The organism is Acutalibacter intestini (genome assembly GCF_034334985.1).
GTDB classification, from domain to species: domain Bacteria; phylum Bacillota; class Clostridia; order Oscillospirales; family Acutalibacteraceae; genus Acutalibacter; species Acutalibacter intestini.
This window is the reverse complement of sequence record NZ_JAWXXL010000001.1, coordinates 113,634-171,304: the sequence shown is the minus strand read 5'-3', so window position 1 is coordinate 171,304 and position 57,671 is coordinate 113,634. Positions and strand designations below refer to the sequence as shown.

General features: G+C 57.7%; 45 protein-coding genes and 1 tRNA gene. 20 read left to right on the top strand and 26 right to left on the bottom strand.

Translation table 11 applies throughout. The annotated features are described in order from the left end of the window. Positions 1–290: 290 nt before the first annotated feature. The 4 genes from U8U68_RS00720 to U8U68_RS00705 all read right to left on the bottom strand — a co-directional run bounded on the left by U8U68_RS00720 (position 291) and on the right by U8U68_RS00705 (position 6,084). A complete protein-coding gene (locus U8U68_RS00720; protein WP_322198942.1) occupies positions 291–764 on the bottom strand; it encodes a hypothetical protein in 474 nt (157 codons plus the stop codon). A gap of 16 nt (positions 765–780) precedes the next feature. Then, the gene (locus tag U8U68_RS00715; protein ID WP_322198941.1) at positions 781–3,066 is read right to left on the bottom strand and encodes a cell division protein FtsA; all 2,286 of its coding nucleotides are present in this window, start codon (positions 3,064–3,066) and stop codon (positions 781–783) included. Positions 3,067–3,264: 198 nt separating this feature from the next. After that, positions 3,265–5,037 carry a methyl-accepting chemotaxis protein gene (locus tag U8U68_RS00710; RefSeq protein WP_322198940.1) on the bottom strand — a complete coding sequence of 591 codons (1,773 nt, stop codon included), beginning with the start codon at positions 5,035–5,037 and terminating at the stop codon, positions 3,265–3,267. A gap of 333 nt (positions 5,038–5,370) precedes the next feature. After that, on the bottom strand, positions 5,371–6,084 hold the full coding sequence (locus U8U68_RS00705) for a cell division ATP-binding protein FtsE (protein WP_322198939.1): 714 nt from the start codon (positions 6,082–6,084) through the stop codon (positions 5,371–5,373). Between the two features lie 271 nt (positions 6,085–6,355). Here U8U68_RS00705 and U8U68_RS00700 point away from each other — a divergent pair, with 271 nt between their 5' ends. After that, complete coding sequence (locus U8U68_RS00700; RefSeq protein ID WP_322198938.1) at positions 6,356–7,303, top strand: C39 family peptidase; 948 nt, start codon at positions 6,356–6,358, stop codon at positions 7,301–7,303. 390 nt (positions 7,304–7,693) lie between these two features. Here the strand turns inward: U8U68_RS00700 and U8U68_RS00695 are convergent, their stop codons facing one another. The 3 genes from U8U68_RS00695 to fliD are packed head-to-tail and all read right to left on the bottom strand — an operon-like array spanning position 7,694 to position 11,271. Continuing rightward, positions 7,694–8,089, bottom strand: coding sequence for a hypothetical protein (locus U8U68_RS00695; protein ID WP_322198937.1), 396 nt, complete (start codon positions 8,087–8,089; stop codon positions 7,694–7,696). 18 nt (positions 8,090–8,107) lie between these two features. Next, on the bottom strand, positions 8,108–8,512 hold the full coding sequence (locus tag U8U68_RS00690; protein ID WP_322198936.1) for a flagellar export chaperone FliS: 405 nt from the start codon (positions 8,510–8,512) through the stop codon (positions 8,108–8,110). Between the two features lie 44 nt (positions 8,513–8,556). Continuing rightward, positions 8,557–11,271: a flagellar filament capping protein FliD gene (gene fliD, locus U8U68_RS00685; protein WP_322198935.1), complete on the bottom strand. Its 2,715-nt coding sequence runs from the start codon at positions 11,269–11,271 to the stop codon at positions 8,557–8,559. A gap of 210 nt (positions 11,272–11,481) precedes the next feature. Here fliD and U8U68_RS00680 point away from each other — a divergent pair, with 210 nt between their 5' ends. Both U8U68_RS00680 and U8U68_RS00675 read left to right on the top strand, forming a co-directional pair. Further along, positions 11,482–12,237 carry a ParA family protein gene (locus U8U68_RS00680; protein WP_322198934.1) on the top strand — a complete coding sequence of 252 codons (756 nt, stop codon included), beginning with the start codon at positions 11,482–11,484 and terminating at the stop codon, positions 12,235–12,237. 269 nt (positions 12,238–12,506) lie between these two features. Beyond that, positions 12,507–13,355, top strand: coding sequence for a late competence development ComFB family protein (locus U8U68_RS00675; RefSeq protein ID WP_322198933.1), 849 nt, complete (start codon positions 12,507–12,509; stop codon positions 13,353–13,355). Between the two features lie 125 nt (positions 13,356–13,480). Here the strand turns inward: U8U68_RS00675 and U8U68_RS00670 are convergent, their stop codons facing one another. From U8U68_RS00670 to U8U68_RS00620, 11 genes are all read right to left on the bottom strand, one after another. Further along, positions 13,481–13,732: a carbon storage regulator gene (locus U8U68_RS00670; RefSeq protein WP_322198932.1), complete on the bottom strand. Its 252-nt coding sequence runs from the start codon at positions 13,730–13,732 to the stop codon at positions 13,481–13,483. 3 nt (positions 13,733–13,735) lie between these two features. After that, entirely contained in the window at positions 13,736–14,179 is a 444-nt protein-coding gene (gene fliW, locus U8U68_RS00665; protein WP_322198931.1) for a flagellar assembly protein FliW, read from the bottom strand. Between the two features lie 18 nt (positions 14,180–14,197). Further along, positions 14,198–14,815, bottom strand: coding sequence for a DUF6470 family protein (locus U8U68_RS00660; protein ID WP_322198930.1), 618 nt, complete (start codon positions 14,813–14,815; stop codon positions 14,198–14,200). 38 nt (positions 14,816–14,853) lie between these two features. Then, the gene (locus U8U68_RS00655) at positions 14,854–15,957 is read right to left on the bottom strand and encodes a flagellin family protein (protein WP_322198929.1); all 1,104 of its coding nucleotides are present in this window, start codon (positions 15,955–15,957) and stop codon (positions 14,854–14,856) included. A 30-nt stretch (positions 15,958–15,987) separates the two neighbouring features. Next, positions 15,988–17,886: a flagellar hook-associated protein FlgK gene (locus U8U68_RS00650; RefSeq protein ID WP_322198928.1), complete on the bottom strand. Its 1,899-nt coding sequence runs from the start codon at positions 17,884–17,886 to the stop codon at positions 15,988–15,990. A 191-nt stretch (positions 17,887–18,077) separates the two neighbouring features. Next, a complete protein-coding gene (gene flgN, locus U8U68_RS00645; RefSeq protein WP_322198927.1) occupies positions 18,078–18,530 on the bottom strand; it encodes a flagellar export chaperone FlgN in 453 nt (150 codons plus the stop codon). 2 nt (positions 18,531–18,532) lie between these two features. Beyond that, complete coding sequence (locus U8U68_RS00640; protein ID WP_322198926.1) at positions 18,533–18,841, bottom strand: flagellar biosynthesis anti-sigma factor FlgM; 309 nt, start codon at positions 18,839–18,841, stop codon at positions 18,533–18,535. Positions 18,842–19,070: 229 nt separating this feature from the next. Continuing rightward, positions 19,071–20,123, bottom strand: a complete 1,053-nt coding sequence (locus U8U68_RS00635) for a protein-glutamate methylesterase/protein-glutamine glutaminase (protein ID WP_322198925.1) — start codon at positions 20,121–20,123, stop codon at positions 19,071–19,073. Between the two features lie 60 nt (positions 20,124–20,183). Next, complete coding sequence (locus tag U8U68_RS00630) at positions 20,184–21,026, bottom strand: CheR family methyltransferase (RefSeq protein WP_322198924.1); 843 nt, start codon at positions 21,024–21,026, stop codon at positions 20,184–20,186. Continuing rightward, positions 21,013–21,516, bottom strand: a complete 504-nt coding sequence (locus U8U68_RS00625) for a chemotaxis protein CheW (RefSeq protein ID WP_322198923.1) — start codon at positions 21,514–21,516, stop codon at positions 21,013–21,015. Before U8U68_RS00625 ends, U8U68_RS00630 begins: the two co-directional genes overlap by 14 nt. Positions 21,517–21,656: 140 nt before the next feature. Continuing rightward, positions 21,657–23,741, bottom strand: coding sequence for a chemotaxis protein CheA (locus U8U68_RS00620; RefSeq protein WP_322198922.1), 2,085 nt, complete (start codon positions 23,739–23,741; stop codon positions 21,657–21,659). Between the two features lie 535 nt (positions 23,742–24,276). Here U8U68_RS00620 and U8U68_RS00615 point away from each other — a divergent pair. The 4 genes from U8U68_RS00615 (at position 24,277) to U8U68_RS00600 (ending at position 32,567) form a co-directional block, all read left to right on the top strand. Then, positions 24,277–25,704, top strand: coding sequence for a hypothetical protein (locus U8U68_RS00615; protein WP_322198921.1), 1,428 nt, complete (start codon positions 24,277–24,279; stop codon positions 25,702–25,704). After that, a complete protein-coding gene (locus U8U68_RS00610; RefSeq protein WP_322198920.1) occupies positions 25,685–26,035 on the top strand; it encodes an EscU/YscU/HrcU family type III secretion system export apparatus switch protein in 351 nt (116 codons plus the stop codon). Before U8U68_RS00615 ends, U8U68_RS00610 begins: the two co-directional genes overlap by 20 nt. 3 nt (positions 26,036–26,038) lie before the next feature. Next, the gene (locus U8U68_RS00605) at positions 26,039–26,665 is read left to right on the top strand and encodes a PilZ domain-containing protein (protein WP_322198919.1); all 627 of its coding nucleotides are present in this window, start codon (positions 26,039–26,041) and stop codon (positions 26,663–26,665) included. Positions 26,666–27,158: 493 nt separating this feature from the next. Then, the gene (locus U8U68_RS00600; RefSeq protein WP_322198918.1) at positions 27,159–32,567 is read left to right on the top strand and encodes an S-layer homology domain-containing protein; all 5,409 of its coding nucleotides are present in this window, start codon (positions 27,159–27,161) and stop codon (positions 32,565–32,567) included. 101 nt (positions 32,568–32,668) lie between these two features. Here the strand turns inward: U8U68_RS00600 and U8U68_RS00595 are convergent, their stop codons facing one another. The 4 genes from U8U68_RS00595 to U8U68_RS00580 all read right to left on the bottom strand — a co-directional run bounded on the left by U8U68_RS00595 (position 32,669) and on the right by U8U68_RS00580 (position 36,920). Beyond that, entirely contained in the window at positions 32,669–34,741 is a 2,073-nt protein-coding gene (locus U8U68_RS00595; RefSeq protein ID WP_322198917.1) for an elongation factor G, read from the bottom strand. Between the two features lie 868 nt (positions 34,742–35,609). Beyond that, positions 35,610–35,876, bottom strand: coding sequence for a hypothetical protein (locus U8U68_RS00590; RefSeq protein ID WP_322198916.1), 267 nt, complete (start codon positions 35,874–35,876; stop codon positions 35,610–35,612). Then, entirely contained in the window at positions 35,873–36,355 is a 483-nt protein-coding gene (locus tag U8U68_RS00585) for a hypothetical protein (protein WP_322198915.1), read from the bottom strand. Before U8U68_RS00585 ends, U8U68_RS00590 begins: the two co-directional genes overlap by 4 nt. A 488-nt stretch (positions 36,356–36,843) precedes the next feature. Continuing rightward, positions 36,844–36,920: transfer RNA gene (locus tag U8U68_RS00580), tRNA-Val, on the bottom strand. A gap of 184 nt (positions 36,921–37,104) precedes the next feature. On the opposite strand from U8U68_RS00580, the gene U8U68_RS00575 reads away from it, so the two are divergent. Next, entirely contained in the window at positions 37,105–38,565 is a 1,461-nt protein-coding gene (locus U8U68_RS00575) for a glycoside hydrolase family 30 protein (protein WP_322198914.1), read from the top strand. Between the two features lie 563 nt (positions 38,566–39,128). Beyond that, on the top strand, positions 39,129–39,686 hold the full coding sequence (locus U8U68_RS00570) for a beta-xylosidase family glycoside hydrolase (protein ID WP_322198913.1): 558 nt from the start codon (positions 39,129–39,131) through the stop codon (positions 39,684–39,686). 158 nt (positions 39,687–39,844) lie between these two features. On the opposite strand, the gene U8U68_RS00565 is transcribed toward U8U68_RS00570, so the two are convergent. After that, positions 39,845–41,134 carry a glycoside hydrolase family 27 protein gene (locus tag U8U68_RS00565; protein ID WP_322198912.1) on the bottom strand — a complete coding sequence of 430 codons (1,290 nt, stop codon included), beginning with the start codon at positions 41,132–41,134 and terminating at the stop codon, positions 39,845–39,847. A gap of 388 nt (positions 41,135–41,522) precedes the next feature. On the opposite strand from U8U68_RS00565, the gene U8U68_RS00560 reads away from it, so the two are divergent. Both U8U68_RS00560 and U8U68_RS00555 read left to right on the top strand, forming a co-directional pair. Continuing rightward, positions 41,523–42,950, top strand: a complete 1,428-nt coding sequence (locus U8U68_RS00560; RefSeq protein ID WP_322198911.1) for an MATE family efflux transporter — start codon at positions 41,523–41,525, stop codon at positions 42,948–42,950. 140 nt (positions 42,951–43,090) lie between these two features. Further along, positions 43,091–43,705: a histidine phosphatase family protein gene (locus tag U8U68_RS00555; protein ID WP_322198910.1), complete on the top strand. Its 615-nt coding sequence runs from the start codon at positions 43,091–43,093 to the stop codon at positions 43,703–43,705. A gap of 125 nt (positions 43,706–43,830) precedes the next feature. On the opposite strand, the gene U8U68_RS00550 is transcribed toward U8U68_RS00555, so the two are convergent. From U8U68_RS00550 to scfA, 3 genes are all read right to left on the bottom strand, one after another. After that, positions 43,831–45,195, bottom strand: a complete 1,365-nt coding sequence (locus U8U68_RS00550; RefSeq protein ID WP_322198908.1) for an Orn/Lys/Arg family decarboxylase — start codon at positions 45,193–45,195, stop codon at positions 43,831–43,833. Next, positions 45,192–46,583 carry a thioether cross-link-forming SCIFF peptide maturase gene (gene scfB / locus U8U68_RS00545; RefSeq protein WP_322198907.1) on the bottom strand — a complete coding sequence of 464 codons (1,392 nt, stop codon included), beginning with the start codon at positions 46,581–46,583 and terminating at the stop codon, positions 45,192–45,194. Before scfB ends, U8U68_RS00550 begins: the two co-directional genes overlap by 4 nt. A 117-nt stretch (positions 46,584–46,700) precedes the next feature. Then, a complete protein-coding gene (gene scfA, locus U8U68_RS00540; RefSeq protein WP_322198906.1) occupies positions 46,701–46,850 on the bottom strand; it encodes a six-cysteine ranthipeptide SCIFF in 150 nt (49 codons plus the stop codon). 422 nt (positions 46,851–47,272) lie between these two features. On the opposite strand from scfA, the gene U8U68_RS00535 reads away from it, so the two are divergent. The 9 genes from U8U68_RS00535 to U8U68_RS00495 all read left to right on the top strand — a co-directional run bounded on the left by U8U68_RS00535 (position 47,273) and on the right by U8U68_RS00495 (position 57,614). Next, a complete protein-coding gene (locus U8U68_RS00535) occupies positions 47,273–47,626 on the top strand; it encodes a type II toxin-antitoxin system PemK/MazF family toxin (RefSeq protein ID WP_322198905.1) in 354 nt (117 codons plus the stop codon). Positions 47,627–47,964: 338 nt separating this feature from the next. Next, the gene (locus U8U68_RS00530) at positions 47,965–49,458 is read left to right on the top strand and encodes an S-layer homology domain-containing protein (protein WP_322198904.1); all 1,494 of its coding nucleotides are present in this window, start codon (positions 47,965–47,967) and stop codon (positions 49,456–49,458) included. A 657-nt stretch (positions 49,459–50,115) separates the two neighbouring features. Further along, a complete protein-coding gene (metG, locus tag U8U68_RS00525; protein ID WP_322198903.1) occupies positions 50,116–52,092 on the top strand; it encodes a methionine--tRNA ligase in 1,977 nt (658 codons plus the stop codon). Between the two features lie 30 nt (positions 52,093–52,122). Continuing rightward, on the top strand, positions 52,123–52,953 hold the full coding sequence (locus tag U8U68_RS00520; protein WP_322198902.1) for a TatD family hydrolase: 831 nt from the start codon (positions 52,123–52,125) through the stop codon (positions 52,951–52,953). Between the two features lie 72 nt (positions 52,954–53,025). Then, entirely contained in the window at positions 53,026–53,670 is a 645-nt protein-coding gene (locus U8U68_RS00515; RefSeq protein ID WP_322198901.1) for a TatD family nuclease-associated radical SAM protein, read from the top strand. Between the two features lie 71 nt (positions 53,671–53,741). Continuing rightward, positions 53,742–53,957 (top strand): hypothetical protein, encoded by a 216-nt coding sequence (locus U8U68_RS00510; RefSeq protein ID WP_322198900.1) that lies wholly within the window; start codon positions 53,742–53,744, stop codon positions 53,955–53,957. 277 nt (positions 53,958–54,234) lie between these two features. Further along, complete coding sequence (locus U8U68_RS00505) at positions 54,235–56,451, top strand: hypothetical protein (RefSeq protein WP_322198899.1); 2,217 nt, start codon at positions 54,235–54,237, stop codon at positions 56,449–56,451. Continuing rightward, the gene (gene rsmA, locus U8U68_RS00500; RefSeq protein ID WP_322198898.1) at positions 56,448–57,314 is read left to right on the top strand and encodes a 16S rRNA (adenine(1518)-N(6)/adenine(1519)-N(6))-dimethyltransferase RsmA; all 867 of its coding nucleotides are present in this window, start codon (positions 56,448–56,450) and stop codon (positions 57,312–57,314) included. Before U8U68_RS00505 ends, rsmA begins: the two co-directional genes overlap by 4 nt. A 117-nt stretch (positions 57,315–57,431) precedes the next feature. After that, positions 57,432–57,614: a hypothetical protein gene (locus tag U8U68_RS00495; protein ID WP_322198897.1), complete on the top strand. Its 183-nt coding sequence runs from the start codon at positions 57,432–57,434 to the stop codon at positions 57,612–57,614. Positions 57,615–57,671 lie beyond the last annotated feature (57 nt).

The following is a 57,671-nucleotide window of genomic DNA, read 5'->3' as shown; positions in this document are numbered from 1 at the left end:
GGTGGCCGCCGTTTGGGGAAAACCATCAATGCGTTCCCCACGCGGGCGGCGAATAACAGGGCTGAAAAGCCCGCATTGGCGGGAAAAACGCGTTTTCCAGCCAGGCTTTTACAGTTTTAGGGCGGAGTTCAGATAAATGCCCCATTTTCAGATATACACTAGTATAACATGTTTCCACAAATTCCGCAATACCTTCCCCCAATTTTCTCCCTGGGATTTGTTCCCACCGTCAGCCTAATCCTATATATATTGGAGCAAGAAGAAAAATATATCCAGGGAAATGAGCTTTGCTAAAACTCGATTTTTTCCGCTATGTCCCCTTCCAGCCGGTAAATCGCCGTGCCGTCCCGGGCCACCAGAAAAGTTGCCTCTGGCACGTTGTTTCCCTCCTCTGTACCAGAATAGACCACCACTTTCATGCAGGGCAGCCCATCCACAGGCACCGCCTTTTCATTGGGATAGGTCTGGTACTCCCCCATACTGGCTTTCTCCAGCCCCAGGGCGGCAGGGTCCAGGGTGGCAAAGTACTCCAACGTTTCATCCACTGTCATCATGTGCCGCTGCTCCTCCGAGCTGGCTCCAGCCGAGGAAGCCTCCAAGCCACTGCTGGAGCCTTCCGCCGCTACGGAGGACTCTTTGGCCGCTTCGGACCCCTCTGCCGGGGCCAGCCCCGAGCTGGAGGAATTACCGCCGCCTCCACAGGCGGCCAGCGCCAGGGTAAGAACCGCTGCCGCCAAAACCGGTAAAAAACCTTTGTGCTTCATTTTATACCACGTCTTTCTAATCTCTATATTTTATGGTGATCTGGTCGTTTCTGTGCAGCATCTGGCTAAACTGCCCCTCCACCCCATTCACCTTTAAATCCACCGGGCGCTCCAGACGGCTAAAGTCCAGGCCAGAATACTCCAGCACATCCATCAAAAAATAGTCGCCGCCCTGGGTTTTGGGGGGCAGGTGCAGGGGTTTGCCATTCAGTACCACCAGCAACCCCCGGTCAAAGGAGAGCTGTCCCGCAGGCTCTTCCACCGGTCGGGCTGGGACCAGAGGCTTTGGATTTATGGCTTTCTTCTCTTGAAGCGCCGCCGCAGGCTTTTCCGCCAGAGGGGCGCTCTTCACCGCCTTTTCAGGGGCAGCCTCTACCAGGGGGAGGGGCTTTTCCCGGGGCGTTTTTTCTTCCGCCAGCCGGGCCTCCTCCACTTTGCCTGGAGACGCCTGGGGGCCGGCCGGACGCTCGGTATTCTCTTCTACAGCCTTGACTGGCGGCGGGAGCGTCTTTTCTGTAGCGTCTTTTTCCTTTACAGAAGCCGCCTCCTTGGGCGCGGCTGACGCTTCCTTTACAGGCTCTGTGGCTGGCACGGGCCGTCCTTTTCCCTCTGATAATGGCCTGGGTCCGCGCCTCTCGGTTGTACCCCCCGCAAGAGCTTCTGCCTTTATGGTGGGCTGCGGCTGGGAGGCGCCGGGGCCGTCTCGGCGGGGAATCTCCCCACCGGCGGTCTCTACCGCGTCGCCTTGGCGAATGGAATAGCTAAGCTCCATTGCCTCCCCGTTGACAGTTACCAGGCCGGAGAAGTCCTCGCCCAGCAGCTGGGCAAGGGTCTGGCTGGCAGAGACGCCGGGCCGCGCTGGCGTAAAGTCGATGCGGTCCCCTGCCTGGACCACGGTAGAAAGCTGGGCCTCCTCCCCATTAATCATCATGCGGGACTCCACCCCTGGCATTCCCCGGAAGAATTCTCGCCGGCCATTTAAGGTGAAAGATAGATTGGCCCCGGTCCTGCCCATCATGTCCGCATAGTGAAAGCCGTTCATCAGCAACACGTCCCGCAGATTTAGGGTGCCGTTGCGGAACAGCTTGGCAGGCAGGCCGTTAAGGGTAATCATATAACTGTCGTTAATCATTCCCAGCGCCGCCGAGGTTCCAATGCCCAGGGGCGTGGCGTACTCTGGATCGTTCAGGTCGTATTCTTCTGAAAAAGCGCTGTCTCCAAAATGGTTCCCCGCCAGAGCAACCCTGGCCTCGCTCATCTCCAGCTCGGCGGCCACCATCTGGGGCAGGCCCAGCAGCTTGCTGCCGCCTCCTGCCAAAAATACCGCGGAGGGAACTCCACCGTTTAGTTCCAGTACACTAGCGGCAATCTCCTTGGCCAAGCGCTGGGCAGCAGGCTGCAAAAGCTCCGCCAAATTATCACTTGTAATCTCATGCTTAATGCCCAAGATGTCGGGATATTGAATGGGCTCCACCGAACCCAGCCCCATCTTCAACCGTTCTGCGGTTTTAAAATCCACTAGCAAACTGCGCATCAGTAGCTCGGTAACTTCATCCCCTGCCACGGTAGCCATGGTGTATCCCACCACGCTGCCCTCTCGACACACGGCAATGTCAGAGGTACCCGCGCCAATATCCACCAGCACTAGATTCAGCAGGCGGATGTCCCCAGGGATTGCCGCGTTTAGGGCGGCAATCGGTTCCAGCGTCAGGCTGGAGACCTCCAGGCCCAGCCTGCCCATCACCGCGTAAAGGCTCTCCACCACGCCGCTAGGCAAAAAGGTAGCTACCACATCTGCTTGAAAGACCTGCCCCCGGTGGTCCAATAAATTCGCCATGGGGTACCCGTCTACCACATACTGGCGGGCCGTATAGCCCACCATGTAAAACCGGCCCTGCCCGGCACTTTCGGCCGCCACCAATTTTTCCGCTTCCGAGACAGCGCCAGCCTCTAATTGGCCAATAACATCCTCGTCAGCCCGGCGCAGCTCGTCAAAGCTTAGCTGAAAACCCGCCGACTTGGACTTCAGCGCACGGCCTGCCGCGGCCACACATACCCGACGCAGCCGGATGCCGGTTTTCTCTTCCAGCCGGCGCACCACTTCTCTGGCCACCGCGGACACTTGCTCAATTTCCACAATCTGTCCATCCAGCATCGCTCTGCGGCCATGCTCCTCTTTCTCAATGGCTGTTACACAGAAACGGCCGTTTTCTCCATGGCCCAGCATTCCGATAATGCTCCGCGTTCCTATATCCAGGGCGAATACGGTACCCGCCTCCTGCTCTTTTAAGACCTCCGGCAAAGCAATCACCTCTTAGCAAATCAAATTTTCTCCTCCAGAGCAAGCATCCAGCTTTACAGCGCTTACATACTCTCAAATCAGTCTCCCCCGTAACCGCCGCCCTCTTTCGTTGTATCGCAAAACCGGACGGCCTACAATATCAGACCGCCCGGTATATACTTAACTATTTTACTCGAATCTTCCTTGGCGGCCAGGCAATCAATACTTGTCGTAGCCCGCGCTGCCGCCAAAGTTATCGCTGGAGCCCACGGAGCTAGTATGTACAGGAGCGGGGGTATTACCCTCGCTGTACTCCCGCAGACGGAACTTGCTCATCAACTGATCCATCAGCTGAGCTTGAGAGGACAGCTGTTCGCTGGCAGCGGCGCTCTCTTCGCTGGTAGCGGAGTTGCTTTGCACCACCGCGGAAATCTGGCTAATGCCCTCACGGATCTGCTCAATGGACTCTGCCTGGTGTTCGCTGGCGTCGGCCACGTCACCCATCTTGGCAACCGCGCCGTTCACCATACCCACCGTCTTATCCAAAGCCTCGGAAACATCGGCCACATAGGCGCTGCCCTTTTGCACCGCGTTAATGGCGTGCTCAATGCGCTCTTTTGTGGCACGAGAGGCCTCATCAGACTTAGAAGCCAGCACGCGCACCTCGTCGGCAACCACCGCGAAGCCCTTGCCGGCCACACCTGCCCGGGCCGCCTCTACAGCCGCGTTCAAAGCCAGGATGTTGGTCTGGAACGCGATGTTGGAAATCGTATCAATAATGGTGCCCACCTCTTCGGCGGCTGCCTTAATGTCGTTCATGGCGCTAACCGTGCTCTGCATCAAATCGCTGCACACCGTAATCTGGGCGCTGGCGTCATTGGAAAGCTGGCTGGAATCCCGGGCCAGGCTGACGCCCTCTTCGGCCCCCTGGGCAATCTCGGTAATGGTGGCAGAAAGCTCCTCCACGGCGCTGGCCTGCTGGGTCGCACCCTGGGCCAGGGTCTGCGCGCTGTTAGAAACCTGATCCGCGCCAGAAGAGACCTGGTCGGAAGAAGACTGAATTTGAGATAGGGTGGTGCTTAGATTCTGATTAATGCCCCGAATGGCGGAAAGCAGGCCGCTAAGGATTCCCACATAGTCCTCTTCCGCTTGGGTGCGTATATCAAAATTGCCGTCCGCCATGGCCTGGAGCAGCCGGTTGGTATCATTAATTACATTGCTAAGTGTCCGCTGGCTGCTACGCAAAGCGGCGCACATATCGCCCAGCTCGTTCTTGCTCTCAAAGTTTACGGGAATATCCAGGTTGCCCTCGCTGTAACCAATCAGCGCGGTGCGGACCTCGGTGACCGGACCCGTAATGTTACGGATAATGCGCAGCTCCAGCCACATGACCAGAATCGTGGCCAACACCAGCGCGGCGATGATAGAAACAATGGAAATCATCACCAGATTTTCCTGCTGCTTTACCACATTATCCTGGTCAGTGGTAATTTCCTCCTGCAACTGGCTGGCGGCCTCATCCACCTTGGCCAGGGCTGGGCTGCAATCATTTTGCAGCATAGAAACAGCCTTTTCGTCATTATTTACCTTGGCCTCGGCCAGAATATCCGGCGCCTCGCCGCCCCACACCTGCACAGCAGATATGTAGTTATTCAGACTGGTCTCGTCTTTCAAGGCGTGAATATCGCGCAGCTCGGTAATGTAGCCTTCCAAAAGCTTCAAATGCTCGTTCACCTGGGCTTCAGAATTGCTAATATCGTCGGGCTCGTTGGCCAAAGTGGCGTCTCGCAGGTGACGGGCTACCACGTTAACCTCCAGCCGGCAGGTCCTTACCAGCGTACTGGCTTTGATATTGGTGTCAATAATCTTTTGGTAGCTGCTGGACTGCATGTTCATGATGATCAGCGAAGTAATGACAATCACTATACTGACCAGAACGGTGACCGAGAAGCCCATGATAAGGCTCATCTTGACTTTCATGTTTTTGAGCATGACTGCTCCTCCTTCTCTTTTGGTTCATTGTTTAGCGGGCCGCGGCGGGTGTTTCCTAGGCTGTACGCTGCTTTCCGCTGTTTCCCACACGATCCAGCCGTAGACCTGCCATCCTATTATAAGCCATCTTGGAGCGCTTGTCAACAAACAGCTGCCATAACGACTATAAAATTTCTTGAGGTCCGGCTTCATTTCTTAATTATATACCCCAAAAGCGGGCCTGTCAAACCATAATTTGCATTATCCGAAAATATTCCAGTTAACCGGCTGTGCCAAAGCCAGATTGTAAAGCTTAACAACTTTACGCCGGCTGGTTTGTAAAGAGCGGCCGCTTTACACAATGTCGCCAAACCGGCCCTTTGCCACATCTCCCACAATTTTTCCATCTACAATGGTTACCACCCTCTTTCGCATAATGTTTACAAACTGCTTGGCATGAGTGGCCATTAAAATGGTGGTGCCCCGGCGGTTCATCTCACCCAAAAGGTGCATGGTGTCCCAAATACTGTCGTCGTCCATTCGGTCCGTCATCTTGTCCAATATCAGGATGGGCGGGCTGTAAAGGATGGCCTTTGCCAGCTCAATGCGCCTGCATTCTGATACCGTGAACTCCGCCGGATACCGGTCCTCACAGTCCGGCATCCCCACCAGCCCCAGGGCCTTGGTGATCAGCGGACCGTCTGTCAACGCTCCGCCCACCTTTCCCAGGCGGCCGGGCGGGCAGAGATTTTCAAAAATCGTGGCCGTGCGGTTTAGGGCCGTCATCTGCGGCACCTTGCCAAAAATATATTTCAGCTTGCGCTCCTGGCGGCGGTTCAGCTTGGCCAGGTTTACCTGGTCCAGGTATACCGCACCCCCATCGGGTTGGAGCTCCCCCGCAATCAAATTGAGCAGAGTGCTGCTGCCGGCCCCCCGGCTGCCCACAAAAAATACAAACTCCCCCTGCTCTACCTGAAGGCTTACATGTGAGAGGGTCTCAAAGCGCTTGTTGCTTTTTTTTGAACCTTTATAAATTTTTGAAACATTGTCCAGTCGGATGGTTGGCATAACAGGATGGCTCCTTCCCAGAATGGATCTTCCGGTTATCAAAAAATCGATTTACGTTTCCATTGTAATAAAAACCAGAGCAATCTAAATATTCATGCTGATACGGGCCCGCGCCGCCGCCCCGGCGTTCTGGGGCGGGACCGGTCATAAACTGCGCCTTTAAAAGCGCCTTCCGCGCTGGGGTTTACAAACCCGGGCGAATTTGATATAATCTGACTAAAACCGGCACGGTTCGTCTCTCGTTCTGTGCCATGCCCCTGGAGGACAAACTTTGAAAAAAAGCTCTCCGCTTCCACAAAAACATACCAAGGTTCGTAAAAGCCGCGGCCTGCGCCAATGGCTGGCCTGGGCGCTCATTCTGGCCATTCTCTGTATTGGCGGAATGGAGCTGGCCTTTTGCCGCTATTTTTCCCCGGTCCTGTACCATAAGATCACCGACCCAGTGGTACAGCCGGTGATCCGCGCTGCCCAATATACCCAAACCCAGTTCCAGCTCTGGCAGGCCCGCCTTCACCGGGACGCTGTGGCAAAGGATGTGGGCCGGGCCGCCCAGGCGCTGCCCTCGCCCATGCCCTGGCCCCTGCCAGAGGTACCCCAGCTGGCGGAAGAAATCTTCGTTCGGAATACGCCCGAAGCCGCGGCGCCCGCCGTCACCCGATTTCGGGAGGAGAACGGGCGCACCCTGCTAACAGGCGGTACGCCCTGCGTCTATTTTAACCAAGGGGACGAGGCCTGGCGAAACCAGCTTTATGGCAGCGACCCCATTGGCCCCTATGGCTGCGGCCCCACCGCTATGGCCATGGTGGTGGCCAGCCTGACCGGCCAGGACACAGACCCCGCTAAAATGGCCGCCTGGGCGGCGGGACAGGGCTACTGGTGCCCGGGCAGCGGCTCGTATCCTGACATTGTAGAGGGAACAGCCAAAGCCTTTGGACTAAGATATAAAGACGCGAAACTGGCCACTATCAAGGAGCTGCGCCAGCACCTAAACCTTGGCGGCATGGCTGTGGCCCTGGTGGGACCCGGGCATTTTACCAACAGCGGCCATTTCATCGTGCTGCATGGCTCCACCCCTACCGGCCATGTGCTGGTAGCTGACCCAAACAGCCGGGAAAACAGCTTGGCCCAGTGGGAGCCGCAGCTCATTATAGACGAAGCCGCGGCCAGCAATGGAGACGGCGCGCGGCTGTGGTTTATCAACAAGCCCCTTCCTGTGTAAAGGTTCTCTGCTCTACACACCCTGTCCCAAGCTATATGGTTAACACCGTTCAAAAGCGGTAGAATACCTCTTTTGAACCAGGCAGCCCAGTTGCCCAGCTTGAAAATCGGCACATAGCGATTTTCAAGGGTGTTACTATAACTATATTATAGCACTGTCTCTCACACCATACAAGATAAATTTCGACCCAGCACACCGCCGTTCGGCTCTCCCGCCTTTGGCAGATTTTTAACACAGGGGCCACTGGTTTTCTCCACTCTCAACCCATCCATCAACCTTTTCGCGCAAAAATGCCGCCTGGACATCACTCCGGGCGGCATTTTGCCTGGGGCTCATTTTCAGGCCCTCTGTGTCGTTTCGCTTTTTCCGTACCAGGTCAACCGCTTGCCACTATCTATATTTGCTATAAATAGATCTTGCGCCGTCCATCCGCAGACTGATGCGCTTATCCAGCTCTACACATCGTTCAATCAGTCGTTTGTTTTGGGAGACCTGCTGGCAAAGCCTCTCTTCCGCTGGTTCCCGGTGCGCGCCCCCTTCCAGGATCTCCCGGGCGCGAATGGCGTCCTCCTCCGGCAGCTCCAATAAGCGGCGGCGCAGCCCCTGATCCACCTCTTGCAGCCGGTGGGCAGGCTCTTCCCGCATATCCAGCAGCATCTGCACAGACACTTCATCCCGCCGGTCCACAGCATTGGCCAGCTGCATGGTCAGATCTTCAAACTCAACCAACCGCACATACAGCTGCCTCTGTTTTAAAAACAGCTCATCCAAGGTGCGTCCGTCCATGTCTGTCCTCCTCTTTATTTAGGTGGAAGCCGCCGTCTGGCCCTGCTTTTCTTCCTCGGCGCAGGTCTTTACCGCGGTTCGGAAACTGTCCCGCAGGTCGCTCACCATGGGGCGTATTTCATCCAGCGCCTTTTTGTTGCGGCCAATTTTCACCCGGTTCATCTGGTACTCAAAGTAATCATAAAGCCGATGCAGGTCACGGCTGATGGCGTATTGGCTGTCCAGCGTATCATCTAGATAACGAATAATATCCGTGCTTTTATCCGCAGCCTCTTCCAAAATTTCGTACTCCTTCTGCTCCAAGGCCAGATTACAGCGCATCAGATTTTTAGTCAGCTCGTCATACAGCAGTAACAGCAGTTCGCTGGGGGTCATGGTGTTAATAGACTGCTCTTTGTATTGCTGGTATGCATTGTGTTCCATAGCAACCTCTTTTGCGGTTATTTGTTTTCATTGCCAACGGGGGCTTAGTAGCCGCCGGCAAGACCGGCCAGCATGGAGCTCTGAGAGTTCATCTGGCTGATCAGCTGCTCTAGACGGGTAAATTGATTGGTGTAGTAGTCAATCCGGTCGCTCATCTTGTCCTGCCAGCTCTCGATCTCTTTATTCAAGTTTTGCAGCTGGTCGTTGAGCTCATTATGGCTTAGAGAGTAAGAGGACAGCGGCGTACCGGCCTTGTTCACCAAAATACCCGGGCTGGCAATGGAGGTGTTTCCATACTGCTCCAAAACGTCTTTCAAGTTATACATCAAACCATTGCTGGAAGCTCCGTTGGCCACAGTCTGGGAAAAGGCGTCCTTCACCTTATCGGGGTCTGTGTCCAAAGCCTTGCGCAGGGCATCCTCGTCCAGGTCAATGGTGCTTAGGCCGTTGCCATAGGCCACTTCCAGACCAATGGATTTCAAAACGGCCATGTTTTCTCCGCCCTGTATAGCGCTGGTCAGCTTGGTGTACAGGCCCTGCAGGTCCATATCGCCAAAGAGCAGGCCGGTCTTGGCCTTTTCCTCGTGGTTCTTAATGGCCGTCTCGGTCATGCTGCTCTCGTCGTCCTCGGTCAAGGGCTCATAAGAGCTGCCATTGCTCCTTTTTAAAGGCATGGTGCTGTACGCGTTGTGCAGGTCGGTCACCATCTTATTGTAGTCCTCTACAAAGGCCTTGACGGCGTCCACAATCTTGTCGCTGTCCGCTGTGGTGGTAAAGCTTACGCCCTCGCCATCATCCTCAAAGGTGCCCTTCAAGGTCACTTCCATGCCGTCCAGGTTCACGGTGTTGGTGGAACGCTTCATGTCAAAGGTCTCGCCGTTCACCGTTACGTTAAAGGTGGCGTCCGTGCCCTTTGTGTAGGTGATGTCGCTTTCTGGGGGGGTCAGATCCCAATCATACCAAGGATCGCCCTCTTTGCCCTGATGCATTGTAACATCTATCGGGTTGCCGTTTTTGTCCGTAAACTCAATAGCTCCCGTATACTTATTGTAGTAGGCAACTTCGCCGCCCAAAGGACGGCCTCCGGTATTCAGTTTATTTACTATATCTTCGGTGCTCATCTCTGCCGTTACCTGGAAGCTAAGGGTATGGCCGGGGAATTTAAATGTCAATTGGTCCTTTTCCCCCGGTCTTAGGTACATGCCGTAGTCCTCGTTAAAGTTCCCGGTGTGCTTTTTATTCGGGTCGCCCCCAAACAGCTTCTTGCCCAGATCGCCCTCAATGTCAATCTCTTTGTCCGCGCCAGTCTCCTTGGCGGTTAGAGAGAAGCGGCCGGTCAGGCTGGAGTACTTGGCGTCAATGCCCGCTTCGGAAGCGTTGATCTTATCCAGCACATTCCGGATGGTATCGGTCTCTTTAAACTCCAGCTCTATGCCGTTGATCTTCAGCGTGGCCACTTTCAGGGGATTCCCGTCCTCGTCCAGAACCGGCTTTCCATCCTCGTCCACTTTTTCTTTGAAATAGGTGTCCAAATTATCCTTGCCCAGCACCCGGCCCAGGGTCCAGCTGGTCTGCAAGGTGTTGCTAAAGCCGCCCTCACCCAGGCCAAGGGCCTCGTTGGTCAGGTTGCCGCCCACCACAGAGATGGTGGAATGCTCATCTTTGGTGGTAAAGTTCAGCGCCGCGGAAGTGGGGTCCACGCTGGCCGTCACCTTGCCCTTGCCAAAGGCTTTGTCCAGCTCTTCTTGCAGCTTGCTGGCCATGTACTTGCTCCTATCCTGATGGGTCATCAAAGATTTAAATTCCTCATCCCCCAGGAAATCCATGGAAATATTCTTGCTCTTTCCGTCCACAGTAACGCTTAGCATCTTGTCTTTTAAGTATTCGCTGCGGTCCACTTTTTCAGAAAGGCTGCCCTCGCGAATAATGGTCTTAGAGGGAATAATGCCGCCGGTGGCCTTGTCATCCTTTGCAAAAAGGCTCTCCATACCACCGCTGACGCCGGTAATGGAAAAATAGTTATTCTTCTTGTCTACCAGCATAATACGGCCCGCTTCGTCCACCTCTGCCTTAATATAGTTATCGGCGGAGTTGGCCCCGCTGGAGGAAGAAATGGTCTGCTCCTTCAGCTTCTGGTTAATGGCGTCGGCCAGGTCCTCGGCGTTTTCATAGATCTCATCGTCGCCAAAACTTAGGGTAAAGCTGCTGCCCCGGCTGCTGATATTGCCATAGTTGCTGTTGGTTCCGCCGCCGTACTGGATGGTGATGGAACCAGTGATAGCGCTGGTCTCAATCTTCTCGTTCCAATCAATGCTCTCGGTGGCTCCGCCGTTTTCCAGCAGATGGTCTGTGCTTACCGCGTAACGGGTAGCGCTGGCCAGCTGAGAAACGCTGTTTATCACAACATCGCTGCTGGCTTTGCCAGAGGCCACCACCTTGTCCGCGTTAGCGCCCTTTGCAATGGTATTGATAGCTTTGGAAAAGAAGGAGGGACTGAACAGGTTTGTATTGGAAGTATACGAGGTATATTTACTTAGCACAGAATTCATCTGGGTAATCAGGTTCCGATAAGCGTCCTGCTTCCACTGGGTCTTGGTGGCCCGCTGCTGCAAAGCCGTAATCTTCTTCTGGTACCCGATGATGCTGTTCTGAATCATCGCCTCGGTATCCATACCGCTGGCCAGACCGCTAATTACGTTGCGATTGCCGTAAATACTGCTGGAACTGCTGCTTTTTGATAAACTTGATATAGAAGCCATTGCATTCACTCCTTTTTTGTGATACCATATTCCTATAGGGATTTGATTTGCGGGTTTTGGGTCTAAAAATGTCTTTTGCAAAGGCCCAATTTGCCACGACTAATGAAAGAAAATCCCAAAAACACTTAACTCTTTCCTTTTTTATATCGACATCACAAATAGAAAGATAAGAGCTTTCTGTAAAATTTTGCTTCCGGGAGGACTCTTGTTATGGAGAAGATCATCACAGTAACCAACCAAAAGGGCGGCGTGGGAAAAACCACCACCTCCCTTGCTCTCATTAGCGCCCTGCGTATGCGGGGCCACCGGGTGCTGGGCGTGGACCTGGACCCCCAGGGCAGCCTGGGCTTTTCTGCAGGACTGGACATTGAAAACACCGAGACCGTCTACGACGTATTCAAAGGAACCACCCAAATTTCAGACGCCATTGTCCCCACGGACCTGGGGGACATTCTGCCCTCTAACATCCTGCTTTCTGCCGCTGAACTGGAATTCAATATCCCCGGCCGGGAATATCTTCTAAAAAACCAGCTGGACCATGTGGAAAAGAAGTATGATTATATTATCATCGATACCCCCCCGGCCCTGAATGTGCTTACCATCAACGCCTACGTGGCCTCGGGCGCTCTCCTTATTCCTATGGCCCCTGAAATTCTTAGCCTGCTGGGCATTTCCCAAATTCGTGAGACCATCAACACCGTGCGCAAATACTACAACCCGGACCTGCGGGTTTTGGGCATTTTGTTGAACAAATTCAATTCCCGCCTGACCCTGAACCGGGAGGTCCTGGAGCTCTCCAGCGAAATTGCCCGTAAGCTGGACACAAAAGTGTTGAACGCGAAAATCCGCACCAGCGTGGTGGTGGCCGAGGCTCCCGCCCATGGAGAAAGCGTACTCTCTTACGCGCCCAGCTCCAACCCTTCCCAAGACTTCCAGGCCCTTCTGGACGAACTGTTAACCACCTGACCCCGCCCAAACCCCACACCCCACGGCGGCAGATATTATTTGCGAAAGCCGGCCCCCTTCTTGATAGCCCTCCCCGCCGGCCCGCTACCAACGCCAAACTTTTCTGAAGCCTACAAGGCCTCCATGCCGCTGCTTGGCGCGAAGGTCCTTCAAAACCAGGCGGCTGGCCGGGGCAAAAGCTTTTTCGGACCGCAAAGGAATTTGTTACAAAAAGTCTCTTAACCTATCGGAGGCCATAAGTTATACCAGAAAGGACAGTGTAAAACATCATGGCAAACAAGGCAAACAAATCTAAAGGAAATTCCAAGTCCAACAAAACAGCCCATGTGCTGAATCTGCTTACCGACTCCACCGGCCCCTCTGAAACCGGCGCGGCCGCCCGGCAGAGCCAGCCGCCGGCTCCTGTACCCGCTCCGGCAGCTCCCGCGGTGGACAACGAAGCGGTATCAGAGAATATCCGCAGCGCTCTGGAAGAGGAGCTTTTGGCCCAGCTGGAGGCTGAAGAAGCCGCCGCCCCCGCTCCTCAGCCGGAACCAGTGCCCGAGCCCGAACCCCAGGTGGAAATGGAACCCATTCCTGAACCGGATCCAGAATTCATTCCCGCCGTGTTTGAACAGATGGAAGCCCCTGTCCCCGCCTCCATCCCCGAACCGGACCCAGAGTCCATTCCCGAGCCCCAGCCCATGCCGGAGCCCGAACCAGAAGCCATTCCCGAACCCCAGCCCATGCCGGAGCCCGAACCAGAAGCCATTCCCGAACCCCAGCCCGAACCTGAACCGGAGGAGGAAGCGAATCCCATGGAACGCGTAACCTATTTAAACATAATGCAAGCCCTGGTAGAGAATAAAGTTGACAACTATATGCGCCTGCACGGCATGTGTGCCTGTCCCCGCTGCCGTACCGACGTTGTGGCCCTCACCCTCACCAGCCTTCCCGCCAAGTACATCGTCATTCCCGAAAACGAGGGCGTACCTATGCTCACCCTGTACGAAAACCGCTATAGTACGGCTGTATCCGCGCAGCTGATGTCTGCTTGCCAGAAGGTCGCCGCCCATCCCAGACACACCCCCAACGCCGACGGCAGCCTGCGCCTGGGCGCACCCCGGCGTGACGACTGAGACCCGCCTCTATCACGTTCCCCAAAAAAGAAAGCGCTGAACCAAAAAAGGTTCCGCGCTTTTATTTTTATATTGTTTGATGAAAAAGGTTCTCGCACAGAAAATACATTCTAGATCTTTTGGCGTCAGGCCTCGTCAGGTCTCCCCGGGGCGAGAAGCGGCGAAAAAGCAGCCAGCAGCTCCTGGGGAAGGCTCTGCTCGTCAGCGGCCTCGCGGTTGGCGTCCATGGCGCTTACCAGCTCGCTGCGCAGCACCTGCACATCCTTTGGGGCGTCAATGGCAATTTGTACTTCTTTGTCTTTGGTCGCCATCACGGTCACTTTTATGTCGTTGCCAATCAGGAAGGATTCCCCTGCCCTGCGGCGAAGGATTAGCATAGCCTATCCCTCCTTCTGCTCAAACTCGGCCAGTAAATGCTTCATGCCATAGCCATCCCCATCCAGGATGACCTGCATCCCCTCCCGGGTATCCTCATTCAGCACCACCGGGCATTTCAGGTTTACCGTGCTGCTAGAAACCGGGTTCTTCACCACGCATAGCACATAATAGCACAGCTCCCGGCTGTCCTTTACGCCCATACATTCCAGCTCTTCCGGTTGAAGCAGTGGCTGGTAGGCCCCGTGTAAAGAAAAGGGATTCATGGCTACAAAGGCCAAATGAGGGGTGGCCACGCTTTGCAGGCAGAGTAGAGAACCTTCGCTGCCAGAAAAGGGCAGCAGCAAAAACTCTTTTTCCTCCTCAAAGGCAAACAAGCCCTTGGAAAAATGGAACACGTCGGCCTGGGCATATTCAATTTCACCAAAATATTTTGTGGTCAGCTTCAACAAAAGCGCCTCCTGGCCTTAGGCCTTTACGTCCACTGGCGTGTAGTTGGGGTCTGCCGAAGGCGGTACATACATGGCGCCGCCCACGTACTTGATGATGACCTCGGGCCGCTGGGTCATGGTAAACTCAATGTCCCCGGGCACAAACTGGAAGCCTACGCCCCCAATTTTCCAGTCGAAATTCATCTTATCCATCTCATAGCGAATCTGCATCTGCCCCGGCTCCCAGTTCAGGTCAATGCCGGTTTCGGGCAAAAAGCCCAGGCCAAACTCGGTCAGATCCCGGCTCATATGGGCGTCCTGGGTCTCCCGGGCAAACTGGGTCACCAGCTCCTCGCCCAGCTGGGCGTCCATCACCAACTGGCCCCGGCGGGCATACGTAGCCGTGGCCTCGTAGGCCGCCTGATGCCCCTGGCTGGCGGCCTGCTCAATACTCTGCATGGTGGTGGGACGTATAGAGCTGCGGGCCTCGAAAGTATCAATGTTTAGCTTGATGGGCCGGCTCTTAATGTTCAGCCCACCCTTTTCCCGAGAAATCTCCACCTCTGCCGTGCCCTGGGAATAAAGCAACTGGGCATTGGTGGTTTTCATTTCTATTTCAATTGGCACAGTGGTAATTTCAATTAGCGGTCCCAATGATAATCCCCCTCTTTTGGAAAAATAGCGTTAGAGACTTAGCTCATATAATCAATCAGCGATTGGGACAAAAGCCCGGTACCAATGCGCAGGGCCGCGTTATAAGAATACTGCGCCCACATCAAAGATGTAATGGCCTCCGCGGGGTCGATGTCCTCAATACTGACCACCTGCTCATTGTAGGAATCATCCAAAGATTCCAGCCGGGTCTGGTTGGTTTTCACAAACTGGCTCTCTACATTGTGCTCCATCCACTTGGCATGCAGCTCTTCCAGACCGTCCGTCATCTTCCCCCACATACGCTCCGCGTCGATGCCATCCTGCTCGGTAGCCCAGTGGCCATCCTCCGGGTCACAGCGGGAGAGGATGTTGCCGATCTCGTTCATAAGAGAGAGAATATTCTCGGGGTCGCCGTCCTCGTCTACACCGCCGCCCAGGAAATGAACGCCGTTTAGGGCGGTGTTAAAGCCGCTGGAGCTGATAAAGTCCCCATTATTGTCCTCTTTCATGCCCATGCCCAGGTCCACATAGGTGGTTTCCTTTAGGGTGTCCATCAGCTTCTTATACTCCGGGTTCTCTATCATTGTGGGCGGATCAGTAGGCGGATTCACATTTGGATCCTCAATCTCCGGCGGCACATCCACCTTCATGCCCCTATAAAGCAGCGACCGGGTGCCGTCCGCGTTCTCCTGCCAGCTAAAGGGCACCGTGTCGCCGTCCGCGCCGGAGAACACAAAGCGGTTGCCATACTGGGCGTTCATGGTGTGCAGCACCGCGTCCGCCGCCCCCTGAATGGTGGAGCCCAGAGCCTGGCGCCCGCTGGCGTCCGGGTCGTTAAAGGCCACAATGGTAGAGTAGTTGGCCAGCTTGTGGCCTAGGTCGTCATAGGTTTTGTTTAGGCAGTCCCAAGCCTGCTGAAATTTGTGGGTCACGTGGGTGCTGTTGGCCAGCTGGTTCTCCACGTTCCAACGGTCGTGGCGCAGCTGAAAGGCCAGACTGGCCTTGGCCGGATTTTCCGCATAGGAGTTAAAGTTCCGCTCCGTGGTCACCTTTTCCGTGGCGCTGGCCAGGTGCCGGTAGGAGCGCTGTAGGCCAGACTTATAGCTCTTCATCAAACCGCCGGTTGTAACGCGTCTTACCATATCGTATCACTTCTTTCTATAAATTATATGCTATCTTCCGGCTACGCCGGTGCCATTGATCAATTTTTCCAAAATTTCGTCCAGAGTGGTGAGCAAACGGCAGGCCGCGGAATAAGACTTCTGGTACTGCATCATGTTCACCGCTTCGTCGTTCAGATCTACGCCCGCCACAGAATCCCGGCTGATTTCCAAGTCTTCGGCCGCCACAATGAAGTTGTCCAGCACCTCAATGGTAGATTTACTGTCATTGCCCAAAACGCCGTTGATATACCCCAGCATCCCGTTGAATGTTCCGGTAAAATAGTCTCCCGTGGCGGCGTTGGGGTCCGTATCCTGGGCGTTATAGGTCAGGTCTTTGCTCATGAGGGCAATGAGGTGGACAATGTTGTCGTTGGCCGAGGAATTTGTGTTGTTGGGGTCTTTGCTCTGCTGGATGTGGATTTTGCCATGGGCCCAGTCTGTGGCAATAGAGATGTTGCCCGCTGTAATCATGCTCTTGGGCGGGTTTCCATTTTGCAGCCAATCATTGGTATCACCGCGAATACTAAAGAGGGGCCCGCCGCCGGCCTCTATATTGGCCTTGTTAAACTCTGTGGCAAACTTATTGGCCAGGGCGTCCAGGGCCTTCTGGTAGAAGGGGATGCCACGCTTGGTAGCGGCCTTTGGGTCGCCGTCCAGGGCGGGGTCCCGCTGGTCGGCGGTGGAAAACTCTCCCTGGCGGGTCAGCATCTCCCGAATGGCCTGAATCGAGCCGCCGGAAAGGTCCATTTCGGCCAGCTTCTCCACCTTCGAGCCATTGCTCCACTCCGGAATGGTCTCGCCCCGGCGGTCGGTGAGCGCGGAAATTTGCAGCCGCAGGGCCGGGTCATCGATCATGACAGGCTTACCGTCAGCGCCTATCACATCCTTCATCACCGGCTTCCCGTCGGCGTCCACCTTTCCAACCTTAATGGTCTCCATAATTGGCGTTGTGCCGTCAGCTTCAAACAACGGTTTTCCATCAGCGCCAATCTTTTGAATTTCTATTTCTTCTGTCTCTTGCTCTTGCTTTACAACCTGCTGCACCGAGAGCTTTCCGCTGTAGTTGCCGTCCACCAGCACCTTGTCACTCATGCCCGCGATGGTAATGGTCAGCTTTTCCACATACATGCCCGCGCCAATGGGCTCGTCGGAATACTTCACGTCAATGGGCAGGTACTGGCTTAGCTCGTCAATCAGCAGGTTCCGCTCGTCCCGCAGCTCCAGGGCCTGGTTGCCCCGCTCGCCAATCAGGCCCTCCTGGCGCTGGGCCAGGGTAATAGCTCCGTTGGCAATCTCCGCTTTCTTAATGGACTCGTTCAGCTCACGGATGCTGGTAAGGATATTATTCACCCGGGAAATGTCCTGGGTGAAAGTTTTCATGGTGTTGGCCTCCAGGGTCTCCAGCTGGCCGGCATAGGTGTTGAACCACCCGGCCAGGGCCTTGCAGGACTCACGAACCATGGCGTCATAGTCGTCCTGGCCGGCGTGCTCGGTGTTCATGTTTTGCAGCTGTTCCAGAATGTCGTTGAGCTGCGCCTCAATCACGCCGTTGTCCTCGTTGCCCTTGCCCACTTCGTCGAAAATGCGGTTTAAGTCCTCCAAAACCGAGAGCTTGGCGTCATTAAAGCCCACGTTTCCCAGCTCGTTGCGGTAGCGGATGTCCAGGTAGGGGTCCCGCAGCTGGGTGACCCCAGTGGTCAGGGTGCCGCTGCCCACCCGCACATCAAACTGCGAAGCGTATTTGTCCGCGCCGCCAATGTACAGCGCCTTCTGCTTCAGCGCCTGGCGGGTATAACCCACGGTATTGATATTGGAAATATTGTTGCCTGTGACCTCCAGGGCTTTTTGCGAGGCCATAATGCCCAGCCGCGCCATGGTAAAGCCGCTGAAGGTAGAAATTGTACTCATAAGATAAGAGCCCTCCCGTCTATTTGAAAGTGTGTGTTCTCGGTGATCCCTTTTAGCAAAAGAGATCGTCCGGTATTTTCTGCAAAAACATCAAAAAAGGACTAGATTCCTTTTGGGCCTCCGGCGGCTTAGGGCTTTGCCCTAAGAATCCGCCAGGGACCTAACGCCCCTGGACCGCGCAATGTGTCCCTCTACGCTCGTATATCCGTTTTCATCCGGGGCGGCGGTTCGTCCGGGTTCCGGGGGGGCAGGGGCTGGTTCTCCGGGAACATTTTTTCAATGTCGTGGAGAATGCACTCCATGGCTGTTCGCGCCGCGTGAGACGCGCTGATGTAACGGTCAAAGCTGCCCTGCACAGACTCCGCGGTTTTCGCGGCCCGGTCCCTCAGCTCGGGGGGATACCCCTGGGCTAGCTGAGACAAGGTTGCCCCGCTCATACCCATTTCCGCCAGCATTCGGTCCCGCTTTTGGTCCATGCTCCGCAGGGACATGCTAAAAGCCTGCTCCTGCTTCATGCACTGGTCCAGCTTTTCCAGGTCTCCCTGGCGGGCGGCGGCGGCCTTGGTCTTGGCCGTCTCGTTCAGCTGGTCCAGCACACGGCCCAGCTCTTCCAGATAATCTAAATACTCTTCATATGGAGGCAAGCTTAAACCTCCCCTAAAAGAAGCAGCTTTTTGGCAATATTCGCCGCGTCTATTTTGTATTCCCCGGCCCGCACCTGCTCTTCCAGAGAGGCCAGCGTTCCGGTGGTGGTGGCGGTTCGCACCTCTTGCGAGAGCTTACTGTGCAGCTCCATCTTATAGGGGTCCGCTCCCTCCCGCGCGCTTAGGGTGATTTGGTCGAACTTCTCCCCACCGCTGCCGGGCAGGGCCGCTGCCTGGGTATTGTAGGAGCGCGCCTGGTTCACCCGCACTCCGCCGCCGACAGAAGTTATATGATAGGGCGATGTGATCATGTTTCATCCCTCTTTTCCTGCAAACACAATAAAGAATTTCAAAATCTTTCTAAATAAATTATCGGATAGCCCCCGTAAAAATTAAGAGGCCATCCGATAATAATTGAAATCTTTCTTAATCTTTTGGGTTCCCTTCCCTGTTAAACCCATCTAGAGAACCCCAGGCGGCACACGGTTCTTGCTTTTTAGCCAGGGGATCCTCCCCTCTGGCTGTGCGGAAGAACCCCGCTTACTTACCTGTCTGTAAGCTCCTTAGCAGCACGCTGGCCACCCGCTCGCAGCTGGCCTGTTCACACACCGCGCCCCGCTCATAGGCTACGCCGGGCATGCCGTATACCACGCAGGACTCCTTATCCTGTCCAATAGTATAGGCCCCCCGCTGGCGCATCCGCAGCAGGCCCTCCGCCCCATCAGAGCCCATTCCGGTCATAATAATCCCAATCATCTTGCAGCGCACATTTTCCGCCATAGAGAGGAACAGCGCGTCCACAGAAGGCCTGTGGCCGCTCACCTTCTCGCCCGGGGTGCAGCTGACGTAATACTCGCCGGCAGCCGTGCGGTTAATCCGGCACTGCAAGTCCGCCGGGGCCACCAGCGCCAGGCCCGGCGCCAGCCGGTCGCCGTTTTGGGCCTCCCTCACCTCCATGCGGCACAGGCGGTCCAAACGCTCGGCATACATCTTTGTAAATCCCGGGGGCATGTGCTGCACAATAACCATGGGCGGAATATCCGCCGGCAGGCGCTTCATGACCTCTAAGGTGGCCTCTGTGCCGCCGGTAGAGGCCCCCAGACCCACTATATAGGGGTGCTTCAGCCCCCCCAAAGGGGCCGCCACAGCCGGAACCGAGGCCAGCTCGTGAAGCTCTGGTTTAGCCGCCGGGGCAGGCCGCCGCACCTTGGCGCTGGAGGCCTCGATCACCGCCTCGGTCAAGGAGCTGATAAAGGCCTCTCTGCTTTGCACGTCGTCGGGCTTGCGCACAAATCCCACAGCCCCGGCATGCAGGGCGTCAAACACCTTTAAGTTTAAAGAGGACGCCAGCACCACGGGCAGCGGGTACTCAGGCAGCAGTTTTTTCAAAAACTCAATGCCTGTCATGCCCGGCATCTGCACGTCGCAGGTCATCACGTCCGGGTTCAGCTGTTTCACTTTATTTTCAGCGTCTCTGGCGTTAATGGCATAGCCCGCCACCTCTATGCGCGGCGACCTGGCCAGCCCGTCCATAATCAGCTTTCGGGCCACAATGGAATCGTCTACCACCAAAACACGTATCTTTTTCTGCACCAAACTTGGTTCCTCCTTGCTGGGCCCGCCCCTGGGGGCAAAAGCCTTGTTACGCCGCCCCTATCGCTTTTGGAAGATGGAGGTGGCCACCCGGGCATAGGGGGTGTCGGGGGGCAGGTTCTCCGCCTTGCTAATAATCAGATACCCGCCGGGCACCGTGGCGTCGAACATACGCCGGGCCAAAGCCGACTTGGTCGGCTGGTCAAAATATATCATCACGTTGCGGCAGAAGATCACATCGAACTTCCTTTTAAACTGAATGGGGTCCATTAAATTGAACTGCTTAAAAATCACATTGTCCTTAATCTTCGGCGCCACCTGGTACATTTTTCCTGTAGCGGGTTTGAAATAATTCTTCTTCCAGTGGGGCGGAATGGTGTCCGGCAGTTCATAAACGCCCCGCTTGGCCTTTTGCAGCGCGTCCACCGAAATGTCCGAAGCCAAAAGCCGGGTGTCCCAGGCAGAGGCCTTGCCCCCCAGATAATCCATGATATACATAGAAATATTATAGGGCTCTTCTCCAGAAGAGCAGGCCGCGCTCCAAATAGACAAACATTTGTCTCTTTCGTGCTTCCGCACGATTTCAGGCAGAATGACACGGGTGAAGTAGTCAAAGGACTCCACCTCGCGCATAAAATAGGTATAGTTGGTGGTCAGCTTGGAAAGCAGCTGGTTTATGTCGTCGCCAGAGCCCTTTTTCAGCAAATAGTCCACGTATTCAGTAAAGCTCTTAAAGCCCATGTTTTTTACCGTGCTGGAAAGCCGGCTGTTTACCAGCTGGCGCTTTTGGTGCAGGTCCAGGCCATACTTGGAGTGTACGAAACTGACCAGACGCTGAAAATCCTTTTCAGAAATCGTCAGAGAGGGTGCGGCAGCCGGGGTAGTGGTTTTATTGATGTCCATTCAGCAGCACCGTACAGTCCAGCACCATCAGGGTGCGGTTTTGGCCGGGCAGGCTGTACATGCCCGTCACCATCTTCTGGGCCTCCAGGCCGCTTTGATAGGGCACGGGCAAAATCCGGCTGGTTTCAATATCAATGGTCTGGTCCACCTCGTCCACCAAAATGCCAATCTGGACACCCTCTAGATCCAGAATAACACTGCAAAACTTTTCTTCCGGAATCTGCCCCATCAGTAGGCGGAAGTCGATAATAGGCACTACGCCGCCGCGCAGGTTGATCACCCCGCGGATGTGTGGCGGCAGCATGGGCAGCCATTTGATGGAAGTCTCCCACTGGGTCAGCATTTCCTTGACGTATTTGGTATCTACGCCATAGAATATGCCGCCAGAGCTGAAGATAAGATACTTCTGGGTCTCCACCTCCAGCTGTTCCTCGCCTGGAAAAATTTCAGCGTCCACGGCCGTTGGGGCCGTCATCATATCTTCTGGCATAAAACACAGTCCTTTCTGCTACAAAGCCCTCCCGCCGGCACAAGCCGGGGCCATGGGTTTAGGCTGATGCGTATAATCATATCATAAAAAGCACGGTCTGGCAAGAGGGCGCGTCTTTGGGAACGCCCCGCAAACACCCCTTAGCCCGCCTGGGAGGCCGCGTAAATGCTGGCCACATCCAAAATAATGCTGATGTCTCCATTGCCCAAAATGGTGCAGCCAGTAACGCCGTAGTTTTTAATGCCGTAGTCGTTCACATAGTCCGGCAGGGGCTTTACCACCACCTGCTGCTCGCCGATCAGCTCATCCACAAACAGGCAGAAGGAGTTGTCTCCAGACTCCACCCACAAGAGAATCCCCTCTTCAAACAGGTCCTTGCCGCTTTCCATCTGGTAGAACTCTTTGGCACGCACAATGGAGTAGAAGTTCTCCATCACCTCAATCATCTCGCCCCGGGCCGCGTCGTGAATAATATCCGCCTCGCTCACCTTCATAATCTGCCGGATATTGTTAATGGGCACGGTAAATACCGAGCTGCCCACCGCCACCTCCATGCCGTCCATAATGGCCATGGTCAGGGGGATCTTCAGGGTGGTGGTCATGCCGTGGCCCTTTTCGCTGGTAATGGTCACCGTGCCGCCCACGCTCTCCACATTGCTCTTCACTACGTCCATGCCCACGCCGCGCCCCGAGTACTCGGTAACCTCGGTGTTGGTGGAAAAGCCGGGCATAAGCAAAAAGTTCAGAATCTCCCGGTGGCTGTAGTCCACCCCGGGCACTGCCAAGCCCTGGCGCATGGCCTTGTTCAAAATAGTCTCGTCGTCAGCCCCCTGGCCGTCGTCTATAACTTCAATAATGACTTCGCCGCCGGTGTGCCGGGCCGAGAGGGTAATTTTGCCCACCGGGTCTTTGCCCGCGTCAATGCGGTCCTGCACATGCTCTTCTATCCCGTGGTCCATGGAGTTGCGCACAATGTGCATCAGGGGGTCGCTGATACTGTCCACAATGGTCTTGTCAACCTCTGTGCCCTCGCCCTCCAGAATGAGGTTCACCTCTTTGCCCAGCTTCTTGCTCATATCCCGCACAATGCGGCGCATCTTCTGGAAGGTGGCGGAAACCGACACCATGCGCAGAGACATGGACACATCCTGCAGCTGGTCGGTCAAAGAGCGCAGCTGCCGGGCGGCGGAATTGAAGTTATCCAGTTTCAGCCCCTTTAGGTCCGGCGACGCCGTGACCATGGACTCGGTAATAACAATCTCGCCCACCACCGCGTTCAACTCGTCCAGCTTGGACAGGTTTACGCTAATCAAGCTCTCCTTGTTATGGTTCTGCTGGGGCTGCTGCTTGTTGGAAGAACTATTCTGCGCCGCCGGGGCCGGGGGCGCGGCGGCGGGGGCCGCGGGGGCCTCTTGGTTGGCGGCGGGGGCCGGGGCCTCTGGCTCCCGCTGGGCGGGCGCCGCGTCAAACATCTGGTAGTCCGCCACAGAGCCGGCCTCTTTGACCGCGTGAATGGCCTTTTCCCGCAGCTCGGGGGTCAAAAACCGCAGAATAAAGCCGTTTTCCACAATAAACGAGGCGGTGTCGGGGTTTTCGCCCACATCCGCTGGCAAAAAGTCAAACTGTTCGTCTCCGTCGCAGGCCTCTTTGACCGAAGACGCCAGCATAAAGGCCCGCAGATTCTCCATGCCGCTGCCCTCGTCAAAGAACACCTGCATGCCATATGGGAATTCCCCGCTGCCAAAGCTCTCTCTCGTGGCCGCTCCCGGGGCGGCCGCCTCCCCGGCTGCCTCTGGGGCCCCGGGGGCTTCCTCTTCTTGCTTGCCTTGAATTTTATCTGAAAAGCTCTTAATATTCGCCAGGATATGGTCGACATTCTCAGTAAGCGGCTGGTCGTTTTCCAGCTTTTCAATTTCAGCCTTGAAAAAGTCGATGGCCTGGAAGATCAGGTCAAACAGGGTTGGGCGCAGCTCTTCGGCCACAGCCTCCATGCCCTTGTCCCTTATAATGAAAAACATGTCCTCAATTCTGTGGGCCACTGTCATCAGGTTGTTAAACTCCATCATGGCAGAAGAGCCCTTTATGGTGTGCATAATGCGGAAAATCTCATTTACGTCCTCCTGAGAGAAGGTCTTTCTGTCCTCCGCCCCCAGCACCATTTCGTCCAGCGACTCCAAAAGCGTATTCATTTCATATAGATACGCTTCCATCATATCGTTGCCCATACTGTGTTCCACCTTTTCTGCTAAAGTGCCGAGGGGGGCGCTCCCTCCCAGCCGTAAAATAATAACACAACTTTTTGAAAAGCCCTGTGTTTTCCTTGGGGAAAACCGGCGTTTTATGCCTTCTGGCCCCTTTAAGCATGCGCTATGTATAATATTATAGCACAGTGCCCGCGGTTTCGCAACACGCAAAAACGAGAGTTTTTCAGATTATATTTCGGCAAGACCGGCAAAAAAAATAAGCCCCGGGGGCTTTTTGCCCGTTTTTTTGTTTTTTCCCTCCAGGCTCCGGCCTCTTTGCCGCCCGTTTTTTGCTCTGATGTTTTTTTCATGCCGCTCTTTCTTTTGGCGGCGATTTATGGTATTATAGTGAAAAGCCCCCTCTGTATCTTTTTTATAGAATAAAGGAGAGGTTTCATGACCCGGGCCTGACTGGTCCGTACCGTCCGCTCTTAAAAGGCGGGCGCGAACTTTTCCCAAAGTTTTTTGACTAACGCCCGCGCGCCAGCTCCGCGCGGCTGACAGGAGCCGAACGCCTATGCCTGAAATTCTGCGTCCCACCAACCCGGTCCCCGGGTATGACAACGTTGGGGCCCGCAACCAAGCCATTAACCCCAACGACCCCAATACGAATATCCAAAATGTGATAGACCCCAGCCGGGTTACCCGGCCGGACCAGCGCTCTGACCAGCAGCAGGCCGGGGACGCCTCGGTGTCCCACCGAATGCGCTATGAGTCCAACTTCCTCACTTTCTTGCAGCGCCTGGCCAACGCCCCCGACGCGGCGTCGGCTTTTCTGCGCCTTTTACAAGGCCAGGGCCTACAGGTTTCTTCCGGCATCTCGGAGGGACTGGCCGCGGAGCTACAGCAGTTCCTAGAGATGATGCGGCTGGACGAGAGCCAGCTGGCCCAGTTCCTTCAGGGTCAGGTGCAAAGCGGCCTGCGCTTTGGCGGGGCGTTGTTCGCCGCCCTGCGCAATGCCTATAACAGCTCAAATTCCGAGGTGCTCCGCAACGAGATCCTCCAGTTTCTCCGGCAGTACAGCGACTACTCCTCCACCGGACACCTGGAAACCCGGATGCTGCGCACCCTGTACGACATGACCCGCTCTCTGCCCTCTCACTGGGCCAACCAGCTGACAGAGATGGCGGCCAAGATGGAAAACGGCGTGGCCGCCGGCGACCGCCAGGGCAACCTGGACATTCTGCGGGGCCAGGTGTTTCCCCTGATCTCCGACTACGTGCGCCGTACCCACGACCACGGCCAGGCCCGGGCCCTGCTCTCCATGCTCACCCTGGACATGGTCCGCTACGAAAACGGGGAGGAAAGCCAGCTGCTGGCTGCTTTCCGCCACCTGGACAACTACAATATTTTTAAGGGCAACCTGTCCTCCCTGCCCGACGAGGACATTCTCCGGCTGCTAAAGGGCACAGATTTTGCCAAGGCCTCCCAGGCGGACCATTTCGCCGATAAATTTATCCAGCTGGCGGCCCGGGCCCTGCGGGGAGAGGGCGGCACCGCGGCCCAGGAAATCTTTAACAGCCTGATGAACTCTATTTTATTAAACGAAAGCGTCTACATGCCCCTTTTGCATCTGATGCTGCCCTTCCAGTGGGAAGACAAAGCCGTGTTCTCCGAGATATGGGCCGACCCGGACGCCCAGCACAGCGGCGGGCGGGAAGAGCCCGCGCCCCGGCTGCTGCTGAAAATGGACATCGAGGGCGTGGGCCCCTTTGACCTGCTCATCGACAGCCAGGGGGGGCGCACCTCTTTGCACGTGTCCTGTCCCAAAGCGGTGGCGGCCTTTTCCGGCGACATTTCCCGGGACCTGGGGGACATTCTGCGCCGCAACGGCCTGAACCCCGGCGATGTAAAAGTTTCCGCCATGCGCAAGCCCCTGAACATTTCGGACGCCTTCCCAAAACTATTTCAAGAGGTGAAAAACGGTGTCGACGTCAAGATCTGAAAGCCCCGCCCGCCAGCCCACCCGCCAGCGGGCCGTGGCCCTGCAATATGGAGTGAGCGATTCCGCCCCTGTCATTGTGGCCTCGGGCATGGGGCACCTGGCCGAGCGCATTCTGGACGTAGCCCAGGAAAACGGCGTGCCCATTTACGAGGACAACTCTTTGGCCACCATTCTCTCCCAGCTGAACCTGGGGCAGGAGATTCCGGACGAACTGTACCGGGCCGTGGTGGAAATTTATGTGTATTTTCTCAATTTCGACTTCAACCGCCAGCACCAGGGCCGAAACAAGCCCGCCCCGGCGGAGAACAGCCAAAGCGAGGAGGTTTCTTAGTATATGCCTATGTTTTTTAACAAAAAAAGCAAACCGAAAAACGTCTGTGTGCTGCTGGACAGCCAGAACTCACGGGTGCTGGCCCGAGGCAGCATAGAGGGGCCCCCGGATGGACTGAACCTGCAAATCAATATTTTCGAAGGGGACCCCATTGCCGTAAGCAACGCCGAGCACGTGCAGATTGTGCCTGCCGACGAGGAGATCCCCCCCAAGCTGGCCCACGTAATTCACCGGCAGAACACCCTTTTGGTGTTCGAACCCTTGCGGGAGCTTACCGGCGACCAGGTGCGCAGCAACCTGCGTATGCCCGTGGACTTCGACACCTTCGTCTACCCCACCGGGGACCAGCCCGGGCGCTGGCGGGCCACGGGCCGGGACCTAAGCTGCGGGGGCATCAGCCTGTTTTGCACAGGGCCCATCCAGGTGGGCGACCTGGTGCAGGTTGTGGTGCCGATTACCCGGACTGCCCCCCTGCTGCTGGACTGCCAGGTGCTGCGCCTGGGCAAAGAGGCGGACGGACGGTCCTTTTTTGCCGCCAAGTACCTGGCTCTGCTCAACGAACAGGAGAGCATGCTGCGGGAAGCGGTGTTTAATGTGCAGCTAAAAACCATGCAGCGGGTGCGGCGGTAATTTTTCCGGCCCTTCCTCTATTTTTCAACAAAGCCCAGTGCCTGTTTGAAAGCCGGGGAAACCCGGGATTTTTGGCCGGGAACCAGGGGAAAAGCCCCAGGAAAGGCCCGCCGCTTTTTGAGGATTTTTGACGCCGAAACCACTGTTTTTGGTCAAAACAGACTCCAACTCCCCATATTGGGAATATCTCCCAAAGGTTACATTTTTGTTGCTTTTTGCCCTAATATGGAATACAATAGTATCGATTTATTCTATTAAGAAAGGAGGCAGGTCCTTTTATACAGTCGGCCTGTTGCGGAATTCATTTTATTTTTTGTAATTGAAAGCCTCCGGGCGCAAAGAACGCGCCCTACGGCAAGGCCGTGGGGCTCTGCCCCACACACCGCAAGGTGCCTAATGCGCCTTGACCGCGCAATCTGGCTGGCTTTCCGCTATTTCGCAAAAGGTCTCAATAACTGCTACCCCCTATTTTTAAGAAAGGAAATACATATCCATGAAACGCAAACACAACCTGAAACGGCTTCTTGCCCTTTTGCTGTGCACTGTGGTGTTTTTGGGGGCGCTGCCCCTTTCGCCCCTGGCCCAGCAAAGGGCCGGCGCCTCCTCTTGGGCAAAGCCCTACGTGGACCAGCTGCGGGAATGGGGCGTTTTAAAGGGCGACGGCAGCGGGACCATCAACCCCGGCGAACGCCTGACCCGGGCCCGCATGGTGGCTATGCTGAACCGCGCCTTTGGGTTCCGCACCACCGGCCCCATCCCTTTTACTGACGTAAAGCGTCAGGATTGGTTTTACGACGACATTTGCATTGGCTATACCGAGGGCGTGTTCAACGGCGAGTCCCCCACCAAGGCCAACCCCAACGGCCTGGTAACCCGGGAGCAAGCCCTGACCCTGATGGGCCGCTGCATGCGCCTGGAGGAAAACGTGGGCGAGGTCACCGAGTTTACCGATGGCCGGGAATTCAGCTCTTGGTCCGCGCCCTTTGCCCGGTCCGCAGTGCTAAACAACCTGATCAACGGCTTTGCCGACGGGTCTTTTCGGCCCAAGGGCAACATCACGGTGGGCGAAATGGCCAAAATGCTGTCCATCGGCATTGGCAATCTAATCAACACCCCCGGCGTGTACCCTGTGGGCGGCTATCCCCCCAACGGCGTATTCGGCAACCTGACCATTAATACCAACAACGTGACCCTGCGGGACGTGACCATTGCCGGCGACCTGTTCCTTACCGGCGGCGTGGGCCTGGGCGGCGTGGTACTGGATAATGTTCGGGTGCTGGGCCGCATTATCATTGCCGGAGGCGGCAACAGCGAAAGCGCCGAGGCCAGTATCATCCTAAACAATGTGGAGGGCCACAAGCTGATTATCGACCCCGCCACCGGGCAGTTCGTCTCTGTGCGGGCGGTGGGCGGCACCAACATTCCCGAGACACAGGTAAGCTGCAACGCTTACATACAGGACGACGTCCGGGACAACCAAAAGGGCCTGCAAAAGGTTTATCTGGAGGCCCAGCCCGGCGCAAACTTCGTCATTGCCGGAAACATGAAGGACGTGTATAACAAAACCCCGGAGTCCACCCTGACCGTGGGCGACACGGGCACTGGCAGCGTGTCCTCCATTACCGTGGACGAAGAGGCCAAGGACTCGGTCCTGGACCTGGAGATCAACGCTGTGGTGGACCAGGTGCACCTGGACACCTCCGCCCAGGTCACGGGCAAGGGCGACATTGGCCAGCTGAATGTGAACGAGGACGGCAGCGTGAGCGAGATTCTGCCCGACAAAGTGGTGGTACGCCCAGGCGTTATTACCGAGATTGCCGGTATTCCCGACGTGGACTCGGAAAAAGCCAAGGAAATTTCCAGCGACCCCAACATTCTCTCCGGCTATCCCAAGGTGCGCAACATTGCCCCCACCTCCGCAGACGGGGTATTCTCCGTGAATAAGGCCGGCACCCTGTACTGGGCCCTGACCAACGCCGCCATTGGCCCCCTGGGCGACCGGGACGCCGAGGCCATGATCCATCCTTCTTATGGCAGCGGGTTTATGCAGTTTGACAATATTGAGGTGCCCCTCTCCAAAACCGAGCACCAGGTGACCTTCTCTGGCCTGGACCAGGGCGGCACCTACTACATCTCCGCGGTGCTGGTGGACGCCCACGGCCGGCGCAGCCCGGTGAAGTCGCAGGAGTTCACCACCCCGGATGGCAGCGTACCGGCCATGTCGGCTGGCTTCCCCACCATTGCGGACCGTACGCCCACCCGCAACAATACCAACGCGGACACCCCCTACTTTGAGCTGGTAGACGTGCAGGCCACTGTAATGGCCACCAAGACCTGCGACCTGTACTACGTGCTTTTGCCTGCGGGCAGCACCCAGCCCCAGCCCAGCGAGTTCTTGTCCCACTCCTTCCCAGATCCCTTTGGCTATGGACGGGTGCGGATGATCAAGAACGCCATGGACAGCTTTAGGATTAATGAGATTGACATGAACCTGGACGGCATGCCCGAGAGCCTGGGTGAGCTGGAAGAGAGCACCAGCTATGACCTGTACCTGTGGCTCACCGACTCGGACGGCACTCAGTCCTCCAGCATTATCAAGCAGACCATTACCACCAAGGACATTACCCCGCCCAAGTTTAACATGGAGACCGTACAGACCGCCACCCAGGCCACCTCGGTGCAGCTGACCAACTCCATTAACGAAACCGGCACGGTCTACTGGGTGGCTGTGGACCGTGGCGCCGATTATCCCGTACGCCGGGCCGGCGACGACTACGAGGTAGACGGTGTGGATATGTTCCTGTATAGCGACTACGCCAAGCTACAGGTGGTCAACGGCCTGAACGGCCTGTTTGCCGGCAAGGTAGCCGCCCAGGCCAACAAGGAGTTTAAGCTGACCATCAGCGGCCTGCAGCCCGAAAGCGCCTACGACGTGTACTACCTGGCGGCGGACGCGGCGGGCAACTACTCGGACCCCATTCAGGTCTTTACCGTCCACACCCTGGACGAGACGCCCCCTGTGGCCCGCCAGGAGTTTGAGGAGTACCCAGAGGACAGCCCCAACACCCCCTATGCGGACTCTACCATTCGGATCATTTTCAACGAGGACATTATCTACCGCCAGCCCACCAACTCCACAGATCCCAAGGTCACGGACCCGGTGCTGCTAAGCATGTACCAGACCGCCTACGGCAACCTGCCCGGCGTGACCCAGGAAGAGCAGGAGCGCGCCCAGCGGGACCTGCGCAACGCCCTGAAGGATATGATCATCCTGCTGGACGGCAGCGGCCGGCCGGTGCCGGTGTATGAGACCGGCAACAAGGTGGCCACCTCCACCGAGAACGCTGTAGAGTGGGTGGTGGACTACAATAAGGTGCAGATCTACCTGGACGGCGCGGAGCTGGTGGTCAGCTTCCCCACCAACCCGGACCTGAACGAGAGCGCCCTAAACCTGCAAAGCGGCGCGCGGTACCAGTTCCAACTGCAAAACATTGCGGATAACTCGGAGCGGCACAACGTGATGGGCCGGCAGACCCTGCCCATCTTTGAGACGGTTTCCGCGCAGGTGGTTATCGACCAGTTTGAAGGTTCTACCAAGCTGAACGCCTATACGAACGGCCAGACCACCGGCACGCCCATCTATTCCAAAGGCGACGACGACGAATATACCACCGAGATCCCCATTGACATTGCCTTTACCGCCCGGCCCCGCTCTACCGGCAGCACAGCGGACGGCGTGTACTGGGATATGCTCTTCTGGTTCGATACCTCTGTGCAGTTTGAGCTGTACACCCGGGTGCAGGGCCAGGTTGAGGACCCCTGGATTCTGGTGGGCAACGTAACCACGAACGATGCCGGCCTTACCGTGGCGGACGCAAACACTGGCTCTATCCCCATTTCCGTACCGGACCGGGCCACCAACCTGCGGGGCGCCAGCGTGATGCGCTACCTGGGCAACAGCGAATACCACTATATTAATGAAGAATATAAGACCGGCGGCATTGGCTGCGGCCTGAACGACTCCAGTGATCAGACCTACGAGTACGCCCTGCACTTTACCCGTATTGGCAACAACGAGGACCGCTCTACCTTTAGCCAGCTGATTAAGGGCCAGGTCACCTTTGTCACCGGCCCGGCCAGCAGCCTAAGTGTGCTAAGCCGCAGCTTGAACTCGGACACGGCCTTTGACCGGGTGCTGAACCACCAGGACGGCGTGCGGGAGATCACTTTCCCCAAAGCCCTGGACGACATGCCCCGCCTGCTGACCAACCAGTTCTCCGACGGCAAGGCGCCCCAGCTGCAAAACGAGACCCCCACCTTTACGGTCTCTGACAACTCCGCCAGTATGGAGCTGGCCCTGGATCGCCCGGGTACTGTGTACTATGTGCTGGCCCCCTTCAATAAAGACGACGCGGGGAACGACACCACCGCGGTGCTGGCCCCACGCGAGGGGAACAACATCAACGTCTCTGAGGAAAAGATGAAGCGCATTGCCGACAGCGGCAAGGGCGTGTACACCGAGGACGGCAAGTATGGTGCCGACGAGGTGCTGAAAGGCAAAGAGGACGGCGGCCTGCCCAACGGCCACACCCTGAACACCAGCACGGATGAAAAGATTGATAACTACAAATTCGTGTACCCCAACAGCCTGAACATTATGAACCCCGCGGGTACGGGCCTAACCGGTTCCATGATCATCACCGACAGCGCCGAGGTGGGTATAGACAACACCAGCGTGCCCCTGGACGACCTGAACCCGGACACCAAGTACCTGGTGTACATCGTCACCCAGGGCAACTCGGACATTCTCTCCGAGGTCAAGGTGTTCCAGTTCCGCACCAGCCCGGTGACCAGGCCTGTTATCTCTCTGCGCTCCAGCGGGTCGAACATTACCATTAGCAGCAATATCGACGCCAATATAGACTATATGGTGGTGCCGTACTCTACCGCTATGAATGAGATTTTACAGCAGGAGTTTGTTCCCGATCCTTCCATTATTCCCGCGCCCGCTCCCCTGCCTTCTCCGGACAATAAAATCTATCACGCTATGGGCAAGAATGTTCCCCAGGGCACAAAATCCGCCGGTTCTTGGTTTGACGTGTACGCTGACCAGGCCACCAAGGACAGTATTGCCGACTACATTCGAACCACAGAAGCCGATGGCAGCGCCGTTATGGGCACGGGCACCATATTTGTAAAAGGCGAAGGTTCTGAAACCGTGTTCTGTTCCAAGGACTTCGAGCTGCGTCCTGGCATTGACTACATGTTCTTGGCCGTGGGCCGAAGCCCGGAGAATTCCGGCGACGCTTTCCGGGCCACCTTCCCCTTCCGTATGGCGGACAGCGACGCTCCTGTGATCGATAGCGTGCAGAACACGTTGTACGCGTTCAAGGTAAAGAACGATTTTACCAAGCAATGGTATATTGGCGGCACTCTCACCCTAACCTTTAATGAACCTCTCTGCTATCTGCAAAGCGGTTCTGGTACGCAACAGACCCTTTTTAAAGTGACAAACTCTAAAGGCAGTACGAATGCAGAGTATAAAAAGACTACGGACATAGTGGAAAATCTGTTGGCCGCTGGCGTCCAAATTATTATGGATTCTTCTACCGCCGACCCTCCGGCCCAGGCTGTCAGCATTGCGATCGGTTTCTCCATGGATAATCAATATCATCCTATTGATCCTACTACCGGTACTGTTTCCATTTTTAATCTCACTCCTTCCGGTTCTTCCGTAGTCTTCTTCCCCGGCCTCTCCGACGAGAGCTACAACGCCCGCATGGATAATCCCCTAAGCGTAAGCGTTACGGTCCGTGACAACGGAGATGGCACAGGCACGCCCGTCGTCAATATCCCCACCGCGTGGATGCGCGCCGGACTGGACCCCAATGTAAGAAGCTAAGCGGCACCGGCCGTTTCCAGACCTACAATCAAAAAGAACCAAAAAGGGCCCCGGCAAACCGCCGGAGCCCTTTCTTTATGCTCTATCAAATCTTTCGCCGCTTACTCGTCTCCGTTCTCCGCCTTGGCGGCCTCAATCACCTTCTGTGCCACCTGGGCCGGGGCCTCTTCATACCGCTCGAACGCAAAGCTGAAGCTGCCGCGCCCCTGGGTGCTCTGGCGCACAAAGGTGCTAAAGTCATGCATCTCCGCCATGGGCACCTCGGCGTCCACGGTCTGCCGGCCCGCGCCCGCGGGCTCCATGCCCAGCACCCGGCCCCGCCGCTTGTTTACCTCGCCCATCACGTCGCCCATGTTGGCGTCCGGCACCGTGGCCTTTAGGTGGCCAATGGGCTCCAGCAGCACCGGGCCCGCCTTTGGCATACCCGCCTTGTAGGCCAGGCTGGCCGCTGTCTTAAAGGCCATTTCAGAAGAGTCCACCGGGTGGTAGCTGCCGTCGTACAGCACAGCGGAAAGCCCCACCACCGGGTACCCGGCCAGGGGCCCTTTGCTGATGCAGTCCCGCAGGCCCTTTTCCACCGCCGGGAAAAAGCCCTTTGGCACCGAGCCGCCCACCACGCGCTCGCCAAACTCCAGCCCCTCGCTGTCGCAGGGAGAGAACTCGATCCACACGTCGCCAAACTGCCCGTGGCCGCCGGTCTGCTTCTTGTGCCGGCCCTGCACCTGCACGGTCTTGCGGATGGTCTCCCGGTAAGCCACCTTGGGTTCCCGCAGGGTAACCTCTACGCCAAACTTGGTCTTCAGCTTGGTCACGGCCACGTCCAGGTGCTGCTCACCCAGGCCGCTGATTAGCATCTCGTGGGTCTCGTGATTGGTGGAGAAGTGCAGGGTGGGGTCCTCTTCGGCCAAACGCATCATGCCCTGGGCCACCTTGTCCTCTTCCCCCTTCTTTTTGGGGCTGATGGCCATGGAGAGGGCCGCCCCCGGGTACTCGATGCCCTCCAGGGTCACCTTCCGGGCCGGGGCGCACAGGGTGTCCCCGGTATTGGTGGTCGAAAGCTTTGGCACCGCGCCGATGTCCCCCGCGCCAATATATTTCACGTCCTCCTGCTTCTTGCCGGTAAGCATCACGGTCTTGCCCACCCGCTCGGTGGCGCCAGTGCGCATGTTGACCAGCTGGGTCTCGGTAGAGACCTTGCCGGCAATCACCTTGATATAGGAAAGCTTGCCAATAAAGGGGTCCGCCACGGTCTTGAACACAATAGCCGCAGCCGCGCCGTCGCTGCTGACGGTCAGCTCCACCGGGTTGCCGTCTGGGTCCACGCCCATTTCTCCCGCGTGGTCCGCCGCAGAGGGGGCCAGCCAGGTCAGGCCGTCCAGGAACTGCTCCATGCCCCGCATCAGCATGGCGTCACCGCAGAACACCGGGGTGATGGCCCCAGACTTCACGCCCTTGCTCACGCCCACAATCACTTCTTCGGGGGTGAACTCCTCGCCGGCGAAATATTTCTCAAACAGGGCGTCGTCGGTCTCGGCCACGGCCTCATAGATGGCGGTGCGCAGGCCCTCCAGCCGGTCGCCCATGTCAGGAATGGCCACCTGCACCGGCTTGCCGCCAGAGTAGTCGTAAGCCCTGTACTCTAAAAGATTCACATAAATATTGGCCTGGCCCTCCTCAATAAAGGGCACCACCACCGGGCACACCGAGGGGCCGAACTGGGCCTTTAGGTCCTCGAACACCCGGTAGAACCGGGCGCTCTCGTCGCACAGGCCGTTGACGAAGAAGATTTTGGAAAGGCCCCGCTTCTCGGCGGCGGCCACGGCCTTTTCCGTGCCCACTGAGGGGCCGTCTTTGCCAGAGACCACCACCAGGGCAGTGTCGGCGGCGCGCATGGCCTCGCACATTCCGCCCTCGAAGTCAAAAAGACCGGGGGCGTCCAGCAGGTTGATTTTCTTGCCCTTCCACTCCAGGGGGGCCACCGCTGCCGCGATAGAGGTCTTGCGGCGGATCTCTTCCGGGTCATAGTCGCAGACCGTGTTTCCGTCTCCTACTTTGCCACGACGGTCCGAAGCGCCCGCCAGATAAAGCATCGCCTCGCTCAAAGTCGTCTTTCCCGCGCCGCCGTGGCCGGCCACAGCCAGGTTGATAATGTTTTTTTCCGGGTACTGGTTCATAATAATAGCCCTTTCCACACGCTGTTCAGGCATTATTGCCAGAGCACACAGCTATGTATTATTTAATTTGCACAAGTTTAAAACCAAGGCATATGCTAATTATAAAGTATTCGCCAAAGATTTGCAACAGTTTTTTGTGGAAAAGCGGAAGGAACTTTCATTTCCTCCCGATCGGAGCGTTTAGGGATCGTTTGAAAATAGCGAGAACACGGTCTTTTTCAATTTTTCCAATAAGCCCTAGAGTCTGTTTAAAAGCCGGAAAGCGCTGGATTTTTGGCCAGGAACCAGGGGGATTCAAGGAAAAAGAGGAAGAAAGCCTGCCGTCGTTCCAGGATTTTTGATACCGAAACCACCTTTCGAAGGCGCCAGAAAATGGACGGAAGGGGGAATAAGCGCCATACCGCGGGCCCCCTTTTAGAAATCCGCACTATATTCTATCTTAAATGAGGTGGTGCAAGAGGTCAAGTCCTTTCCCCAAAGGCGGTTGTGTATGGGAAAGGAAATCCTGGCTCGCCGGGTCTGGGCGGCCCGGGAAGGAGGCTTTGGGGACCTGGGGGTGTTTTAGTGGCGGCAGGGGCATTTCCGCCTGTCGGGAGCGGGCGCGTACAAGGCCGCTGTGATGGCCAAGCGGGCCTTTGAGAAGCTGGCGGACAGCGCGGAGCCCGCCGAGTAAGCCATACGGCGAAACGCGGAAAGCCCCGGCTGACCTTTTCGGTTGGCCGGGGGCTTCTTGCTTATATAAGGGACATTCGGCTTCTATGGTGAATTATATTCACTAAACAAATAATCCGGCGGTACTCATATTTTGCGAAAAAGGCTTATGGAGTCCGTGAACAAAGAGACGAAGCCGTGAAAAAGAGAACGCGAGCTAAGAGACCAGATGGAGCGAAGAATGAATCAGGAAAAGGTCTCCCCAAGCATCCTTGGAAAAGATATTCTCCTCAAAAAAGGAGAAACAGTGCAGTTCCCCATCAAAGATATGGGGAATCAGGAAGAAAAGCCGGTTAACCACCGCGTGTTCGTCCTCAAAAGTATCACAGTTTGCTGCCGGAACGTTAAAAAGCTGCTGGGGGGCACGGGGGACACGCTCTCCAACCCAAAGGAGATAGGCGGCATAAACCTGGGCCGCGGTCATGGCTGTTCACCTCCCAGAAAAGCCGGGAGAAGGTCCCGCACTGTGGGGTGGTTGCAGGGGATGGCAAAATAAGGGGTACCATCCTCTGCCAGATAGCGGAAAGGCGTTCCGGTTGGGGTAAGCCGCACGCCGGAATAATTCTGGGGATGATTGCAGATATAGCGCGCGGTACAAGCAATGAAGTCTTTGGCAGAGAGCTTTTCCGCAATGGGATGCTCATAGATGGCAAGCAGGACCGGATTGTTCGAGCCATGAAGCCATATGTACTCCACCGCGCGTTCCAGAGAGCGTCGGACGGCCCTGGAGGTGGACTTGCCCGCGGGCTGTAGAATGCGGGTGCAGAGTTCTTCCAGGGAGATCTCGTTGGGATACCTGGGGTAAAGTATGGCCGCCTCCTGTACGGCCAAACAGAGGACAAAGTAACAATTATTGCTTTTGGGAAGGGGAAGTTTGGAAATGATGGGCTCTACATTTGTCATAACGGGTCATCCTTTCATTGAAATATGCGTTAATACCAGCATACAACAAATTTTACCTGAATTGGCAAAATTTATCAAATACGACATGACATGACAAAAGTCGACTTCTAAAAAGAAAGGAAAGGCCGCCGCTTTAGCACAAGCCCTTCCTGTTTTGTTTTTGCCGCCAGGGCCCCCGCATGGGTTCTGGCGGCGTGCAGGGGCCCCTTGGGTGGTCTGGAAGCAGTTGCCGGGGCTTCTGGGGGCTTTGATTTAAAGACCAGGTATGTACGCCCCCATTAGCCGCTCAGGCTTTGTGTTTCAGAACAACAAAGAAATATTTGCAAAAAGATAAGGCCCTTGCAATAAGAGCTAGGCCCTTTTAGCCTTGAATTTAACTGCGAATTCAGGCCTTAATCTCCATCCGTGGGGTCTAGGTACTTCCAATCATAACAAACCGGGGCAAAAGAAAAAAGCCTGGGAAACAACTTGTTTCCTGGGCTTTTGGGTGGTGGGGATAACAGGACTCGAACCTGTGACCTCCTACGTGTGAAGCAGGCGCTCTAACCAGCTGAGCTATACCCCCATGACGCTATCTAGTATAACAGGTTATGACAGAAAAGTCAAGGCTTTTTTCGATTTTTTGAAATCTACTTCTAAACCAACAGGACCTTTTGACAAATCCGGCAAAAAATGGTAAAATATAGAATAAAATCTGCCGGGCGGCCCAACGTCCGCCAATGGCATTTAGAAAGGAACGGAACACACCTATGAATTGCAGACAAATTACTACCTTTGCCGCCAATGGAACCGGCTACCCGGTGGAAAAGACCCTGCCCGTCACCCCAGAGGCGGACGAGCCCCGCCACCTGGAGTCTGGCGTGATCAACCTGTATCCAGACATTACCTACCAAACCATCCAGGGCTTTGGCGGCGCCATGACAGACAGCGCCGCCTACCTGCTAAGCACCCTGCCCCCCCAGGCCCGCCAGGAGGCTATGGACCTGCTGTTTACGGAAAAAGGCAACCGTTTTTCCATCATCCGGGTGCCCCTGGACAGCTGTGACTACTCCCTGGAAGAGTACCAGGCCGTGGCAGACCCTGTGGCGGACCCGGAGTGGAAAACCTTTGACATGACCCGGAACTTCCAGTACATTCTTCCCGCCCTAAAAGAGGCCCTGGCCCTGTGCGGCCCCTCGGCCTCGGTGCTGCTCAGCCCCTGGTCGCCCCCCTGGCAGTGGAAAACACCCCCCAAGCCCCTGAAAAACGACGCCATTGTCTACGGCGAACTGCCCGGCCGGCCCAACGCCGTGGACCACAGCAAGCCCCAGCGGAACAACGGCGGCAGCCTGAAGCCCCAGCATTACGGCGACTGGGCCCGGTACCTGGTGCGCATGGTTCAGGCCTACCTGGACCAGGGGGTGCCGGTAACCATGCTTTCTATACAAAATGAGTCCATCGCGGCCACCAACTGGGACAGCTGCGTCTGGACCGCCCAGGAGCAAAAGATCTTTTTGCGGGACCACCTGTACCCCGCCATAAAAGCGGCCGGCCTGGCGGACCAGGTGGGGCTGTACATCTGGGACCACAACAAGGAGCGGGTGCTGGAATGGACCCGGGACCTGGTGGACGACGAGACCGCCCCCATGATCGCGGGCGTGGCTTTCCACTGGTACTCCGGCGACCACTTCGAGGCCGTTAAAATGACGGCGGAGCAGTACCCAGGCCTCAATCTGCTTTTCTCCGAGTGCTGCCCCCTGCACCAGCCGGGCAAGGCCGGCCCCGCCTGGCTGACCAAAAAGACCCCCGAGACCGTGGAGCAAGAGGACGCGGTGAACTATGCCCACGACATCATCGGCAACCTGAACGCGGGCATGGAGAAGTGGATTGACTGGAACTTCTGCGTGGACGAAAACGGCGGCCCCCGCCACGTGGACTTTGGCTTCTCCGCCGGGATGATTGTCTCTGGCGGCGCTTTCCACACCAACCTGATCTTTGACTATGTGGGCCACTTCTCCCGGTACATCCGGCCCGGGGCCCAGCGGGCCGGCTTTAGCCGCTGCGACGCCCATGTGGAGCTGACCGCCGCCAAAAACCCGGACGGCAGCCTGGCGGTGGTGGTGCTCAACCAGGAGAACGAGGACAGGGCCTACGCCTTCCGCATAGAAGGCCAGGTTATTCGGGCCAGTTTCCCGGCCCGGACCATCTCCACCCTGCTGATAGAGGCATAGGCCGATTCCCTGGAAGCCCGGCAGTGGAGCAAGAGCATGGTCCCGGTGCAGAAGCCCTGGGGTGGAGGCCTGCCAGTGGCTAAGAACCTGTATTCACTACCCGCAAACGCCATCTAAGAGGTCCTTTTTGTGCTGATCCAGCGCATCCACTCTGGCCGGGAACCCACCGGGACGGCAGCCGAACCCCCTCTTTACCCAGGACTCCACGCCCAAATCCCCTTTATTTCCCAAAGCCATCCATTCTTATAGTTTCTTCCAAGGTTCGGGCTGGTTTGAAGCATCGGGGACGATTTCCCCCATTTCCCAACAGGCCCTAGGGCTTGTTGAAAAATGGAGGGAATGACAAATTTGGGGTCAGATCCCAGAAAAAAGCCGCAAGGCAACCGGCCGGGTGACGAGGATTTTTGACGAAGAAGATGGCCGCTCATGGGCAAAAAGACGGCGTTTTTGATGTTTCAAACAAGCTCTAATATCCACAAAATCAGGAGGTCCCCTTATGAAATACCGCAACCCTGTTATTCCCGGCTTTTACCCCGACCCCAGCGTGTGCCGGGTGGGCCCATTTGCGTGGCCAAAAGCCGGGCTGCTGCCGGTTTGAACAGGGCCTGGTGCTCACCGCCGGAGAGGACCGCCTGGACAGCCCTTTGGGTTCTCCCAGCTTTGCGGGGGTGCGCCAGCGGCAGTTTCTTGCTTTTGTAGAGACAGAGCTTCTCCCCCAGCCAGAGGCCCAGGCCGGGCTCACGGTGTTCCACACCCACCAGCACCACTATGACCTAACCCTTGTCCAGAGGGACGGCCAGCGGGCGGCGGTGCTGCGCAAGCGGGTCTGCGACATGGTTATGGAAAGCCCCCTGGTTCCTCTGCCCGGGGAGGGCCCGGTAACGCTTCAGATTCAGTCGGACAAGCAGGGGTACCGGTTCTTTGCCAAACCCCAGGGCCAAGAGCCTGTGCTGGTGGGCCAGGGGCTTAGCCAGCTGCTTTCTACCGAGGTCATGGCGGGAACCTTCACGGGCTGTTTCTTTGGGCTGTTCTGCCAAGGCCAGCCTGGGGCCCAGGCCCGGTTCATCCGGTTTACCTGCCGGTATTCCGGGGAGGAAAACGAAGGCCCCGCTCCCCAATAAAAAAACAACAAGGCCCCTGGCATGGGATTTCCCGCCAAGGGCCTTATCATATTTTATAAAAGCGGCGCCCGCGCAATCTTTGGGAGGGATTGCCTGAAGCGTTCCCCGCAGGCTTTTTGAAACACAGAGGGAATGGTTTCCGATGTTTCAAACAGGCCCTAGCACACCTGATACACCTTGCAGCCGTGGGGGGCCACGGTGGCCCGCAGGGTTCCGTTCTCTCCATGGGCCGTCTCGCCGGTCCACAGCTCCACCAGCGCCTGGTCCCCCTCCAGCCTGGCCGAAACCTCCCGCTCCTCATCCGCTAGGTTAAACAGCGCCACCCAGCGCTGGCCGGTTTTTTCGTTGGCAGCGGTCCACACCGCGTGGGCGTTGTCCCGGCACTGCTGCTGGGGCCTGCACGCGGGGGGCAGCATGGCCAGCACCTTTTGGTTTGTCAAAAGGGACAGAGTCCACGCGTCCAGCCGGGTCAGTTCCGCGCCCAGCATCAACGGAGAGCCGAACAGGCACCACAGGGTCATCATGGTCCGCTGCTCGTCCCGGGTCAGATGGGTGTCCCACTCCCCCCGGCCAAAGCCGCCGCCAATTTTGCCCAGGGGCAGCATGTCGCAGTCTGGGTAGCAGCCAGGGGCAATGTGGTCCTGCCAGATCTCGCACCGGGGGAACATCTCTTTCAGGTCCTGCCAGTTGTCCCAAAAGTCGTCGGTGATGCGCCACATGTTGGCATATTTCTTATAATGCCAGCTCTTTTGAATAATGGCCGGCCCTGGGGAAAGGGACAGCACAATCTCCCGCCCGGACTTGAGAATAGCCCGGTGGAGCATCTCAATTTCATGGCGGCGTTCATAGCCCTTTTCGCTGTGGTTCACCAGGTTGTCTGTGTTACAGATGTCATCGCATTTGATAAAGTCCACCCCCCAAGAGGCGTACAGCTCTATGACAGAGTCATAGTAAGCCTGACCTTCCGGGCAGTCGCGCACACCATACATGTCCGGGTTCCAGCGGCAGACCGAGTTTGGCTCCGCTACCATGTCCGCGGTGGTATCCGTGCCCAGGATCTTGGCGTGCTGGTGGGCCGCCTGGCGGGGGATTCCCCGCATCATATGAATGCCGAACTTCAGCCCCAGGCTGTGGATGTAGTCCGCCAGGGGCTTAAAGCCCTGGCCGCCCGCGGCGGAGGGGTAGCGCTCGGGGTCTGGCAGCAGCCGGGAATAGGGGTCCATCTCCACTGGGGCAAAGGGAATGTACTGGAACTTGTCCCGCATAGAGCCCGCCCTGTGGGCGTACCACTGGATGTCAATGACCACGTACTCCCAGCCAAAGGGCTTCAGCTTTTGGGCCAAAACCTCCGCGTTGGCCCGCACCTGGGCCTCGTTCACGGTGGTGTCGTAATAATCGTAGCTGTTCCACCCCATGGGCGGGGTGGGGGCAAAGGCGTTTTTGTCCATAAGGATTCTCCTATCAGGATAATTTGCAGCCATGGGCCAAAGGCCGCAGGGGCTGGTAAGCTTATTGTAGCACCTTCGAGACCTGGGGACAAGCCGCAAAGCGGAAATTTTTTTGGGGCGCCGCCCCCTTCATCACGGAGGCGGCTGGAATTTATTGGCTTTTAGCCAGTATCTTCTCCGGCGGCTTCACCGGGCAAAACAAAGCCGCCCAAGCCGCTCCTTGTACAAGACCTACGGAATACGCGGCAAAACTTTGGTAATTTCCCCATGAAGCATTTCCCTGGAAACTATGCTATAATAGTAAAGAATATGTATTATGTGAAAGTATGCGGTTTACCGCCGCGCCATCAAGGCGCAATTTATCTATGGGAAGGATGGGATCGTATTTATGGCGGGAAAACTCTCCGCGCTGTTTGAAGCACAAGATATGACCATAGGCAGCCCTACCCGAAACCTTATTCGGTTCTCGGCGCCGCTGCTCATTGGCAACATGGCCCAGCAGCTGTACAGCACGGTAGACTCGATTGTGGTGGGCCACTATGTGGGGGACGGGGCCCTGGCGGCCATTGGGGCCAGCAATCCTGTGCTCAACCTTTTGCTGGTGCTGTTTATGGGCGTTTCGGTGGGGGCCAGCGTTATGGCCTCGCAGTATTTTGGCGCCAAAGAAAGGGACAACCTCTCCCACACCATTGGCGCCACCATTACGGCCACCTTTGTCACCTCAGTCATTATCATGATCGTAGGGCCGCTAATTACCTCGCCCATTATGGGCCTGCTGCAAACCCCGGAGGACATCTATAAAATGGCCTGCGAGTACCTGGTCATCCTCTTTGCGGGCATCATTGGCTCCGCCTACTACAATATCATCTCCGGCGTGCTCCGGGGCCTGGGAGATTCCATCATGCCCCTGGTGTTCCTTCTGGTGGCCTGCGGGCTAAACATCGGCCTGGACGTGTGGTTTGTGGCCGGGTTTCAGTGGGGGGTGGCCGGCGTGGCCTGGGCCACCATTATTGCCCAGCTTATCTCCGGGCTCCTATGCCTTTGGCGGCTTTTAAAGATGAAAGACCTGTTCACCCTTACCTGGCGGGGGCTGTGGCCCAGAGCCTACTTTGTGAAGAAGCTGGCCACGCTGGGCCTGCCCAGCGGCCTGACCCAGGCCATCTTCTCTCTGGCCATGATCATCGTCCAGTCCCTGACCAACTCCTTTGGCACCTACGTGCTGGCGGCCAACACCGCCGTGATGCGGGTGGACGGCTTTGCCATGATGCCGAACTTCACCTTTGGAACCGCTATGACTACATACACGGGCCAGAACATGGGCGCCGGCCGGCTGGACCGCACGGAAAAGGGCGCGAAATCCGGTATGATTATGGGCCTGGGGGTCTCGGTGGTGCTGGTGGGGCTCATCCTGTTGTTTGGCCGCTACCTGCTGATCCTCTTTACCGACACCCCAGAGGTCATTGACCTGGGGGTACGAATGCTGCGCACCCTGGCCCTGGGCTACATTGCCATGGCCGTTACCCAAATCCTCTCCGGCGTGATGCGGGGCGCGGGCGACACCATGACCCCCATGTGGATCTCCCTTATCACCACTGTGGCGGTGCGGGTGCCCGTGGCCTACGGCCTGGAGTTCCTCACCCGGCCCGCGGGCGGGGCCATGGGCTCCGGCACCCCGGACCCGCTGTTCCTCTCCCTGCTGATCTCCTGGGTGGTGGGCGCGCTGCTGACCACCATTGCCTACCTGCGGGGCGGCTGGAAAAAGAAAGCCATCACCAGCGCGGGCAAAAGCAAGGACCAGGACCCTTCTTTGGGGTGATACGGGCTGTGGCCCCACCTGGCCTCTGCTTCTTAAACAGGGGCCGGTATGAGAAAAGAATCCGGCGCAAAAGGTTTGTCCCCATTTTCAAACGCGGCAAAACGCAAGATAGCGTCCCGCGACCGGAAAGGAGGTCCCCAATGAAATCCTATGTCATACATCTGCTGCGGGCCATGCCCAGCCAAGGAGTGCTGGAGGGCCGCTATGTGGGCCGGGGGCAGTCGCCCCTGCCCATGGAGTGTGTCTCCCAGCTGGTACGGCTGAAAAAGGAGTTCCACTACCCCCAGGCAGAGGCCTTTTTCGCCAGCCCCGCCCTGGCCTGTGTGGACAGCCTAAAGGTCTTGTATCCCGACCAGGAGCCCGAGGTGGTGCTGGAGCTGGCCGAGTGCGACTTTGGCCAGTGGGAGGGAAAAACCGCCGCCGGCCTGCAAGATGACCCCCGCTTTGCCCAGTGGCTGGCCGGAAAGGCCGCGCCCCCAGAGGGCGAAAGCGGCCAGGTGTTCTTTCAGCGGGTGTGCAAGGGCTTTCAGGCCCTTGTGCAGCACCTGATGACCCAGGGAACCACCCAGGCGGTGCTGGTTACCCACGGCGGGGTGCTCACCTCCGTGCTGGCGGCCTTTGGCCTGCCCCAGGCCCAGCCCCAGGACTGGACGTGCGATCCAGGCTTTGGCTACTCGGTACGTATTACCCCGGGCCTGTGGATGCGGGAGCCTGTGATGGAGGTGTTCCACAAGGTCCCGGATGAGAGAGCGTAGAAAAAAGCCTGCGGCAAGGCCGTGGGCGCCGGCGGATTCTCGGGAAATCTCGGCAAAATCAAAAACGGAAGCCCTTCTGGTTCATGCCAGGAGCTTCCGTTTTTTTTTCGATGGCCAGACCCCGCCTACCGGGCCAAAACCTCCACCGTCTCTATTCCATAATACTTGTACACCGCCACAGTGTCTTTGCCAATACGTTCGCCGGGCACGGCCGGCAGCACCGCCGGGGGGCAGGCCGCCGTCAAAGTGGCCGCCACCTTTCCCGCCGCTTCCTCCACGGATACCTGGCGGCTGGGTAAAAACAGCGTCCGCCGCACCGGCAGCACCCGTTCCGGCAGGGTAAAGGCGGGCAGAGCCCCAGGCAGCGCCGCGTTTGGCTCTATGCCAAGCAGGGCCTGTTCTAGCCGGGCCAAGTCCTCCTCCGAAGTCCCGGCAGAGAGCATAAGCACTAAAAAGTCCCGGTCCGCGTACTCGTGGACCACCCCCTGGCGGTTAAGGGCCTCCCCCAGGGCCGTGCCGGTTATGCCAAAATCTTTGGCGTCCAGGGTCAGCTTTAGGGGCTCGTCCCCGGTAAAGCGCCAGCCCCTTTGCCCCAGCCGGTGTTTCAGGGCCGCCGCCCGCTCGATGATCTCCGCCAGCCGCTGGGGGTAGTCCCCGGCCAGGGCCCGGTTGGCCTGGTCCAGGGACCGCAAAATCAGGTACGAGGGGCTCGTGGAGCCAAAGAGCCCCATGGCCTCCCGGGCTCTTTTAAAGAACCGCTCCGGCGCGCCCCGGGCAATGTGCAGGTAGGCCCCGCCGGTAAGCACTGGCAGGGTCTTGTGGGCGCTGTCGCAGCACAGAACCGCCCCTTGGTCCAGGGGGTGGCGGGGCTGGGGCAGAAAACGTAGATAGGCCCCGTGGGCGTTGTCCACCAGCAGGGGCACGCCCTTTTCCCGGGCCAGCCGACCCAGAGGGGCCAGGTCCACACAATGGCCCAGATAGTCTGGGCTGGTGACGTACAGGGCCGCGGCGTCCGGCTCGTCCAGCAGGGCCCGCTCCACCTGGCCGGGGGTCACCGGGCAGCGGCAAAGGCTGTAGGCCTCCGCCTGGGGACAGAGCCAGTGAATGTCAAAGTCCAGCAGGGCGGCGGCGGTGAGAAAGGATTTATGGGCGTTGCGCCCAGCCACCACCACCGGGCGGGCCCCGGGGCGGCGCTCATAAAAAGCCAAAAGGGCCAGGTACAGCATGGCCCGCACGCACTGGGAAGAACCCCCGGTGGAATAGAGCGTAGCCCCCGCGCCAAACAGGGCGGCGGCGTTTTCTTCGCTCTCCCGGATGATGCCCTGGGGGTGGTACAGGTCGTCCGCGCCGGCAATCTCGGTCAAGTCCAGGGCCTGGACTCCCCCATCAAGGGCTGGGCTATAAGTCCTGCCCTTGTGTCCAGGCATGTGCAGCCGGACCGCCCCAGACTGGGCGTAGGCCTCTACAAAGTCGCAGATAGGGGTGTTCATCCCTTTGCCTCTTCCTCCGCCAGTTCCGCCTCGGCGGCTTTCAGCATAATGGCGCACTCCATCCGCTTTTTGAACAGGTCGCAGCCATAGGAATACACCCCGCTGATGGCCCCTGTAGCGTGGTAGGCGTTGGCCGCGCAGCCCCCGGAGCAGTACAGCTTGGCCCAGCAGTCCCGGCAGTCGGGGCGGGCGTACACGTTGCAGCGGCGGAACTCCTCCTGTATGGCGGGGTTGGTGACCCCTTCGTACACGCTGCCCAGCCGAAACTTCTCGTCCCCCACAAACTGATGGCAGGGGTACAGGTCTCCCCAGGGGGTAACGGCCATGTACTCGGTGCCGGAGCCGCAGCCAGAGATACGCTTATACACACAGGGCCCACCCTCCAGGTCGATCATATAGTGGTAGAAGGTAAAGGGCCTGCCCTCCTTGCGGCGGCGCAGCATCTTTTCGGCCAGCTTCTCGTACTGCTCCATCACCACGGCCTTGTCCCCTTCGGTCAGGGCGGCGGGGTCGTCCGGGGCGCAGACCACGGGCTCCATGCTTAGCTGGTCAAAGCCCAGGTCCAGCATGGCCTCAATGTCCTGGAGAAAGTCCGGGTTCCAGTGGGTAAAGGTGCCCCGCATATAGTAGCTCTTGTCCCCCCGGGCCGCCACCAAGCGCTGGAACTTGGGCACAATCTGGTCATAGCTGCCCCGGCCCGCGTAGTCCACCCGAAAGCGGTCGTGGACCTCTTTGCGGCCGTCCAGGCTAAGCACCACGTTGGACATCTCCCGGTTGGCAAAGTCAATGACCTCGTCGTCCACGAGCATCCCGTTGGTGGTCAGGGTAAAGCGGAAGTTCTTGCCCGCGTCCTTCTCCACCCTCCGGGCATACCGCACCAGGTCCTTTACCACATCCCAGTTCATCAGGGGTTCGCCGCCGAAGAAATCCACCTCCAGGTTCCGGCGGGACCCGGAGTTCTCAATGAGGAAGTCCAGGGCCCGGCGGCCCACCTCAAAGGACATCAGGGCCCGCTCCCCGTGGAACTTGCCCTGAGAGGCGAAGCAATAGGCGCAGTTTAGGTTGCAGGTGTGGGCCACATGCAGGCACAGGGCCTTCACCACGCTGCCGCTGTGGGCCTTAAAGTCCCCGGCCATGGGCTCGAAGGTATCCGGGGTAAAGAGCTGGCCGTTCCGCTCCAGCTGGGCCACGGCGTCCAGGCAGGCCTCCGCCTGGTCGCGGGTAATGCGGTCCCGGTGCTTTTCCAGAACCAGGGAGATCAGCTCCTCCCGGGGTTTTTCCTTATAGAACGCGATGATGTCATAGGCGGCGGGGTCCACCACATGGATGGCGCCGGAGCAGGTATCCAGGACAATGTTGTAGCCGCCCAGTTTGTATTGATGTACCATAGGAGAGAGTCCTTTCCAAGAGTAATGTGGGTGCGGGAAAAAAAGGAAAACCCCCTTTTCCTCGGCCGGTAACGAAAAAGTGCCGCCCATCCCGGCGGCACCCAGACAAACGGCCTTTTATTTGCGCTCTTTGTTTTCACACTGCTGGTTAGCAATGCCGCAGCTGGTCTTGCAGGCGGACTGGCAAGAGGTCTGGCATTCGCCGCAGCCACCGTTTTTGGCGCTCTCGCACAGGTTGCGGGTCTTTAGGGTCTTGATCATTTCCATGGGTATATCCCTCCCGTTTCAGACGCCCGGGCGGGCGCTGGTTTTTTCTTTATTGTAGCATAAGCCGCCCGCCTTGTCAAGCAAAAGGCCCCGCTGGGGCTTGTCCCTATTCACCAAATCTTGTCCTTATGAGTACAATAGTTAACAAGCGGCAGTGCCGCCCGGCTTTAAGGCAGCGCCGCAAAATTCCCGGCTAAGTCCTTAAGGAACGTCTTTTTCGGCAGATAGCGCGGCTTTCGCTGGTCAATCCCCGCTCAACCGGCGCCATCTGCCGAAACCCCTGGCCGCGCGGCATTGCCCCGTATTTCCTTAACTCAGTGATTTCTCTGTGGAAGTTTTTCCTTTGGGATGATTAAACTTCCAGTTTGCGGACAAAATAAAGGTATCACAAAAACCAGTGGCATAGGGAGGAAGGATTTTCCATGAACGTGCGCAGAGGAGATATTTATTATGCTGATCTTAGCCCCGTGGTGGGGTCCGAGCAGGGCGGGGTGCGGCCCGTGCTGATTATACAAAATGACGTGGGCAACAAGTTCAGCCCCACGGTAATCGCCGCGGCCATTACCAGCCAGCACGACAAGGCAAACCTGCCCACCCACATTGAGGTGGACGCCCAGGGCAGCGGGCTGATCAAAGACTCGGTGGTGCTTTTAGAGCAGGTGCGGACCTTGGATAAGCACCGGCTGCGGGAAAAAATGGGCAAGCTGGACCCGGATTCTATGGACCGGGTAAATCAGGCGCTTTCTATCAGCTTTGGGCTGGGGCCTACATACTAGGCCCCGGTCCACCTTAAAGCCTGTTTGAAACCTGGAGAAACCCCTGGACCTTTGGCCAGAAACCAGGGGTTTAGAGAAACGAGCGCAAGAAGGAATCCGTTTCTGGTAAAGACAGACCGTTTTTCAGAGTGTCCAAACAGGCTCCAGCACAGAGGGGGCGCTTTCTAGCTTAGAGAGCGCCCCCTCCCCTTTTGACCAGCCCGCTGTGGTTTCCCCCACTGGGCGCTCAGGTTTTGGCCGCTCCATACCAGGTGTCTGGGCCTTGCGCTCCTTTACTCGATATGCTATAATGTTTGATTGATAAGGACTTAATTTTTCCTTGAGGAGGCGCAATAAAATTGAAAAAAACCATCTTATCCGCCGTGGTCCTGCTGGCTTTTTCCCTGCTGCCGGCCACAGCCCTGGCCGCGCCAGAGCCAGACGCTCCTGTAGAGGCCTGGGAGGCGGAGCCCACCGCCGGGCCGGAAGAAGCGGACGCCGGACTGGATATGGACGCCATGGCGGATGCTGACGTGGACCCGGCCTTTGACCTGCCCGCCGACCCGGAGCCCAGCCCCACCCCCGCCCCAGAGCAAGAGCCCCTTTCCCCCGGCCTAGAGACAACCGCGCACCCGGCCTATATCCGGGGCAGCAATGACATGTTCCGTCCCGGCGGAACCTTAACCCGGGCGGAAATTTGCAGCCTGGTGTACTCTCTTTTAGAGGCCCCGCCTCCAGAGGACGGTACGGACCTGTCCTTTACGGATGTGTCCCCCAAGGCCTGGTACTATAAATACGTCATGCCCCTGGCTAAGATGGGCGCGGTGGAGGGCTTTGCGGACGGCTCCTTTAAACCCGCCAAACATGTCACCCGGGGCGAGCTGGTGCAGGTGCTGTGCCGCTTTTTTGAAAAGCCCGAGGGCCCAGGCCTCACCTTTACCGACGTACCCCAGGACCACCCCGCCTATGAGGCCATTACAAAGGCCTCTGCCATGGGCTGGCTGACCGGTTACGCAGACGGCAGCTTCCGGCCGGACAACACCATTAGCCGGGCCGAAGCCGTGGCCCTGGTGAACCGCGCCCTGGGCCGCCGGGCAGACCAGGACCTGCTGGACTATGACGGAAAAGTCTTTCTTTACCTGGACCTGCCCTTTAACCACTGGGCCTACTACGACGTAATGGAGGCCTCGCTGCCCCACACGCCGGACGTGTTTACCCAAGAGACTGCGGAAGGCCCCCGGCTGCTGGAAAACTGGGACTACTACACCGTGCCGGAGGCCGCCCACAAGCCCGGGTACCATTTGATAGACGGCGAGCTGTACTGCATGGGAGAGGACGGCCAGTGGGCCCGGAACCAGACCATTGGCGTACTCCGCTTTAACGAAAAAGGCATGTACACCACCGGCAACGCGGAGCTGGACCAGCGGCTGACCCAGCTGGTAAAGGAAAAAACCGTGGCAGGCGACAGCAACCTGGCCAACTTTAAGCGCCTGCACCTAAACCTGTGCAATAACTACACCTACCGGGCCGGCAGCTACCTGAAGGACGGCCAAACCGGCTGGGAACCCCAGATGGCCCTGGAAATGCTGAAAAACGGCAAGGGCAACTGCTACCGCTTCGCGGGCCTGGAGACCATGATGGCCCGGAAGATGGGCTTTCAGGCAAAGGGCATGTCCGGAGACGTTAATACGGGCAATGGATACGTTCCCCACGGATGGTGCCAGGTGGAACAGGACGGAAAAACGCTGATGTGCGACCCAGAGCTGCAATACGTGCGCGGTGATTGGGACTTGTTCCTGAAAGACTACCGTTTGGTTTACCCCCGGTACATGATACAAGGAAAGCGCCTGTAAAAAGAAGCGCGCCTCTTTGATGGATATACAAGCGCCAGCGGCCCCAGGCTGCCGGCGCTGCTTTTTTTGAGCCTGTTTCGGGCGTACATCGACTGCCACGTCAGATTTTTCACCAGAGCGCCCAAATGGAGCGCCGCCAATTAGACCATTCATGGTCTTGGGATTCGGCAGGGGAAAGCTGGGCGCTATGGCGGAAAACACGCCGACTGGCCATGTGCGAACAGATGCTAAACAGGCTCTTAAAGCCAGGGAAGCGCCCCATGCACTTCGACAATAAATACACGGTATGGGCTTTCTTGCGACGAGTTTCGGGTTTACATTCCAGGAAACATATGGTATAATATCTAAGATTATATATGGGGGAGGCTGGCTTTGATGAATGAACGCCGCAGAAAGCTATTCATTCGGGTGGTGGCGGGGCTTTTGGCTCTTTTGATGCTGGCCACTGTTTTTTCCGTGCTGCTGTTTCGGTAGCGTTTACAGATTTCCCGGCGGTAGGCCGGGACAGAATGGGGGAGGTCGGTTTATTTGTTCACCTTTTGGGCCATTATAATGAGAAACGCGTTTTCCCAGCGAATGCGGCGGGCGTTGGGCTCGTTTGAAACCAGATTCTAAACCAGGCCCCTGGATAGAGAAAATATTGTTTTGGAGGACATTATGGAAAATAAAGGAAAATTTTATATTACCACGGCCATTGCCTATACCTCCGGTAAGCCCCATATTGGCAATGTGTCCGACCCGGTGCTGGCAGACTGCATTGCCCGTTTTAAGCGCATGCAGGGCTATGACGTGTACTTTCAGACCGGCACCGACGAGCACGGCAAAAAGAACGAGCAGAAAGCCCGGGCCGCGGGCATTAGCCCAAAGGAGTTTGTAGACAAAACCGCCGCCCAGGTAAAGGAGCAGTTTGACCTGATGAACCTCTCCTATGACCACTTTATCCGCACCACGGACGACTACCACGAAAAAGAGGTTCAGCGCATTTTTAAAAAGCTCTACGACCAGGGAGATATTTATAAAGGCGCTTACGAAGGCCTATACTGCGACGAATGCGAGTCTTTCCTTACCGAAAGCCAGCTGAAAGACGGAAAATGTCCGGACTGCGGCCGGGAAGTGCGACCGGAAAAGGAAGAGGCGTACTTCTTTAAGATGAGCAAATACGCCCAGCGGCTGATTGACCATATCAACAGCCACCCAGAGTTTATTCAGCCGGTCTCCCGCCGCAACGAGATGATGAACAATTTCCTGCTGCCCGGCCTGCAGGACCTGTGCGTATCCAGAACCTCTATCAAATGGGGGGTGCGGGTGGACTTTGACCCCCAGCATGTGGTCTATGTGTGGCTGGACGCCCTGACCAACTACATCACTGGCATTGGCTACCACTGCGGGGAAGAGAGCGGCCCCTTATTTAAAGAGTACTGGCCCGCCGCCCTGCACGTGATTGGCAAGGACATCACCCGCTTCCACACCATCTACTGGCCTATCTTCCTCATGGCCCTAGGCCTGCCCCTGCCAAAGCAGGTGTTTGGCCACCCCTGGCTGATGATGGACGGCGGCAAAATGAGCAAGTCCGCGGGCAACGTGATGTATGCCGACGACCTGGTGGACGTGTTTGACGTGGACGCGGTGCGGTACTTTATCCTGCGGGAGCTGCCCTTTGAAAACGACGGAAACATTACCTGGGAGCTGATCAACGAGCGCACCAACGGCGACCTGGCCAACGTGCTGGGCAATCTGGTGAACCGGACCATCTCCATGGTAAACCGCTACTTTGACGGCAAGGTGGAAAACTTCGGCATCACCGCCCCAGAGGACCAGGCCCTACAGGACTTTACCGCCGCCTGCCGGGACAAGGTGGCCGCCAAAATGGACCAGCTGCACATAGCGGACGCCCTGGCCGAGGTGATGAACCTCTTTAAGCGCTGCAATAAATATATTGACGAAACCGCCCCCTGGGTGCTGGGCAAAGACCCCTTTAAGAAAGGCCGTCTAAGCACCGTGCTGTACCGCCTGGTGGATTCTATTGCCACTGGGGCCTCCTTGCTGTTCCCCTTCCTGCCAGAGACCAGCGCCTCTATTCTCTTGCAGCTGGGCACTGTGCCCCTGCCCTGGAACCGGCTGGACAAAACCGGCAATTTCCCGGAAAGCGGCGGACAGGTCACCGGGTCGCCCCACATCCTGTTCGAGCGCCTTGACTTAAAAGACATCCAGGAATTTTTAGAAAAAAAGCACGCCCAGGAAAAAACGGCCCCTGAAAAGGCCCCCATGGAGGACCGGGCCGCCCTAAACCGGCAGATGCAGGGCATTGCCAAAATTGGCATAGAAGATTTTGCCGCCGTGGACCTGCGCGCCGCGAAAATTCTGGAGTGCGAGCCCGTAAAGCGGGCCAAAAAGCTTTTGAAGCTGACCCTGGACGACGGCACCGGCGTGGTGCGCACCGTGGCCTCTGGCATTGCCCCCTGGTACAAGCCGGAAGAGCTGACCGGGCGCCATGTGATCCTTGTTTCCAACTTAAAGCCCGCCATCCTGTGCGGCGTCGAGAGCCAGGGAATGATTTTGGCTGCGGACGTTGGAGAAAAGGATGTAAGGGTTATCTTTGTGGACGATATTCCGGCGGGCTCTAAGGTGCGATAAAGCCCCAGGGCTGAATAAGGAGGCGTTTCTTTGCCTGTTACACAGTATTACGAAATTTACGACTCTCATGCTCACTACGATGACTCCGCCTTTGACCAAGACCGGGCCTGGATGCTGGAGAAAGACCTGCCCCTAAGCGGCGTACGCTGCGTCATCAACATGGGCACGCGCTTTCGCACCTGCGCCTCTACCCTGGGGCTGGCCTGGTGCAACCCCTATATTTATGGGGCGGTGGGCATTCACCCCACAGAGATTGACGGCACCCTGCCGGAAAATTGGCTGGACTGCCTAAAAACCTGGCTTTTGGACCCAAAGGTTGTGGCCGTGGGGGAGATTGGCCTGGACTACCACTGGGAGGACAGCGCCCCCCGAGAGCGCCAGCGGCAGGTATTCGCCGCCCAGCTGGCCCTGGCCAATGAACTGAACCTGCCGGTATGCGTCCACGACCGGGACGCCCATGCCGACGTGCTGGAACTGCTAAAACAATACCGGCCCCAGGGGGTGGTGCACTGCTTTTCCGGCAGCGTGGAAATGGCCCGGGAGGTGCTGGACCTGGGGCTGCACATTGGCATTGGCGGGGCGGTGACCTTTAAAAACGCCCGCCGGGTGCTGGATGTAGCCCGGGAGGTCCCCCTGGACCGGCTGCTGCTGGAGACCGACGCCCCCTACATGTCTCCCGAGCCCCGCAGGGGAACCCGCAACAACTCTGGCAATATTCCCTTTATCGCGGAAAAAATTGCCCAGCTCCGGGGCCTTACCACCCGCCAGGTCATCGAGGCCTCCAACGCCAATATCCGGCGGCTGTTTCGCATCATTCCTCCGGGCCCCCAGCCCCCGCCCCTTGTGCCGCCCATTTATTAAAGCCCGCGGCGGGCATAAAGCGGCGCCGCACCAACAGCCCTTTGCTGAAAATTTACAGGAGTTAATTTTGTTATGGAAACCAGTAAGAACGACCAGCCCCTGCTGTATGGCGCCAGCGTTACATACGAGCACGGGGGAAACCTGTACATCAATATGACCAACCAGTGCCCAAACCGCTGTGACTTCTGCCTGCGGCAGCACAGCCCGGGCAGCCTATATGCCAACAACCTGTGGTATAAGGGCGGCGAACCCGCCAAAGAGGAAATTTGGGCCCTATTGCAGCGCCGAGACCTGCACCGCTACCCAGAGATTGTCTTTTGCGGCTATGGCGAGCCTGCCTGCCGCTGGGATGACATGATGTGGCTTTGCGACCAGATACGGGGGGATGGCTCCCACTTTATCCGCATCAATACCAACGGCCTGGCCAACCTGATTACAGGCCGCAACGCGGCTTTGGATCTAGACGGCCGGGTGGACGCGGTATCCATCAGTCTAAACGCCAGCACCCCCGAGGACTATGACAAGGTCTGCCACAGCCGTTTTGGGCTGAAAGCCCTGCCGGCAATTCTGCGGTTTACGGCCACGGCGGTGCTGAACGTTCCCCATGTGCGCATGACCGTGGTGGGCACCATGCCAAAGGCACAGCGGGAAGCCTGCCGCCAGGTGGCGGAAAGTGTGGGCGCGGACTTTTTTGTACGGGAATATATTCCTGAATAGGGGCCAGACTAACCCCCAGAGCCTGTTTTAAGCAGCCCCCGGGCGCGGGCTCTGGAAGGAGCGTTTGGCACATGAAAAAGTGGAAAAAGGGCTTTTTGCCAATACGTGCGCTGCTGGCCGGCAGCCTGACCGCCGCCCTTGTTTTACTGGGCGCCTGCGCGGCCCCGGCGGCCCGGCAAGAGCTGGGACAGCTCCAGCGGGTAAGCCAAAAAAAGTGCATAGAGACAGTAGAGACCGGCGTGGCAAAAAACCACGCCGGTTTTTTGCGTGCGGGCTGTGTGCGCTGAATCCCCCTGGCCCCGAAAGCCGCCCCCGCATAGAAAAAAATTTTTTCATTCATTCTTACAGCGCGGGCCCGCCTGCCGGTCCGGCCAGGAGGAACCCGCCGGAGACCACTCTAGCGCCATAAACTCTTCTCAGCCCCTTTACGCTTCCCCCTTTCCCTTTTCTTCTTTTTATGGTATGATGTATTCTGGCGAATAAAAGGAGAAGCCCTTCGCACCGGCTTCTTCCAAGCGGATCAAAGAATTTTTCCCAGAGATTTACAGGTTTTGAGGTGGTAACATGTACGGTACATTTTTAGGCGGAGCGGCGGCGGTGCTCACCCTCTGCTTGTTCCAGGCCAGCGGCGTTCTGGTGGCAGCGGCCCTGCTGCCCAGAGAGAGCGCCGGGGTCCGGCTGCTGGCGGGCAGCGTGCTGGGCAGTGTGGAGATGCAGTGGTTCCCGGCCCTGGCAGCCTTTCTTTTTGGCTTCGACCTGCGGGCCCAGGCCGCGGCGGTATTGCTGGCCCTGGCCTGCGGGGCGGGCGCCCTGGCCCTGTGCCGGCGGCGGGGCAGCGGGGAGCTGGCCGGCATAAAAAATATCTATAAGTCCCTGGCCCGGCAAAGGCTCTTGTGGCTGGCCGCGGCCCTGTGGGTTTTTTTCTGCCTACTGGTGTGGCGCTCTTTCTCTTGGCGAGAGGGCCAGGTGTACAGCAGCCAGGCCACCTTTGGGGACATGTCCATGCATCTAAGCTTTATCACCAGCCTGGCCCGCCAGGGGACCTTTCCGCCCCACTACTCCCTGCTGCCCAGGGCCCGGCTTTCGTACCCCTTTCTCTCAGACAGCATTTCCTCCAGCCTATACCTGCTGGGTGCGCCCCTGCGCCTGGCCTACTGCCTGCCCATGTGGGTGGCCGGGGCCCAGGTGTTCTTTGGGGCCTGGGCCCTGCTGCGGGCTCTGCTGGGCCGCCAGCGGCGCTGTGCTGTGGCCTGGACGCTGTTCTTCTTTAACGGTGGGCTGGGGCTTATCTACTTTTTCCAAGAAGGCGGGCTGAACCGCATTCTGCACAGCTTTTACCAGACCCCCACCAACCTGGTGGAGGAAAACATCCGCTGGGTCAACGTGGTGGTGGACATGCTGCTGCCCCAGCGGGCCACACTGTTTGGCTGGGCGGTGCTGTTTACGGCCCTGTACCTGCTGTACCGGGCCGTGTTTGAGGGACAGCGAGAATATTACCTGGCTGTGGGGGTGCTGGCCGGGGCCCTGCCCATGATCCACACCCACTCTTTTCTGGCCCTGGCCCTGGTGTGCGGGGCCTGGCTGACCGGGGCCCTCTGCCAGGAGCTGGGCCTGGGGGACCGGGCGGCCCGGCTGGGCAAGTTGCTGGTGCCCCTGGGTCTGGTGGCTATGAGCCTGCTGCAAGCCATTCCCCGGGTGCGGAACGGCCAAAACGGCCTGCTGGCCTTCCTCTGCGGGGCGGTGGGCCTGTGGGGCCTGTGCCTGGTGGGCCTGGCGGTCCTCTGCTGCCGTGGGGGCCGGGGCCGGGCGCTGCTGGGGTCCTGGGGGGTGCTGCTGGGCGTCACCTGTGTGCTGGCCCTGCCCCAGCTGTTCACCTGGACCTTCCAGCAGGTCAGCGGCGGCAGTATGCTGCGGGGCCACTTCGGCTGGGTGGTGGGCGAGGACCAGTACCTGTGGTTCTACCTGAAAAATCTGGGCCTTGCGGCTGTGCTGGCCCTGGTGGGGCTGCTGGCGGCCAACAAAGAGACTTTCTGGCGGTACTGCCCGGCTCTTGCCATCTGGTTTGTGGCCGAGTTCGTGGAGTTCCAGCCCAACGACTATGACAATAACAAACTGCTGTACGTGGGCTTTTTGTTCCTGTGCTGCGCGGCGGCGGACGGCCTGTGCGCCCTTTTGCGGCTGGCGGGGCTGCTGCCCAAAGAAGAGCCCCCGGCGCAGGCCCCCGCCCCCGCCTGCCCTGCCGGGAGGAAGCGGGGAAAAACTCGCCCCAAAAAAGAAGCCCTTCCCAAGCCCAAGCCAAACCCCAAGCTCCGGCTGGCCCAGTGGCTGTGCGCCGGGCTGGTGGGGGTCATGTCCCTGCCCGCCCTGCTGACCATGGCCCGGGAGTGGGTGGCTACCTACGAGCTCTTTGGGGAAGGGGCCCTGGCCCTGTGCCAGTATATCGAGGCGGAGCTGCCCCCAGACGCCGTGGTGCTCACCGACCAGCGGCACAACAACGAGGTGGTGTCCCTCACCGGCCGGAACATTGTGTGCGGGTCCTCCTCGTACCTGTTTTACCACGGGCTAAACTATGCCCCCAGCGCCCAGGCAGCCCGGGAAATGTACCAGGACCCCCAGGGAAGCCAGGCGCTTTTTGAAGAATATGGGGTAGACTACATACTGGTCAGCGACTTTGAGCGAAACAGCTTTACCGTAGACCAGGCGGGGCTGGACCAGCTGTTCCCCCGGGTCTACGACGACGGTTTGCGGGTGCTGTACAGCACCCAGGAGGTGAAACCATGAGCGGTCTCTCGAACCCCCGGCAGGTGCGGGAGCTGCTACAGCGCCACGGTATGCGGCTCTCCAAAGGGCTGGGGCAGAATTTTCTCATCAATCCCAGCGTGTGCCCCCGCATGGCCCGGGAGGGGGTAGACCCTGGCTGCGGCGTACTGGAAATTGGCCCCGGGGTAGGGGTGCTCACCTGGGAGCTGGCCCAGACAGCCCAGAAGGTGGTGGCCGTGGAGCTGGACCGGCGGCTTTTCCCTATTTTGGGCGAGACTTTAAGGGACTGCCCCAATGTGGAGCTGGTCCAGGGAGACGCCATGGAGCTGGACCTAAAGCGCCTGCTGGAAGAAAAATTTGGCGGACAGAAGGTGTGCGTGTGCGCAAACCTGCCCTATTACATCACCTCGCCCCTGATTATGCGCCTGCTGGAAGGGGGCTTGCCCCTTTCTTCCATCACCGTGATGGTACAGAAAGAGGCCGCCCAGCGGCTTTGCGCCCCGCCGGGGGTGCGGGCCTGCGGGGCTGTCAGCGTGGGGGTGCGCTACCGCAGCCGCCCCCGGGTGCTGTTTGGAGTAGGCAGGGGCAGCTTTTTGCCCCCGCCAAAGGTGGACTCCGCAGTGATCCGCTTTGACATGCTGGAGACCCCGGCTGTGGCGGTGAAGAACGAAAAGCTGTTCTTCCAAATAGCCCGGGGGGCCTTTGCCCAACGAAGAAAAACCGCGGCCAATTCCATCTCTGGGGCCCTGGGGGTGGAAAAGCCCCTGGTGGAGCGCGCCCTGGAAGGGGCCGGGGCCGGGCCCGGAGCCCGGGCGGAACAACTGACCCTGGGGCAGCTGGCAGCCCTGGCCAACGCGCTGGCGGAAGAAATCCAGCCGGAATAAGTCTGGCGGCCGTATTTCATCCGGCTGGATTAAAAAAAGTGGACGCCAAGACAACACGGATTCCTCCTTGCCGCACGGAGCGGCGATTGGACCGTTTCAGAAAGGAATGGGCTAGATATGACCGAACTAGAACGCAGGCTTTACAAATTTTTATTAATCGTAGATGCCGCCGCCATCCTGATCAGCATGGTGGCCGGCCCCCTTCAGCACACAGCCATTGCCATTGGCACAGGGGCCTCGGCGGGGCTTATTTCCCTCTGCCTGATTCTCTACGGGCTGCATTTTTGGACCAGGCGGTAGCGCCCCCGCCAGAATTTGGGATAAACAAAAAACCCCGGGGCCCATTGCCTCGGGGTT

Bases quoted from the DNA above. Each gene is read 5' to 3' on its own strand.
- U8U68_RS00720 (WP_322198942.1), bottom strand. From the start codon at position 764: ATGAAGCACAAAGGTTTTTTACCGGTTTTGGCGGCAGCGGTTCTTACC.
- U8U68_RS00710 (WP_322198940.1), bottom strand. From the start codon at position 5,037: ATGCTCAAAAACATGAAAGTCAAGATGAGCCTTATCATGGGCTTCTCG.
- U8U68_RS00705 (WP_322198939.1), bottom strand. From the start codon at position 6,084: ATGCCAACCATCCGACTGGACAATGTTTCAAAAATTTATAAAGGTTCA.
- U8U68_RS00695 (WP_322198937.1), bottom strand. From the start codon at position 8,089: ATGGACGGACGCACCTTGGATGAGCTGTTTTTAAAACAGAGGCAGCTG.
- U8U68_RS00690 (WP_322198936.1), bottom strand. From the start codon at position 8,512: ATGGAACACAATGCATACCAGCAATACAAAGAGCAGTCTATTAACACC.
- fliD (WP_322198935.1), bottom strand. From the start codon at position 11,271: ATGGCTTCTATATCAAGTTTATCAAAAAGCAGCAGTTCCAGCAGTATT.
- U8U68_RS00680 (WP_322198934.1), top strand. From the start codon at position 11,482: ATGGAGAAGATCATCACAGTAACCAACCAAAAGGGCGGCGTGGGAAAA.
- U8U68_RS00675 (WP_322198933.1), top strand. From the start codon at position 12,507: ATGGCAAACAAGGCAAACAAATCTAAAGGAAATTCCAAGTCCAACAAA.
- U8U68_RS00670 (WP_322198932.1), bottom strand. From the start codon at position 13,732: ATGCTAATCCTTCGCCGCAGGGCAGGGGAATCCTTCCTGATTGGCAAC.
- U8U68_RS00655 (WP_322198929.1), bottom strand. From the start codon at position 15,957: ATGGTAAGACGCGTTACAACCGGCGGTTTGATGAAGAGCTATAAGTCT.
- U8U68_RS00650 (WP_322198928.1), bottom strand. From the start codon at position 17,886: ATGAGTACAATTTCTACCTTCAGCGGCTTTACCATGGCGCGGCTGGGC.
- U8U68_RS00640 (WP_322198926.1), bottom strand. From the start codon at position 18,841: ATGATCACATCGCCCTATCATATAACTTCTGTCGGCGGCGGAGTGCGG.
- U8U68_RS00630 (WP_322198924.1), bottom strand. From the start codon at position 21,026: ATGGACATCAATAAAACCACTACCCCGGCTGCCGCACCCTCTCTGACG.
- U8U68_RS00625 (WP_322198923.1), bottom strand. From the start codon at position 21,516: ATGCCAGAAGATATGATGACGGCCCCAACGGCCGTGGACGCTGAAATT.
- U8U68_RS00620 (WP_322198922.1), bottom strand. From the start codon at position 23,741: ATGGGCAACGATATGATGGAAGCGTATCTATATGAAATGAATACGCTT.
- U8U68_RS00615 (WP_322198921.1), top strand. From the start codon at position 24,277: ATGCCTGAAATTCTGCGTCCCACCAACCCGGTCCCCGGGTATGACAAC.
- U8U68_RS00605 (WP_322198919.1), top strand. From the start codon at position 26,039: ATGCCTATGTTTTTTAACAAAAAAAGCAAACCGAAAAACGTCTGTGTG.
- U8U68_RS00600 (WP_322198918.1), top strand. From the start codon at position 27,159: ATGAAACGCAAACACAACCTGAAACGGCTTCTTGCCCTTTTGCTGTGC.
- U8U68_RS00595 (WP_322198917.1), bottom strand. From the start codon at position 34,741: ATGAACCAGTACCCGGAAAAAAACATTATCAACCTGGCTGTGGCCGGC.
- U8U68_RS00590 (WP_322198916.1), bottom strand. From the start codon at position 35,876: ATGACCGCGGCCCAGGTTTATGCCGCCTATCTCCTTTGGGTTGGAGAG.
- U8U68_RS00585 (WP_322198915.1), bottom strand. From the start codon at position 36,355: ATGACAAATGTAGAGCCCATCATTTCCAAACTTCCCCTTCCCAAAAGC.
- U8U68_RS00575 (WP_322198914.1), top strand. From the start codon at position 37,105: ATGAATTGCAGACAAATTACTACCTTTGCCGCCAATGGAACCGGCTAC.
- U8U68_RS00565 (WP_322198912.1), bottom strand. From the start codon at position 41,134: ATGGACAAAAACGCCTTTGCCCCCACCCCGCCCATGGGGTGGAACAGC.
- U8U68_RS00560 (WP_322198911.1), top strand. From the start codon at position 41,523: ATGGCGGGAAAACTCTCCGCGCTGTTTGAAGCACAAGATATGACCATA.
- U8U68_RS00555 (WP_322198910.1), top strand. From the start codon at position 43,091: ATGAAATCCTATGTCATACATCTGCTGCGGGCCATGCCCAGCCAAGGA.
- U8U68_RS00550 (WP_322198908.1), bottom strand. From the start codon at position 45,195: ATGAACACCCCTATCTGCGACTTTGTAGAGGCCTACGCCCAGTCTGGG.
- scfB (WP_322198907.1), bottom strand. From the start codon at position 46,583: ATGGTACATCAATACAAACTGGGCGGCTACAACATTGTCCTGGATACC.
- scfA (WP_322198906.1), bottom strand. From the start codon at position 46,850: ATGGAAATGATCAAGACCCTAAAGACCCGCAACCTGTGCGAGAGCGCC.
- U8U68_RS00535 (WP_322198905.1), top strand. From the start codon at position 47,273: ATGAACGTGCGCAGAGGAGATATTTATTATGCTGATCTTAGCCCCGTG.
- metG (WP_322198903.1), top strand. From the start codon at position 50,116: ATGGAAAATAAAGGAAAATTTTATATTACCACGGCCATTGCCTATACC.
- U8U68_RS00515 (WP_322198901.1), top strand. From the start codon at position 53,026: ATGGAAACCAGTAAGAACGACCAGCCCCTGCTGTATGGCGCCAGCGTT.
- U8U68_RS00510 (WP_322198900.1), top strand. From the start codon at position 53,742: ATGAAAAAGTGGAAAAAGGGCTTTTTGCCAATACGTGCGCTGCTGGCC.
- U8U68_RS00505 (WP_322198899.1), top strand. From the start codon at position 54,235: ATGTACGGTACATTTTTAGGCGGAGCGGCGGCGGTGCTCACCCTCTGC.
- rsmA (WP_322198898.1), top strand. From the start codon at position 56,448: ATGAGCGGTCTCTCGAACCCCCGGCAGGTGCGGGAGCTGCTACAGCGC.
- U8U68_RS00495 (WP_322198897.1), top strand. From the start codon at position 57,432: ATGACCGAACTAGAACGCAGGCTTTACAAATTTTTATTAATCGTAGAT.